59 protein-coding genes and 12 pseudogenes (2 of these 71 running past the window's edge) are annotated in these 57,368 nt (G+C 53.7%); 44 read left to right on the forward strand and 27 right to left on the reverse strand.

Annotation, left to right across the window (positions count from 1 at the left end):
- Window positions 1–124 carry the 5' end (the start) of a response regulator gene (locus JCM10550_RS02520; RefSeq protein ID WP_062396727.1) on the reverse strand. Its footprint begins 695 nt before the window's first position, so the window shows 124 of its 819 coding nt (coding positions 1–124); the start codon lies at window positions 122–124; the stop codon falls past the left edge of the window.
- Between the two features lie 258 nt (window positions 125–382).
- Here JCM10550_RS02520 and JCM10550_RS02525 point away from each other — a divergent pair, with 258 nt between their 5' ends.
- A complete protein-coding gene (locus JCM10550_RS02525; protein ID WP_245618644.1) occupies window positions 383–1,183 on the forward strand; it encodes a DMT family transporter in 801 nt (266 codons plus the stop codon).
- Window positions 1,135–1,467, forward strand: a complete 333-nt coding sequence (locus tag JCM10550_RS21585) for a hypothetical protein (RefSeq protein WP_245618645.1) — start codon at window positions 1,135–1,137, stop codon at window positions 1,465–1,467. The genes JCM10550_RS02525 and JCM10550_RS21585 overlap by 49 nt, the downstream gene beginning before the upstream one ends.
- Before the next feature lie 81 nt (window positions 1,468–1,548).
- On the opposite strand, the gene JCM10550_RS02535 is transcribed toward JCM10550_RS21585, so the two are convergent.
- Genes JCM10550_RS02535 through JCM10550_RS02545 form a run of 3 tightly spaced genes read right to left on the reverse strand, consistent with a single transcriptional unit; the run spans window position 1,549 to window position 3,161 of the window.
- Window positions 1,549–1,932 (reverse strand): response regulator, encoded by a 384-nt coding sequence (locus JCM10550_RS02535; RefSeq protein ID WP_062396733.1) that lies wholly within the window; start codon window positions 1,930–1,932, stop codon window positions 1,549–1,551.
- Between the two features lies 1 nt (window position 1,933).
- Window positions 1,934–2,638, reverse strand: a complete 705-nt coding sequence (locus tag JCM10550_RS02540; protein ID WP_062396735.1) for a sensor histidine kinase — start codon at window positions 2,636–2,638, stop codon at window positions 1,934–1,936.
- Window positions 2,601–3,161, reverse strand: a complete 561-nt coding sequence (locus tag JCM10550_RS02545; RefSeq protein WP_062396737.1) for a PAS domain-containing protein — start codon at window positions 3,159–3,161, stop codon at window positions 2,601–2,603. The genes JCM10550_RS02540 and JCM10550_RS02545 overlap by 38 nt, the downstream gene beginning before the upstream one ends.
- A 435-nt stretch (window positions 3,162–3,596) precedes the next feature.
- Between JCM10550_RS02545 and JCM10550_RS02550 the strand changes: the two genes are divergently transcribed.
- From JCM10550_RS02550 to JCM10550_RS02560, 3 genes and pseudogenes are all read left to right on the forward strand, one after another.
- Complete coding sequence (locus JCM10550_RS02550) at window positions 3,597–4,391, forward strand: PAS domain-containing protein (RefSeq protein ID WP_062396739.1); 795 nt, start codon at window positions 3,597–3,599, stop codon at window positions 4,389–4,391.
- A gap of 58 nt (window positions 4,392–4,449) precedes the next feature.
- Window positions 4,450–5,080: pseudogene (locus tag JCM10550_RS02555) on the forward strand (histidine kinase dimerization/phosphoacceptor domain -containing protein); the annotation flags it as partial.
- A gap of 108 nt (window positions 5,081–5,188) precedes the next feature.
- Window positions 5,189–5,509: a sensor histidine kinase gene (locus JCM10550_RS02560; RefSeq protein ID WP_245618674.1), complete on the forward strand. Its 321-nt coding sequence runs from the start codon at window positions 5,189–5,191 to the stop codon at window positions 5,507–5,509.
- Between the two features lie 80 nt (window positions 5,510–5,589).
- On the opposite strand, the pseudogene pdxT reads toward JCM10550_RS02560, so the two are convergent.
- The 10 genes and pseudogenes from pdxT to JCM10550_RS02600 form a co-directional block, all read right to left on the reverse strand.
- Window positions 5,590–6,188 (reverse strand): annotated as a pseudogene (gene pdxT, locus JCM10550_RS02565) (pyridoxal 5'-phosphate synthase glutaminase subunit PdxT).
- Complete coding sequence (pdxS, locus tag JCM10550_RS02570) at window positions 6,178–7,074, reverse strand: pyridoxal 5'-phosphate synthase lyase subunit PdxS (protein ID WP_062396999.1); 897 nt, start codon at window positions 7,072–7,074, stop codon at window positions 6,178–6,180. The pseudogene pdxT and the gene pdxS overlap by 11 nt, the downstream one beginning before the upstream one ends.
- Before the next feature lie 447 nt (window positions 7,075–7,521).
- Window positions 7,522–8,091, reverse strand: a pseudogene (locus JCM10550_RS21590) (CobD/CbiB family cobalamin biosynthesis protein); the annotation flags it as partial.
- Entirely contained in the window at window positions 8,073–8,357 is a 285-nt protein-coding gene (locus tag JCM10550_RS02575; protein WP_218185081.1) for a hypothetical protein, read from the reverse strand. The pseudogene JCM10550_RS21590 and the gene JCM10550_RS02575, both read right to left, overlap by 19 nt.
- 55 nt (window positions 8,358–8,412) lie before the next feature.
- Window positions 8,413–8,616, reverse strand: coding sequence for a hypothetical protein (locus tag JCM10550_RS20235; RefSeq protein WP_218185082.1), 204 nt, complete (start codon window positions 8,614–8,616; stop codon window positions 8,413–8,415).
- 31 nt (window positions 8,617–8,647) lie between these two features.
- Window positions 8,648–8,857 (reverse strand): Trm112 family protein, encoded by a 210-nt coding sequence (locus JCM10550_RS02580; RefSeq protein ID WP_062396747.1) that lies wholly within the window; start codon window positions 8,855–8,857, stop codon window positions 8,648–8,650.
- A gap of 4 nt (window positions 8,858–8,861) precedes the next feature.
- Window positions 8,862–9,878, reverse strand: coding sequence for an adenylosuccinate synthetase (locus JCM10550_RS02585; protein ID WP_062396749.1), 1,017 nt, complete (start codon window positions 9,876–9,878; stop codon window positions 8,862–8,864).
- Window positions 9,879–10,280: 402 nt separating this feature from the next.
- Window positions 10,281–11,446, reverse strand: a pseudogene (locus JCM10550_RS02590) (aminotransferase class I/II-fold pyridoxal phosphate-dependent enzyme).
- 11 nt (window positions 11,447–11,457) lie between these two features.
- Window positions 11,458–11,955, reverse strand: coding sequence for an Lrp/AsnC family transcriptional regulator (locus tag JCM10550_RS02595; RefSeq protein ID WP_062397001.1), 498 nt, complete (start codon window positions 11,953–11,955; stop codon window positions 11,458–11,460).
- Window positions 11,956–11,963: 8 nt separating this feature from the next.
- Window positions 11,964–13,226: an ORC1-type DNA replication protein gene (locus JCM10550_RS02600; protein WP_245618675.1), complete on the reverse strand. Its 1,263-nt coding sequence runs from the start codon at window positions 13,224–13,226 to the stop codon at window positions 11,964–11,966.
- Window positions 13,227–15,006: 1,780 nt separating this feature from the next.
- Here JCM10550_RS02600 and JCM10550_RS02605 point away from each other — a divergent pair.
- Window positions 15,007–15,497 (forward strand): annotated as a pseudogene (locus JCM10550_RS02605) (MogA/MoaB family molybdenum cofactor biosynthesis protein).
- Here the strand turns inward: JCM10550_RS02605 and JCM10550_RS02610 are convergent.
- Window positions 15,478–15,663, reverse strand: a complete 186-nt coding sequence (locus tag JCM10550_RS02610; RefSeq protein ID WP_062396750.1) for a hypothetical protein — start codon at window positions 15,661–15,663, stop codon at window positions 15,478–15,480. The pseudogene JCM10550_RS02605 and the gene JCM10550_RS02610 sit on opposite strands and share 20 nt — an antisense overlap.
- A 76-nt stretch (window positions 15,664–15,739) precedes the next feature.
- On the opposite strand from JCM10550_RS02610, the gene JCM10550_RS21595 reads away from it, so the two are divergent.
- Window positions 15,740–15,928, forward strand: coding sequence for a hypothetical protein (locus JCM10550_RS21595; protein ID WP_245618646.1), 189 nt, complete (start codon window positions 15,740–15,742; stop codon window positions 15,926–15,928).
- The gene (locus tag JCM10550_RS02615; protein ID WP_245618676.1) at window positions 15,886–16,431 is read left to right on the forward strand and encodes a metal-dependent hydrolase; all 546 of its coding nucleotides are present in this window, start codon (window positions 15,886–15,888) and stop codon (window positions 16,429–16,431) included. The genes JCM10550_RS21595 and JCM10550_RS02615 overlap by 43 nt, the downstream gene beginning before the upstream one ends.
- Window positions 16,432–16,761: 330 nt before the next feature.
- On the opposite strand, the pseudogene JCM10550_RS02620 reads toward JCM10550_RS02615, so the two are convergent.
- Together JCM10550_RS02620 and JCM10550_RS17960 are read right to left on the reverse strand one after the other, a co-directional pair.
- Window positions 16,762–18,835 (reverse strand): annotated as a pseudogene (locus JCM10550_RS02620) (sodium-translocating pyrophosphatase).
- 461 nt (window positions 18,836–19,296) lie between these two features.
- Window positions 19,297–19,461 carry a hypothetical protein gene (locus JCM10550_RS17960; RefSeq protein ID WP_157199854.1) on the reverse strand — a complete coding sequence of 55 codons (165 nt, stop codon included), beginning with the start codon at window positions 19,459–19,461 and terminating at the stop codon, window positions 19,297–19,299.
- 384 nt (window positions 19,462–19,845) lie between these two features.
- On the opposite strand from JCM10550_RS17960, the pseudogene JCM10550_RS21600 reads away from it, so the two are divergent.
- The 7 genes and pseudogenes from JCM10550_RS21600 to JCM10550_RS24220 all read left to right on the forward strand — a co-directional run bounded on the left by JCM10550_RS21600 (window position 19,846) and on the right by JCM10550_RS24220 (window position 25,501).
- Window positions 19,846–20,537: pseudogene (locus tag JCM10550_RS21600) on the forward strand (S8 family peptidase).
- A gap of 164 nt (window positions 20,538–20,701) precedes the next feature.
- Window positions 20,702–21,433 carry a S8 family serine peptidase gene (locus JCM10550_RS02635; RefSeq protein ID WP_062396758.1) on the forward strand — a complete coding sequence of 244 codons (732 nt, stop codon included), beginning with the start codon at window positions 20,702–20,704 and terminating at the stop codon, window positions 21,431–21,433.
- A 141-nt stretch (window positions 21,434–21,574) separates the two neighbouring features.
- A complete protein-coding gene (locus JCM10550_RS17965; protein WP_157199856.1) occupies window positions 21,575–21,895 on the forward strand; it encodes a hypothetical protein in 321 nt (106 codons plus the stop codon).
- A gap of 134 nt (window positions 21,896–22,029) precedes the next feature.
- Window positions 22,030–22,155, forward strand: coding sequence for a hypothetical protein (locus JCM10550_RS24215; protein ID WP_281175226.1), 126 nt, complete (start codon window positions 22,030–22,032; stop codon window positions 22,153–22,155).
- Window positions 22,156–22,849: 694 nt separating this feature from the next.
- Entirely contained in the window at window positions 22,850–23,467 is a 618-nt protein-coding gene (locus JCM10550_RS19475; RefSeq protein WP_172673737.1) for a hypothetical protein, read from the forward strand.
- Complete coding sequence (locus JCM10550_RS02650; RefSeq protein WP_062396763.1) at window positions 23,464–23,958, forward strand: S8 family serine peptidase; 495 nt, start codon at window positions 23,464–23,466, stop codon at window positions 23,956–23,958. The genes JCM10550_RS19475 and JCM10550_RS02650 overlap by 4 nt, the downstream gene beginning before the upstream one ends.
- Window positions 23,936–25,501, forward strand: coding sequence for a S8 family serine peptidase (locus JCM10550_RS24220; RefSeq protein ID WP_062396765.1), 1,566 nt, complete (start codon window positions 23,936–23,938; stop codon window positions 25,499–25,501). Before JCM10550_RS02650 ends, JCM10550_RS24220 begins: the two co-directional genes overlap by 23 nt.
- Before the next feature lie 68 nt (window positions 25,502–25,569).
- Here JCM10550_RS24220 and JCM10550_RS02660 read toward each other — a convergent pair whose 3' ends face one another.
- Window positions 25,570–26,040, reverse strand: a complete 471-nt coding sequence (locus JCM10550_RS02660; protein WP_245618678.1) for a universal stress protein — start codon at window positions 26,038–26,040, stop codon at window positions 25,570–25,572.
- A 315-nt stretch (window positions 26,041–26,355) separates the two neighbouring features.
- Between JCM10550_RS02660 and JCM10550_RS24225 the strand changes: the two genes are divergently transcribed.
- From JCM10550_RS24225 to JCM10550_RS02705, 12 genes are all read left to right on the forward strand, one after another.
- Window positions 26,356–26,622 (forward strand): homocysteine biosynthesis protein, encoded by a 267-nt coding sequence (locus tag JCM10550_RS24225; protein ID WP_281175228.1) that lies wholly within the window; start codon window positions 26,356–26,358, stop codon window positions 26,620–26,622.
- 13 nt (window positions 26,623–26,635) lie between these two features.
- Window positions 26,636–26,947 (forward strand): homocysteine biosynthesis protein, encoded by a 312-nt coding sequence (locus tag JCM10550_RS24230; protein WP_281175229.1) that lies wholly within the window; start codon window positions 26,636–26,638, stop codon window positions 26,945–26,947.
- Between the two features lie 32 nt (window positions 26,948–26,979).
- Window positions 26,980–27,744, forward strand: coding sequence for a homocysteine biosynthesis protein (locus JCM10550_RS24235; protein ID WP_281175243.1), 765 nt, complete (start codon window positions 26,980–26,982; stop codon window positions 27,742–27,744).
- Window positions 27,737–28,858 (forward strand): sulfopyruvate decarboxylase subunit alpha, encoded by a 1,122-nt coding sequence (gene comD / locus JCM10550_RS02670; RefSeq protein WP_245618647.1) that lies wholly within the window; start codon window positions 27,737–27,739, stop codon window positions 28,856–28,858. Before JCM10550_RS24235 ends, comD begins: the two co-directional genes overlap by 8 nt.
- A gap of 106 nt (window positions 28,859–28,964) precedes the next feature.
- Window positions 28,965–30,023, forward strand: a complete 1,059-nt coding sequence (locus tag JCM10550_RS02675) for an iron ABC transporter permease (protein WP_281175230.1) — start codon at window positions 28,965–28,967, stop codon at window positions 30,021–30,023.
- Window positions 30,020–30,784, forward strand: a complete 765-nt coding sequence (locus tag JCM10550_RS02680; RefSeq protein WP_062396769.1) for an ABC transporter ATP-binding protein — start codon at window positions 30,020–30,022, stop codon at window positions 30,782–30,784. The genes JCM10550_RS02675 and JCM10550_RS02680 overlap by 4 nt, the downstream gene beginning before the upstream one ends.
- Window positions 30,785–30,791: 7 nt before the next feature.
- On the forward strand, window positions 30,792–30,959 hold the full coding sequence (locus tag JCM10550_RS17970) for a hypothetical protein (protein WP_157199857.1): 168 nt from the start codon (window positions 30,792–30,794) through the stop codon (window positions 30,957–30,959).
- Between the two features lie 2 nt (window positions 30,960–30,961).
- Window positions 30,962–31,297: a hypothetical protein gene (locus tag JCM10550_RS02685; protein WP_062396772.1), complete on the forward strand. Its 336-nt coding sequence runs from the start codon at window positions 30,962–30,964 to the stop codon at window positions 31,295–31,297.
- A 119-nt stretch (window positions 31,298–31,416) separates the two neighbouring features.
- Window positions 31,417–32,667: a PQQ-binding-like beta-propeller repeat protein gene (locus JCM10550_RS02690; RefSeq protein WP_062396774.1), complete on the forward strand. Its 1,251-nt coding sequence runs from the start codon at window positions 31,417–31,419 to the stop codon at window positions 32,665–32,667.
- On the forward strand, window positions 32,664–32,945 hold the full coding sequence (locus JCM10550_RS02695; protein ID WP_062396776.1) for a hypothetical protein: 282 nt from the start codon (window positions 32,664–32,666) through the stop codon (window positions 32,943–32,945). Before JCM10550_RS02690 ends, JCM10550_RS02695 begins: the two co-directional genes overlap by 4 nt.
- Before the next feature lie 100 nt (window positions 32,946–33,045).
- Entirely contained in the window at window positions 33,046–34,236 is a 1,191-nt protein-coding gene (locus JCM10550_RS02700; RefSeq protein ID WP_062396778.1) for a hypothetical protein, read from the forward strand.
- Window positions 34,221–35,819, forward strand: coding sequence for a DUF4430 domain-containing protein (locus JCM10550_RS02705; RefSeq protein WP_062396780.1), 1,599 nt, complete (start codon window positions 34,221–34,223; stop codon window positions 35,817–35,819). Before JCM10550_RS02700 ends, JCM10550_RS02705 begins: the two co-directional genes overlap by 16 nt.
- A gap of 47 nt (window positions 35,820–35,866) precedes the next feature.
- On the opposite strand, the gene JCM10550_RS17975 is transcribed toward JCM10550_RS02705, so the two are convergent.
- Window positions 35,867–36,163 carry a hypothetical protein gene (locus JCM10550_RS17975; protein ID WP_157199858.1) on the reverse strand — a complete coding sequence of 99 codons (297 nt, stop codon included), beginning with the start codon at window positions 36,161–36,163 and terminating at the stop codon, window positions 35,867–35,869.
- Between JCM10550_RS17975 and JCM10550_RS02710 the strand changes: the two genes are divergently transcribed.
- The 5 genes and pseudogenes from JCM10550_RS02710 to JCM10550_RS21615 form a co-directional block, all read left to right on the forward strand.
- A complete protein-coding gene (locus JCM10550_RS02710; protein ID WP_157199859.1) occupies window positions 36,136–36,870 on the forward strand; it encodes a prenyltransferase/squalene oxidase repeat-containing protein in 735 nt (244 codons plus the stop codon). The genes JCM10550_RS17975 and JCM10550_RS02710 overlap by 28 nt on opposite strands.
- Entirely contained in the window at window positions 36,839–37,468 is a 630-nt protein-coding gene (locus JCM10550_RS24240; RefSeq protein WP_062396784.1) for a helical backbone metal receptor, read from the forward strand. The genes JCM10550_RS02710 and JCM10550_RS24240 overlap by 32 nt, the downstream gene beginning before the upstream one ends.
- Window positions 37,435–37,947: an ABC transporter substrate-binding protein gene (locus tag JCM10550_RS24245; protein ID WP_172673738.1), complete on the forward strand. Its 513-nt coding sequence runs from the start codon at window positions 37,435–37,437 to the stop codon at window positions 37,945–37,947. Before JCM10550_RS24240 ends, JCM10550_RS24245 begins: the two co-directional genes overlap by 34 nt.
- On the forward strand, window positions 37,931–38,197 hold the full coding sequence (locus JCM10550_RS02725; protein WP_062396788.1) for a hypothetical protein: 267 nt from the start codon (window positions 37,931–37,933) through the stop codon (window positions 38,195–38,197). The genes JCM10550_RS24245 and JCM10550_RS02725 overlap by 17 nt, the downstream gene beginning before the upstream one ends.
- A 13-nt stretch (window positions 38,198–38,210) precedes the next feature.
- Window positions 38,211–38,459, forward strand: a pseudogene (locus JCM10550_RS21615) (PQQ-binding-like beta-propeller repeat protein); the annotation flags it as partial.
- Window positions 38,460–39,086: 627 nt separating this feature from the next.
- On the opposite strand, the pseudogene JCM10550_RS21620 reads toward JCM10550_RS21615, so the two are convergent.
- Window positions 39,087–39,580 (reverse strand): annotated as a pseudogene (locus JCM10550_RS21620) (helix-turn-helix domain-containing protein).
- A 408-nt stretch (window positions 39,581–39,988) separates the two neighbouring features.
- On the opposite strand from JCM10550_RS21620, the pseudogene JCM10550_RS02735 reads away from it, so the two are divergent.
- From JCM10550_RS02735 to JCM10550_RS02780, 10 genes and pseudogenes are all read left to right on the forward strand, one after another.
- Window positions 39,989–41,277, forward strand: a pseudogene (locus JCM10550_RS02735) (aldehyde dehydrogenase family protein).
- A gap of 91 nt (window positions 41,278–41,368) precedes the next feature.
- Window positions 41,369–41,527, forward strand: a complete 159-nt coding sequence (locus tag JCM10550_RS17985; RefSeq protein WP_157199860.1) for a hypothetical protein — start codon at window positions 41,369–41,371, stop codon at window positions 41,525–41,527.
- A gap of 31 nt (window positions 41,528–41,558) precedes the next feature.
- On the forward strand, window positions 41,559–42,257 hold the full coding sequence (locus tag JCM10550_RS02745; RefSeq protein ID WP_062396794.1) for an ADP-ribosylglycohydrolase family protein: 699 nt from the start codon (window positions 41,559–41,561) through the stop codon (window positions 42,255–42,257).
- Between the two features lie 26 nt (window positions 42,258–42,283).
- Window positions 42,284–43,265: pseudogene (gene argC / locus JCM10550_RS02750) on the forward strand (N-acetyl-gamma-glutamyl-phosphate reductase); the annotation flags it as partial.
- 124 nt (window positions 43,266–43,389) lie between these two features.
- Window positions 43,390–43,800, forward strand: coding sequence for a CBS domain-containing protein (locus tag JCM10550_RS02755; RefSeq protein WP_245618648.1), 411 nt, complete (start codon window positions 43,390–43,392; stop codon window positions 43,798–43,800).
- Window positions 43,800–44,987 (forward strand): annotated as a pseudogene (gene argJ / locus JCM10550_RS02760) (bifunctional glutamate N-acetyltransferase/amino-acid acetyltransferase ArgJ). Before JCM10550_RS02755 ends, argJ begins: the two are co-directional and overlap by 1 nt.
- Window positions 44,984–45,862, forward strand: coding sequence for an acetylglutamate kinase (gene argB / locus JCM10550_RS02765; RefSeq protein ID WP_062396796.1), 879 nt, complete (start codon window positions 44,984–44,986; stop codon window positions 45,860–45,862). Before argJ ends, argB begins: the two are co-directional and overlap by 4 nt.
- Window positions 45,863–46,193: 331 nt before the next feature.
- Window positions 46,194–46,487, forward strand: coding sequence for a hypothetical protein (locus JCM10550_RS02770; protein WP_062396798.1), 294 nt, complete (start codon window positions 46,194–46,196; stop codon window positions 46,485–46,487).
- Window positions 46,481–47,569: a PAS domain S-box protein gene (locus JCM10550_RS02775; RefSeq protein WP_062396800.1), complete on the forward strand. Its 1,089-nt coding sequence runs from the start codon at window positions 46,481–46,483 to the stop codon at window positions 47,567–47,569. The genes JCM10550_RS02770 and JCM10550_RS02775 overlap by 7 nt, the downstream gene beginning before the upstream one ends.
- 105 nt (window positions 47,570–47,674) lie before the next feature.
- Window positions 47,675–48,475 (forward strand): hypothetical protein, encoded by an 801-nt coding sequence (locus JCM10550_RS02780; RefSeq protein ID WP_157199861.1) that lies wholly within the window; start codon window positions 47,675–47,677, stop codon window positions 48,473–48,475.
- 35 nt (window positions 48,476–48,510) lie between these two features.
- Here JCM10550_RS02780 and JCM10550_RS02785 read toward each other — a convergent pair whose 3' ends face one another.
- Entirely contained in the window at window positions 48,511–48,801 is a 291-nt protein-coding gene (locus JCM10550_RS02785; protein WP_062396804.1) for a chorismate mutase, read from the reverse strand.
- A 259-nt stretch (window positions 48,802–49,060) separates the two neighbouring features.
- Here JCM10550_RS02785 and JCM10550_RS21625 point away from each other — a divergent pair, with 259 nt between their 5' ends.
- Both JCM10550_RS21625 and JCM10550_RS02795 read left to right on the forward strand, forming a co-directional pair.
- Window positions 49,061–49,390 carry a hypothetical protein gene (locus JCM10550_RS21625; RefSeq protein WP_245618649.1) on the forward strand — a complete coding sequence of 110 codons (330 nt, stop codon included), beginning with the start codon at window positions 49,061–49,063 and terminating at the stop codon, window positions 49,388–49,390.
- Window positions 49,391–49,730: 340 nt separating this feature from the next.
- Window positions 49,731–50,309: a flavodoxin family protein gene (locus JCM10550_RS02795; protein WP_062397007.1), complete on the forward strand. Its 579-nt coding sequence runs from the start codon at window positions 49,731–49,733 to the stop codon at window positions 50,307–50,309.
- Between the two features lie 468 nt (window positions 50,310–50,777).
- Here the strand turns inward: JCM10550_RS02795 and JCM10550_RS02800 are convergent, their stop codons facing one another.
- The 6 genes from JCM10550_RS02800 to JCM10550_RS02820 all read right to left on the reverse strand — a co-directional run.
- Window positions 50,778–51,779 carry a hypothetical protein gene (locus tag JCM10550_RS02800; protein WP_218185083.1) on the reverse strand — a complete coding sequence of 334 codons (1,002 nt, stop codon included), beginning with the start codon at window positions 51,777–51,779 and terminating at the stop codon, window positions 50,778–50,780.
- A 67-nt stretch (window positions 51,780–51,846) separates the two neighbouring features.
- A complete protein-coding gene (locus JCM10550_RS02805) occupies window positions 51,847–52,746 on the reverse strand; it encodes a CARDB domain-containing protein (protein WP_062396808.1) in 900 nt (299 codons plus the stop codon).
- A 380-nt stretch (window positions 52,747–53,126) separates the two neighbouring features.
- Window positions 53,127–54,584 (reverse strand): hypothetical protein, encoded by a 1,458-nt coding sequence (locus tag JCM10550_RS02810; protein WP_062396810.1) that lies wholly within the window; start codon window positions 54,582–54,584, stop codon window positions 53,127–53,129.
- Window positions 54,556–54,735 (reverse strand): hypothetical protein, encoded by a 180-nt coding sequence (locus JCM10550_RS17990; RefSeq protein ID WP_157199862.1) that lies wholly within the window; start codon window positions 54,733–54,735, stop codon window positions 54,556–54,558. The genes JCM10550_RS02810 and JCM10550_RS17990 overlap by 29 nt, the downstream gene beginning before the upstream one ends.
- Before the next feature lie 76 nt (window positions 54,736–54,811).
- Complete coding sequence (locus JCM10550_RS02815) at window positions 54,812–56,617, reverse strand: hypothetical protein (RefSeq protein WP_062396811.1); 1,806 nt, start codon at window positions 56,615–56,617, stop codon at window positions 54,812–54,814.
- A gap of 156 nt (window positions 56,618–56,773) precedes the next feature.
- On the reverse strand, window positions 56,774–57,368 hold the 3' portion of the coding sequence (locus JCM10550_RS02820) for a hypothetical protein (protein ID WP_062396813.1). The gene runs 131 nt beyond the window's last position; the window shows 595 of its 726 coding nt (coding positions 132–726); its start codon lies off the right edge, out of view — the gene reads right to left on this strand; the stop codon is at window positions 56,774–56,776.

Raw genomic sequence — 57,368 nt, forward strand, 5'->3', positions numbered from 1 at the left:
CGGCTGTCGTAACACAGATGCCCTCCTCCTGTTCCAGATATATCTTTCCGATCTCCAGCAGCGTCGGTTCATCGTCAACATAGAGAACCGATATGGGAGAGTCCAATACCTGCGGAAATTCCATACCAAGGAGATACTACCGAAACCAATATAATAATATCTTTTCTTACCCGATGATCCATATATAATGATATGTCAAGTAACACACCTAACATATATACTATATCTGAAGAAAAGAGGAGTTTCCACAGAGAGTCCCGGATGTACGTTACCGCAATATGAGTATGATACCTGCATCCCTATTGTCAAAATTTCCACGCCGATCACTCCATTACACCAGTATTTTTCGTATAACAGATACAACCGATTCATGACAATGAAGGTGAAGGAAAGCACCCGCGGGGGGGTGCTGTATATTCTTGCGGCAGCATTCTTTTTCGGATCAGCCGCACCCCTCACCAAACTGCTTCTCACCAGTGTCTCACCAGTCACCCTTGCTTCATTGCTCTATATGGGAAGCGGATTATTCTTTGCCGGAATCTGGCTTGTGCGACGCACCTTTTTTCCAACGAACCATGTCCGTGAGGCCCCGGTTGAACAACGTGACCTGCCGTGGATGGCAGGATCTGCCCTCTTTGGTTCTGTCCTTGCCACCATTGTGCTGATGATCTCTCTGCAGTATACACCCGCTGCGACTGCAGCGATTCTCCTGGGATTTGAGGCCGTCGCAACGACGCTCGTTGCCACCATCGTCTTTCATGAACAGGCGGGCCGCCGGATATGGCTGGCCCTTGCCTGTATCACCATCTCCTGTGTGGTGCTCACCTGGGACCCGACAAGTCCGTTTGGGTTTTCCCTTGGTGCACTGGGAATCATTCTCACCTGCTTTTTCTGGGGGGGAGCTGACACCAATATATCCCGCCACATCTCCGGCAAGGATCCGATACAGCTGGTCTCTGTCAAAGGCCTCTCGGGAGGGATTACCCTCGCGGTTATTGCACTCGCCCTCGGGCAGCCTTATCCGGACTTGCCCCCTCATTCTCGCCGGGATGACCGTGGGTATTCTCGGTTTCGGGGGAATTATGACGATCTGTTTTCTCCGGTCTCTACGGGTCCTGGGTGCCGCACGGGCCGGTGCACTCTTCTCCACCAACGATATTCGGGGTCATTATCTCCCTGCTGATATTCCATGAACTCCCGAAACAGTTCATCATCGCATTCTTTTTTATGGGAGCGGGCACCTGGCTCCTGATTTCCGAAAAACATTCCCACCGCCATTTCCATGAGGCACTGCGCCATTCCCACCGCCACTCCCATGACGATCTGCACCATGACAGCCACATTCATGGCCCGGAGGTACCCCCCCCGGTGGACAACGACGGATACCACTCCCACCCGCACTGGCACAAACAGGGAGAACACGAGCATCCCCACCGGCCTGATTTACATCACAGGCATACGCACTGAGGGAAAAAAAGAGAGAAGCTATTTGCTGGAGACAGGAGATCCCGGGAGACAATGGTTTTCAAAAAAATCGCACCGGTGAACCTAACCGGTGCGGATCTTTTCTTCCGCCGCCTCCAGCGTATTTTTCAGTTCCACTTCACGAAGCGGTTTCACGATATATCCCAGCGGATCCATATCCAGTGCCCGGGACCGCATCTTCATATCCGAATATGCAGTGATGAAGATCACCGGCACCGCGAGGGTGTCCCTGAGCATCCGGGCCGCCTCAATCCCGTCCACCTCTCCTCTCAGACGAATGTCCATGAGTGCGATGTCAGGATGAGTAGTAGAAGCGATAGTCAATGCCTCCGCTGCAGTATCTGCAACACCGCATACCTCATACCCGAGCTTTTTTATCCGGTGCTCAATATCCATCCCGATGATCGCATCGTCTTCAACAACCAGTATCCGCAGGTGTTTTTCCATATCAGTACTCCTTTGTCAAAGAACCCGGTTTTTCATTTTGTTCAATAAACTGAATCATATAACCGGTGCCGTTCGTGTTTGAGATCTCCATCGTCCCGTTCAGCTGACGGTCAACCAGTGTGGAGACCAGCATCAAACCAATGGACTGTTCATCACCCAAACGATATTTGTCATGGATGCCTACGCCATTGTCCTTTACCGAGACAACAACGCGGTTCCCGTCATCCTTCACAATGGTGAGGGCAATATAGCCCTCACGCCCGTCCGGGAAGGCATGTTTTATCGCATTGGTGACCAGTTCGGAGATGATGAGACCGAACGAGACCGCAGTGTCAAGACCAATAAGAACTCCCGGGGCATTGACGGAGTAGCGAATCCGATCCTTCGACACCCGATAGGTGACAAAGAGAGACTCCACCAGTTCGTTCACATACTCCTCCACCGCGATATGCATGTGGTCAGGGGAATTATGGAGGTTGTCGTGAACCAGGGCAAGGGCCTCAATTCTGCTTTGTGTCTGCTGTACAATCCGCTGTGCGTCCGGATCTTCCACCTCTGATGTCTGGAGGTTGATGAGGCTCGAGATCACCTGCAGATTATTTCTGATGCGCTGATGAATCTCGGTTAAGAGCTGTTCTTTCTCTGCAAGGGCATATTTCAGCTCCTGTTCAGTGTGTTTCAGATCCGTGATATTTTCGAGTATCACGGTGGCACCCGGCTGCGTCGTCAAAGACTGTGGGAATCATCTTGATCAAAAACGAAAAGTCCTCTCCGTCTGCTTCCCACCAGAGTTCACGGGAGAGATCCTGGCCGCGAAGCACTTCTTCAAATATATGCGGGTCAATCGCATCGGTCAGCACCGGGAGTTTTCGATCCATAATTGAGGTGCCGACAAGCTCCTCACGCGGGTAGCCGGAAAAATCAGCGTAATTGTCATTGAGCTGCACAATCTTCAGATTTGCGTCCAGGACAATGATACAGTCGGAAGAGAAGTCAAGCATGGCAGATATTGGCACCCGCTGGGAGAGGAAATAGACCTTTGCGACCCCCACAGACCGCATATCAACATGCCCGGAGACAAGAAGCATATTAAGATATTTTGATACCGAATTCCGGTTCATATTGAGTATCCGTGAGATATCAGTGATGGAAAGCCCCCGTGGTTCATTCTTCAGAAGCTCTTTTACCTTTGAGAGCTCCTGTTTACTCTCTTCAATTTCCAGTGCCAAACCTATCGCTCCCTACGCGTTAGTATTTTTTTTCCTGCTATATAATCCTGTTCTCTTTTGATATGCAATATTAAATATATATCTCATCTGTTCCCGGATTCTGAAAATAATGCCAAATATTTCCTTTATACGATTTCTGTTCCTTGTCATCAGAATGTATCACGTGCATTTAATATGAGAAAACCAATGGATATATATGGAGGGTACAGAAAGATCCGGAGGATTTTCCCCGGCCGATGACGGATGGCACCTGAATTTCTGGGTTGCAGTCATCATCACATTCAGTATCATCTCAGTTGTCATCATTCTCTATGGTATATCCATCGGAGTCACAAACCTGACGCCATATCTCTTTCTCATCCCCATCATCTTTGTCGCCTATCGCTTTCCTGAACGGGGGGCATCTCATTCTCACTCATTGTCGGAATTCTCAATATGCTCCTTCACTACCCGTTCATCGGTGCACTTGCAGAACCCTATCTCATCTTTGTCAATTCCATTGTGCTCGTAGGAGCAGGTGTTGCTACATCTCTCCTCTCTGGGGAGGTGAACAAAGAGAAAACTCGATATGAGGCAATATTTTCCACATCACAGGCAGGAATTCTGCTCATCGAACGCCCAAACCTCACCATCAGTGAAGTGAACAGCCGCCTTGAACGGATGCTTTTCTACCATCCGGGTGAACTGCAGGGAGCACACCTCGGCCGTATCTGGAAGAACACAGATGAGATGGAGGCATTCTTTTCTGCCATCGCAGAGGTCAGGTCCGCATCAGATGTGGAGACACGATTTCTGCGCAAAGACGGAGACGAAGTTGTGGTACTGCTCTCTGTCGGCAGTGGCTATGGCAAATCCGTCGTGCTCACCGTAAGCGACATCACCGCTCGCAAAATTGCCGAAAAAGAACGTGAACAGGAACGTCTGCGTTCCCAGACGTATCTCAACACCGCAGGGGGGGTGATGCTCTTTGTTATAAAGGCAAACCACAATGTCGCACTTGCAAACCGGCGGGCAGCTGAGGTCCTCGGGCAAAACGAATCGATGATCATCAGCCATAACTGGTTCTCCACCTTTCTCCCCCCCGAGGGGATCCGTGACGATGAACGCCACCGGTTTAACCAGATACTCACTGGAAAGCCAGTCTCTGATGACTCCTTTGAATATCCGGTCCTGACACCCCCCCGGGGGAGAGCGGCTTATTGCCGGTCATTTTACCATCCTCCGGGATGAAAACGCTCTTATCAACTCGGTGCTCTACTCAGCGGATGATGTCACCGAGTCCCGGAGAATGCAGGAGGAGATCCGCATCTCTGAGGCCAACTACCGGACCCTCTTTGAGGTAGGCGGTGCGGCGACCGCAATTCTGAACAAAGAAGGGATCCTGACCCTCATCAATACCCGGTTTGAACGTCTCAGCGGGTATACCAGGGTAGAGGTGGAAGACCGGATGAACTGGAATGATTTTATCCCCCCCGGAAAAGTCAGAGGAACAGAAGATGCAAACAGCGAATCTGAAATTCTCAATGCAGAATGGCCACCGGAGACGGAAACCGACCGGGTGCCCGGGATGCAGCTGTGGGAATCCGAACTGCTGTTTCTGGTTCATGACGGGACATACCGAAATGTGATCTGCTGGACATCACCGATTCCCGGAACAGACCGGTATCTCGCCTCCATCCTGGATATCACCTCACGCAAGGAAGCAGAGGATGAACTCCGGCAGTCCCTGCAGGAGAAAGAGGTGCTCTTAAAGGAGGTACACCACCGCGTCAAGAACAATATGCAGGTCATATCGTCTCTCCTCTCTCTGCAGTCAGGATCGATTACCGACCGGAGAGTCTGGAACGCTCCGTGAGAGCCAGAACCGGATCAAATCGATGGCACTGGTGCATGAATCCCTCTACCAGTCTGAAAACCTCGCATCCATCGACCCGGCAGGATATCTCCGAAACCTGGCGTCCGAGGTAATTTCCTCATACTCCTTGGAGACCGCCATCACGATGAAGTTCAGCATCACCGTCCACACCATGGACATCGACACCGCTCTCCCCCCCTGTGGCCTTATCGTAAATGAACTCGTTTCAAACTCCCTGAAACATGGATTTAAAGACCGAAAAGAGGGAAAAATTACGATCCGGCTGGATGAGACCGATGACGAATATATCCTCTCGGCCAGCGATGACGGACGTGGCCTGCCCGCAGGCTTTGATATCGCCAGCCTTGACTCGCTGGGCATCAAACTCATCAATGTCCTCACCCGCCAGATGCGGGGGGGTAGAATAGAGATAGAAAACAAGGCACCGGGTGTTGCGTTTATCTTCCACATTCCCCGAACTGATCCGGCGTAACACAGGTAACTGCCCCGACAAACTCACACACCCATATTGCGTGTGCAAAAAATTGATATGACTTTTATCCCTGAAACTGCCTATCGTGCCGGTGTGTATGCACCAAGGCGTTCCAGAAAGAGCAGGTGGAGACGGAGATCTCCCCCCCCAGTTCAGGGTGAAAGGAGAGTGCCATATGTGGGCCCTGGACAGCACCCACCACATTGTGATCGGCGTAACAGAGCGGCATCGCATCCGGCCCGACTGAGAGGATGACCGGTGCCCGGATGAAATATCCACGGAAAGGCGGGTTTTCACCGGTTATGGTGACTGACCTCTCGCAGGAGTCACGCTGGCGGCCGAACGCATTCCTCCCGACGCTGATGTCCATGATGCCAAGCGGTTCGACCCGTGGGTCATCAATTTCCCGGCCGATGAGTACCAGACCCGCACAGGTCGCAAAGATGCCGCCCTTGAATGCACGGAGCGGGCCGTACATGTCGTTTTTGTGGAGCAGTCGGGAGATGGTGGTGGACTCCCCCCCCGGCAGCACAATCGCATCACAGCGGGATATATCCGCCGCCCGGCGGAAGGAAAATACTTCCCCTTCCTGCCCGGATGCTAAGAGGGCCGCCTTAAATGCCGCGACATGCTCGGAAACATCACCCTGCAGGGCACAGACACCAATATTAATTCCCACGGAACCGGAGCACCTCGTTTTCCGGCAGGGTGTGGATATCAAGGCCCGGCATCGCATTACCCAGACCGCGGGAGACCTCTGCAATGACGGATGCATCGTCATAGTGATTTACCGCCTCAACAATAGCCCGTGCCATCTCTGCGGGCGTCTCCGACTTGAAGATACCGGAGCCCACAAAGACACCGTCACAGCCAAGTTGCATCATCATCGCTGCATCACAGGGCGTTGCGATACCGCCTGCAGAGAAATTCACGACCGGTAGACGGCCACGAACCGCACAGTCCTTCAGGATCTCGAACGGAGCCTCAATAGCCCGTGCACGAGCGGCGATCTCGATATCGTCCATACCCTGCAGTTCGTGGATCCCGGATGTGATCGCCCGCATGTGCCGGACTGCCTCCACCACATTGCCAGTGCCAGCCTCGCCTTTGGTCCGGATCATCGCAGCACCCTCGTTGATACGGCGGCATGCCTCGCCAAGATTGCGTGCACCGCAGACGAAGGGTACCGTGAATGCGCTCTTCACGATGTGATAGTCCTCATCTGCCGGTGTCAACACCTCAGACTCGTCGATCATGTCAACACCCAGTGCCTCAAGCACCTGTGCCTCAACAAAGTGACCGATACGTGCCTTCCCCATCACCGGGATGGAGACGGAATCAATTATTTCGGTGACCTTTGCCGGATCTGCCATACGGGCAACGCCGCCGGCCTTGCGGATATCTGACGGAACACGCTCAAGTGACATCACTGCAACAGCGCCCGCCTCTTCTGCGATCATTGCCTGTTCTGCATTCACAACATCCATGATGACGCCGCCTTTCTGCATCGCTGCAAAGCCGCGCTTCACGAGTTCAGTCCCGAACCTGAGCTCTTCAAGTTTCATTGTCTTTACGTCTTGTTGTGAAACCGCAATAAATACATGGTCCGGGACAAACCCACATCCCAGTGACAGGCCCACCTTCAGGGAAAAAAGATGGGGGATAAAACACCGGCCGCAAGGAGCACTGCGGTGCAGATGAGGGCGCTGATAACGGTCGCCCCCCCACGAACCGCAGAGACGATGGCATGCCCGCCCTCCCGGAGGCTCTGTTCCCCCCCATCGCCGATGGTATAGACATTCGGTTTTACAAAGGCAGTCCTCGTGCCACCTGCAACGAGCGCCATGGTGATACCCCCCCATTATAGCCCGGCCGCAGGTGTGCATCGCGGCGCATACACCGCCAGGCGTCACCGGCACGCCCAAAGGGAAGAAACCAGAGAAGAAGGCAGAGACCAGCAAATCGTGCGGCAGGTAACAGAGCACATCATCCAGACGGGCCGGAAACCAACCGATATACCGACGGTGATCGCGGTAACCAAGCATCGCGTCCATCGTGTTTGCGGCCCGGAAGACAGCCGCCCCCCCTGGAAGACCTCCTAGAGTAAACCAGAAGAGAGGACCAATAATTGCGTCCGTAAGATTCTCTGCCATCGATTCATAGGCGGCAGAGAGAACTTCTTCATCGCTCAGGGTGCCGGTGTTACGGGAGACAAGCATCTGTACCTCATCCCGGCCGCCGCCACGGGAAAGCCCCCCCTGTTCCACAGCTGCGACATGTTCCTCAAGGGACCGCCACCCCACGGTCAGAGAGAGCAGAACCACACCTGCCACGATATAGAAGAGCGGTGGAAAAAAACGTGATACCAGATAGAACGGGATTGCAAAGATAACAACTGTACACAGACAACAGACGACACCATACAGACGTTCTGCTGATGGAGAAAAACGGCCGGGCGTGCCCCCCCACCATCCGATGAACTGCCCCCCCAGCCAGGCGGTCGGGTGCCAGCGGTTGGGGGGATCACCTGCAACACGATCAGCCGCGAGGGCCGCCCAGATGATCACCGGTTCGAAAACCATGCAACGATGACACCAAGGAAGAGGAGCACGTAGGCGATGAAATTATAGATTATTTCTCCCTCCATCAGCCAGAGGCCATAGAGCAGCAGGGAGAGACCGATTGTAACAGCCACCGGGAGAACGGCACCCGGTGAGAAGTGGCCCACAGCACGCCTGCCATCGTCCAGTTCAGGGAGGTCGGGACTATCGGTGAACGTCTCCTCAACATCCGGGCGCACGACCTCTATTACCGCCTCCTCACTCCTTGTCCCGTAGCCGACGATCACCTGCAGGGAAAATTCGCCGGAGGGTGCATAATCCCGGATGGGAATGCTGAAATCCTCAGTATCCGGAACATAAATATTTGCGTGATAAAATTCTGTGAACGGGGGAGGCATTGATGGCCTTCAGCGTCAGGTGAATCGATGAGCCGTGGTTGACAAACCGGACGACGAGGTCAGTCCCGGGCTCAACTATTGTCTTTGGCGGTGCGTCAACCGCATTTATCTGTCGCCTGTTCAGATGTATTTCACAGATCTCTGCCATACAGTGCCATTCTCCCCCCCTATGATGGATATTATTGGTCAGGTGTATTTTCCGGAGGGAGCAGGTTCGGTATCCCCCCCTCTGTTATCGGATAATCAATGCCGCATGCTCCGCACCGCAAAATGCCGGTGATGATGTCGGTGGCGCCGCTCTCTGTTTCCACCGTCTCAGTTGCAATCAGCTCAAGATCCCCCCCTCTGCAGACCGGACAGCAGAGAATCTCAATGGTTTCTGTCTTCATACTCTCACCGGATATCGATGATCTGAGTCATCTCGGGCCCTGTTGATATGAGTTTGACAGGGACACCAATATCCTCTTCTGCCTGACGGATGAAGGCCAGTGCCTTCTCGGTGAGCTGGCTGTATTCGGTCGCCCCCCCGTAGCATGCTTCATCGACATTGTCGATGCCGGTGATGGCACCGATGGTGCAGCCGTTGATCATGGCAGAGTAACGGGCCATCTTCCCGTCCCAGCAGCCGATACGGCGTTCGCGGTGGGTGACGGTGCCAAACTCTTCGATACCGAGGGAATGTGACTCCTCTTTTGTCATCTCGGTTCCGAAGGGCCCTTCGCCGACCCGTGTCGGATAGGCCTTGAATACGACGATCACATCATCAATGCGGGTCGGGCCGACACCATTGTCGGCTGCAATCTGCGATGCCGAGGTATCCTTGGAGGTGACATAGGGATAGGTTCCCCAATACAGGGATATACCGAACCCCCCCTGTGTTCCTTCCAGAAGAACCGTCTCGTTGCGATCCAGGGCATCATTAACCTCCTGGGCGGCATCGATGACATATGGTGCGAGTTCGGGCACATCTTTTGCCTGCGTTGCAACCCGCTGCACCCGGTCAACATTCGCAGGCCCACACCCGGTTCCGGTGGAACCTATGGTCTTGGAGAGATATTCATTGGCACGATCCTGCTCGATATGCTTCTCCTCAATAATGGAACAGCGGCCATCAATGAAGATCCGGCCGTCAACTCCGACATACTCTATTTCCTGTTTCAGAACCCTTGGGTCGACCAGCACACCTGTGCCGATAAATAGGCGTGCATCCGGAAAGACAAAACCCGATGGGATCATCCGTACGCCATATTCCTTTTCCCCCCCGACTTTTACTGTATGGCCAGCATTCGGGCCGACTCCTCCCCCCCGGGAGATGATGGACGGTTTGTCCTTATGGGCGACATGGGCAACGATTTTGCCCTTCCCCCCCTCATCTCCAAAAAACCCACCGACGATGATTGTGCAGCTCATTATTCGATCAAATAATCATTGGAACAGTGAGCACATAAAACCTTACAATAGAATCCGAAAATCAGCCGGTTGCTCTGATGCACTATAAATCTCCAGTGGAAACAAGGGGGGGGTTGAAACGAATCGGAATGCTTTATGTCTGACAACGAGAGAAATCAAAAGTTCGGACCCGTCACCCTATAGTCACCCAGCCGAATCACCGAACCGACAACCCGGACAATGCCCGAGTGACACAGACTGAAAAGACAAACCCCGTCTGAATACCTGCCCTCTCCTATTGGACAGTGCTCTTCGGTTCCAGTGGAAGCAGAGGGGTACATGCTACCCGGTCTCTCTTATCCGTCTCCCGACATGGTGACGATTTCCCATGGAAAAAGAGATGGTGCAGAAGTAAATACTCCGTCACAATGACGCGATAAATGCCTCAATCCGCCGGACCGACTCACGCAGATCTTCGCGGGAGACCGCATAGGCACAGCGCAGGTGCCCATCTCCGGACGGACCGAAGACACTGCCCGGCACCACTGCCACATGCTGCTCTTTTAAGAGGCGTTCTGCAAATTCAACGTCAGAAAGGCCGAAATCCTTAATGGACGGAAATGCATAGAACGCCCCGCGGGGGGGTAGATGGCAGGTGAGACCAACGCGGTTGAGGCCCCGGACAAAGAGGTTGCGCCGCATCTGGTACTCGGTCACCATCTCCTCGCGGTCGTGGTCAGCGTTCTTCAGGGCACCGACGGCCGCGTACTGGCTCATGGTCGGTGCCGAGAGCATCACATACTGATGAATCTTGAGTATGGCGTCGCAGAGTTCTTTCGGCGCACAGAGATAGCAACCCGCCAGCCGGTCATCGCATATGACTTCGAGAAGCCGTTGATGAGAATCGTGCGTTCCTGGAGTCCGTCTGCCTGGACAGCACTCGTCATCTCACCGTCGTAGGTCATCTCGGTATAAATTTCGTCCGATATTAAGAGGAGATCATGATCACAGATGACATCCGCGATACCGCGGTAGTCCTCGCGTGACATCACCCCCCCCGGTCGGGTTGTTCGGGAAGTTGCAGATGACCGCCTTTGACTTCGGGGGGGTGATCTTCTCCATCAGAGCGTCCGGGGTCAGCCGAAATGCATCCTCCATCCGGCAGGGCACCCGCACGGGCACGCCGCCAGAGAGCATGACGCCGGGGGGGCCATAGGAGACATAGGAGGGATCGGCGATGAGAATCTCATCGCGGGATCGGTAACCGCCCGGATGGCGATGTCAAGGGCTTCGGATGCGCCGGTCGTGATGAGCATCTCATCTTCCGGGTGGTAATCTACACCGAAGCGTCTGGTAAGGTATCGTGATGCCTCGGTGCGCAGTTCGGGCAGACCGCGGTTTGAGGTATAGGACGTCTGGCCCTGCTCAACGGAGGCAATGCCTGCCTCACAGGCAACCCATGGTGTTGCATAATCGGGTTCGCCGACGCCGAGGGAGATGACGTCGTCCATCTCCTGTACGATATCAAAGAACTTGCGGATACCCGACGGTGGAATCCGGTGGGTTCGTGCTGAAATAAAATCTCTCATAATATTTCACCCTAAAATGAAAATGGAAGGCGCTCTCCCTCTTTCCTGTCGTAGAGTATTCTCCCGTTCTCCTTGTAGCTCTTCATCACAATAATCGTGGCAGTCTCACGAATCTGCTCCATCGGTGCAATATGTTCTGAGACAAAACGGGTGATATCCTGGATATTCTTCCCGGTAATGCGAAGTTCAAAATCGTATTCCCCCCCGCTGATGAGGCGCAGGGAACAGACCTGGGGGGGGAACCGGGCAATGCGCTCGGCGATACGGTCGTAGCCGACGTCACGCTCAGGAGTCACTTTAAGATTCACGGTCGCCGCTGCCACTCCTTCGCCTGCCTTCTCCCAGTCTACACTCGCGCAGTAGCCCCGGATGATCTTGTCATTTTCCATGACAGAGACACGCTCTTTAACCTCAGCCTCACTCAGGTCTGTGAGGTCAGCCACCTCACTCATATCCTGTGCGCTGTCTTCTTCGAGAATGCGAAGGAGCAGCCAGTCTTTGGCGTCCATGATTTTTTTCACCGGAATAATGTTTTATACCGAGATATATCAATCTGATTCAGACGCTCGTCTGAAAACCGACCTTCCTGCTGAAGGGTCTCGAGGATCTTCTTGGTTCCGGCACCAAACCACATCTCTTTTGTCCTTCCATAGCGCCCGCGCGAAACGAGGCGTGCCTTGATCACACCGAGCATGTCAAGTTCTGAGATGAGGTCAGTAATACGCCGGTGGGTGAGGACATCAAGATCAAGCGCCAGGGCGACGTCGCGGTAAACCTGAACCACTTCCCCCCCGGAGGTGAAGACCTGTTTGTTCATTTCAGGAAAGAGCAGCATCGCATAGAGCACAGCTTTTGACTGAGAAGGCAGGGTCTTGACACATTCAATGAGACTATCGGCTTCAATCTTATTGCGGGCTTCACGGACATGTTTCTCGGTGACCATCTCCACATTCTTGCGTTCGGTGAGTTCACCGGAGACCCGCAGGAGGTCCAGTGCCCGGCGGGCATCGCCATGTTCCTGGGCGGCAAGCGCCGCACAGAGTGGAATAACACTCTCGTCAAGAACTCCTTCGTTGAACGCATAATCTGCACGTTGCTGGAGAATATCCACCAACTGCGGCGCATTATAGGGGGGGAAGACAATCTCTTCTTCCGACAGGGATGAGAGTACCCGGTGATCCAGATAACTGGTGAAGAGCAAATCGTTGGAAATACCCACGAGGCAGACCTTCGCATTTTTCAGTTCAGAATTGATGCGCGAGAGGTTGTAGAGAGTTTCGTCACCGGATTTTTTAACCAGTTTGTCGATCTCGTCAAGTACTATGATGTGGACACCACCAATTGCCTCAATGAGATTTTTGAGTTCCGTATATACCTGGTCAGTCGGCCACCCGGTCATCGGGATAGTGGAACGCGGGCGGTCAGACGAGCGCCCTTCGTCGTCTTCAAGAAGCGTTGCTATCTGTGCAAATACCCGGTACTGGGTATCGATGATCTCGCAGTTGAGATGCACGACGTTGCACTCCACACCCACCGAGCCGCAGGCCTTCTCCAGTTCTGCACCGACATAACGGACAGAGGCTGTCTTCCCGGTTCCGGTCTTGCCATATATCAGGATATTTGAGGGTGTTTCATTCCGGATGGACGGCGCGAGGATGGATGCTATCGTATCCATCTGCTCTTTCCGGTGCGGCAGTATCTGTGGACGGTACGAGTGCCTGAGCACTTCCCTATTTTTAAAGATCGATCGGTCTTTAAGATATTTCTGAAAAAGCCCTATTGAAGAATTCTGTTCCTCTTCGGATGGATTCGCCTCCCCCCCTGGACGGTCTTCATATATATGATTGGGTGTGTTGTTTTCTTCTCCCATTTGAATCCGTCACCTCCACATGCGGTATTTCCATTGGATATATGTATGTGGATGGGAGCTATACTAAAGGTATCTAAATGGCTTTTGTCCTTATGAGGGAAAAACACAGACAGAAGCAACCGGGAAAGAGGAGGGAGATCTAAACGAGAGGTAAAAATGTGTGTGAATCAAAAGAAAACTGAACCATTTTTTGACCTGCCGCACTATACAAAAATAATTTTTTCAATGGTTTTCAGTATTTCTCCTTTAAAAAATCAAGCATTATTGCATATATTTTAAAAAACACCGATAATGAGTTATTTTTCAAAAAAATCCCCATATGATCGTTAAAATATACTTTTTTTACATTTTTGCGGCTTAAATTGTTATTAAAACCCCCTTTATTTCCACTGGAACTCGAAATTTACCTCCACATTTCAAAAAATCATATAATCTTTGTTTAATCGATTAAACATTGAAAAAATTTAATTTTTTAGAATGTGGAGGATTTTTGGGGAGAGATAACTCCCCCCCACCCCCCTTTGTTTCCACTGGAACGGAAAATGTTGTGAAGAAGGAAATTTTTGGAGGGAGAAAAAATAGATATTTTTTAAAAGTGTGATAAAAAAAGCTATTAAACATTCTATTTTTAATAATATATAAAGTACTTTAATGATCTACAAAAGGATCGCAAATTGCTGGTCAAACAATAAATCAGATCCAAATTTGATCAGAATTTAATCTGAATATGATCAAGATGATGTCCCCATTCGATCTAAATCAGATCCAAATATGATCAGAATTCAATCTGAATACGATCCGGATGCTGTCCCCCATTCGATCCAAATAAAATCCAAATCTGATCAGAATATGATCAAGATGATGTCCTCATTTGATCCGAATGAAATCCAAATCTGATCAGAATTCGATCAGAATACGATCTGGATGCTGTCCCCCCCATTCGATCCAAATAAAATCCAAATGGGATCAAAATCAAGTTCAAAAAAGTCACAAATCAGGATAATAAATAGTATCATAGGAATAGAGGTATTGGAAATAAAGACATTTCAAAAAAAATATGATAATAATTTGTAACAAATATGAGACCTGATGTGATGATATGGGATGATTTGTCTGACATTCTAATGGGTATGTTCCCGAATATCTTTTCCAGTGGAAACAAAGGGGGGGTCCCCCTCATTTTCTGATCATATAAAAATGAATATGAATCCGGTTTTATGACAATACAGAAACAGTTTATTTTCTTAGATTATATTTTCTAAATTGCTTCAAAAATTTTTTCCATATTTTCAAGAGTATTTTTCATTATCTCGATGCATTCTGACTGAATTCATCGCAGGTATATACCATTTTCATCTCCTAAGTTGTGTTTCCACTAGAAATTGTGGTATTTCTTAAACAATTTTATCGGTGGAACAATTTCCTTCAAAACCAAAAACCATTTTCAATTTTATCTTTGCCGGAATTTTTATCTTTTCTGTCTGAGTTTAGTCCTCCTTCTCCTGACTGTTTATTCAGATCAGTATGTTTCCCAATCCATATTTTTTCAGATTAATTCTCCTTCCCTCCCTCTTCCCTTCTTTTCTTTTAACACCATCTTTCCCTTAGCACCATCATTTATCCAGTGTCAGCGTGCGGATGAGTAGAGTAACCGGTATTCTGAAGAGGTTACAATACAACCATCATTGGTATGGACGCATCCCATCTCAGTGACATCAATCTTCAGACCGCAGTGATCACCGTTTCAACATCGCGAACAGCAGATGAGGATATCTCCGGAGCTGCGATCAAAGAGCTCAGTGAGGCAGCAGATATTCCGGTCACCTTCTACCGGGTCGTACCGGATGAGATTGGCGCCATCCGCAGGCGCTTCAGGAGGCACTGCTGGTAGCAACCTGCGTTATTATCAATGGCGGGACCGGAATAACGCATGATGACTGCACGATTGAGGCAGTGGCCCCCCCGCTCTTTGAGAAGACCCTGGACGGATTTGGCGAACTCTTCCGAATATTCAGTCTGGAGGATGTCGGCACCCGCGTTCTCCTATCACGGGCCGCAGCAGGTATCATTGACCAGCGTGCAGTCTTCTGTATCCCCGGTTCCACACCCGCTGTCCGGCTTGCGATGGTAAAACTGATTCTTCCCGAGATGCGGCATATCGTCACACACGCGAATAAATAACAGCAGCGGGGGGGATACTTCTCCCGGTGACCGGTTTCTCTATGGCATGGCATCTTTCAAAGAGATGAATGCGGTCTTTCTTCCCCGGCAGTAACCATGTCCATTCAACCCAGATGGTAACGAAGCTGACGGAATCAAGGGTCAGACCGACGCCATCACTTGCCACAGACCATTAAAAATCCCAAAAAAACACCAGAAAGGCAGCAAAAGAATATGAAAAAAATATACGGAGAGAACCATCCATGCTTCCTGCAGTCCATCTTTTAATCGGCGTTACGCTGGGGGGGATATTTCTGTTGTATCTCACGAGGGACTGCCGGGCCCTCATCTACTGTGCATTGGCAGTCTCCTCCCGGACATCATCGATAAACCGGTTGGCCATATCATTCTGGAGAGTATGGGCAACGGCCGAATCTTCTTTCACAGCCTGACTGTCTGTGCTCTTGTGGCCCTTCTGGGAGTTATTGTCCTGAAGAAGTGGCGGCACCCCCCCGGTCTCCTCTTTATTGCGGCAGGGATGCTCTCTCACCAGCTCGCCGATGCGATGTGGAGTGTGCCACAAAGCTGGTACTGGCCGTTTCTGGGCGACTTCACGCATAAATATAGCCCGTCTTATTTCGAGAATATGTTTCATCTTGAATTTTCATCGCCCTCTGAACTGCTGGTGCTCGCTCTTGCTGTCATCCTTTTCATCTGTCTGTTTCAGGCATGGCGGACCGGAAACGGCCGCCTCTTTCGCAGGGCCGCAGGACTGGTCGGGCTTTTCCTTCTTGTCGCAGGAACACTGATTTTGTCCGGGCTTGCAATGGGGATCCTTCCCGGATTTCTGGTCTACTCCGGATGTTCGGCTATTCTTATCTGTGGCCTCTCCCTCATACTCGGAGGAGTTGCTTCCTTCTCGTCTCTTTCTTGCCGTCGGTCGGGTGTGGGATGAACGATCTCGTGTGATAGGGGGTGTAAATTCCCTGTTTTGAATTTACACAGTATATCTTACCGTATCTGAGGTCAGACGCCGATTCAGATCCGGCAGAACAAACACAACCCATGAATTTGCAACTCTGTTATGAATTTGGGGGGGTGCATCTTTGCTCTCCTCTTTTTTTCTTGGTTCCTGAGATTACATTGCCGTAGGGGGGGGAGAGATCCACTCATCCGATAGGCAAAGATATCCGAATGATGCAGCCAGATAGAAAAATTACCGTTCTCGCAAAGAAGGAAGATTGGTGCTCTCTCTTAGAAAGAATCGAAGCAAAAAAATGTTGAATTAGAGGAAGAGCGGTGCAAAGACCACTGCGACGATGCTCATCAGCTTCAGAAGAATATTGATGGCAGGGCCGGAGGTATCCTTGAACGGGTCACCGACGGTGTCACCAGTGACAGCAGCCTTGTGGGAATCAGATCCCTTGCCGCCAAGGTGGCCCATTTCGATGTATTTCTTTGCATTATCCCATGCACCACCGGCGTTTGCCATGGTGATTGCAAGCATAAATCCTGCACCGAGTGAACCGACGAGAAGACCACCGAGTGCGTCTTTCCCGAGGACAATACCAACGATGATAGGTGCTGCGATGGCGATGACTCCCGGAAGGATCATCTCGCGCAGAGCGGAGGCAGTGGAAATAGAGATACATGCCGTGTAGTCAGGCTCTGTTTTCCCTTCCATAATACCCTTAATCTCCTTGAACTGACGGCGGACTTCAATCACAATGGCATATGCTGCACGTCCAACTGCCATCATCGTCATGGATGAGAAGAGGAACGGAAGCATCGCACCGATGAGAAGACCGATGAAGACAGGAGGCTGCATGACATCGATTGATTCGAGGCCCACTGCAATACCGTATGACGCAAAAAGTGCGAGTGCGGTGAGTGCTGCTGAACCGATTGCAAATCCCTTACCAATCGCTGCAGTGGTGTTCCCGACTGCATCGAGGGTGTCGGTGATCTCACGGACAGACTCGGGCTGGTGGCTCATCTCTGCAATACCACCTGCATTGTCTGCGACAGGTCCGTATGCATCGACTGCAAGGGAGATACCAAGCGTTGCAAGCATACCGACTGCAGCAATAGCAATACCATAGAGACCTGCGAAGGTGAATGCGATGTAGATGGCAAGTCCGATCAGGAGGGTCGGGATGAGGGTTGACTCCATACCCTTTGCAAACCCGGTGATGATGTTTGTTGCAGCGCCTGTCTCACAGGACTTTGCAATGGTCTGGGTAGGTTTGCGTTCGTATGACGTGTAGTACTCAGTGACCTGTCCAACCAGGAACCCTGCCACAAGACCGGAGACACAGGCAACAAAGACACCGAATCCATAGCTTCCGAGAAGCGTGGTGGCGATGAAATAGGTTGCTGCGACCACAAGGACAAGTGCTGCTACAAGGCCCATGTTGAATGCCATGTGAATAGCGGAAGACTCGGTCTTCTTTGTTTTGACGAAGAACGAACCGATGATGGAACAGATGATACCGACTGCGGCGATGACCATCGGGAGGACAACAAGGTTGTACTCGGGCATGCCGCTGAGGCTGCGGTGGATTCAATGCCGAGGATCAGGCTGATGTCGCCGCCCTTGCTGATGGTGAGAATTGCTGCAGCAGCAAGAAGCATGGTGGAGATGATTGAGCCGACGTAGGACTCGTAAAGGTCTGCACCCATACCGGCGATGTCACCGACGTTGTCACCGACATTGTCTGCAATGACAGCAGGGTTTCGGGCGTCATCTTCAGGGATACCTGCCTCGACTTTGCCGACGAGGTCAGCACCGACGTCTGCGGCCTTCGTAAAGATACCGCCACCGACACGGGCGAAGAGTGCTATTGAACTTGCACCGAGCGAGAATCCTGCCACGACATTGACAATGTCATAGATGGTGGAACCGTCCATCAGGGTGGACACTCCGATAAATGCCACGGAGAGACCAAAGAGGCCGAGACCGACAACCGTCATACCCATAACCGTTCCCGATGCAAAGGAGACACGGAATGCGTCAGCAATGCCACGGGTGGCTGCATGTGCGGTCCGGCCGTTTGCGGAGGTTGCGGTGAACATGCCGATGTAACCGGCAGTTGCGGAGAGGGTTGCTCCAATGACGAAACAGACCGCGGTTAACGGGCTGATGAGTATTGTCAGGATGATCGCGAGTACAATCACAAAGACCGCGATATACTTGTACTGGGTGTTTAAGTACACCATCGCACTTTTGTGTATCACGGTTGTGAGCTTTTTGATGAGCTCACTGCCTTCCCCTTCGGATCTGACCTTTTTAAAGGACAGTCCTGCAAAGAGGAGAGCAATCAGGCACATAATGGTGCCAGATAGACGAGTGAATCCATGGTTTATTCAAATCCCCCCTTTATGGTTTTAGGCACACAACCACACGGGTAATCGATTCCATACAGATTAGGGTTCTCTATATAAAAAAGAATCGGGCGGTTTTGGGGGGGGTCTGTGGTCTGGGTTGTCTTTGGATGGGTGGATTTCGTGGTTTTATCCTCTCTTTTCAAAACAGAAAATAGGGAAAGAGCGTTATGTGCTGATCCGTTCCGGGTGATGTTTTCTGTCATCCATTTTGTTTGGATATTCATCTGTATCGGTCGGGGATATCGGACTCGTGTGATGAGGTATCTTCTGTTGTTCATATTTTTGCCGGATTATCGCCGTGCAAAAAGATACCGGATACCACTTTCCGGGTGGTTTTCCGATTTACACAACATTATATATGGTAAATCGATTTCAATATACTTTTATTTACATAGCGTATTAATTACCATTTAATAGAGGTGAAATAATTGAATCATTCAGCAGTCTCCGTAATTTTGTGTGTCCTGCTCTTCTTTGCAGGATTCGGTATCATTCCCGCCGCTGCGGGTGCGCCCGGTGAGGTAGCATATGCGTATTCCAGCGCGACCCTGAATATTTCGGCATTGTCCGAAGGAGGAAATAGCAGTGTATCATCCATCCGTTGCCGGGGGGGAATCAATCCAGCGAGAATCCGTCTTTGATAAAAGAGGTGATTTCAGAACGCAGTTATCCTGATTATGTACCCGGTAGTCTTCTTGTTGTCTACGAGACTGGGAATCAGATAAAAGCATGTGATGCGTTTGAATCTGCGGCACTGGGTGCCAATGTGGCCATCGGTGCCACCGTCACAGAGGAGTTTACGGACGGTGTCCTGCCGGGATGTCAGGTCATCTCCCTGCCTGATGACATGACCGTTGATGAGGCGGTCATATACTATGAAGGTCAGCCCGGTGTGAAATACGCCGAGCCAAACTATATCCGGAGCATTGACACGGTGCCGAATGACCCGTATTATTCCAAGCAGTGGGGGGGACTGCAGAACATGGGCCAGGCAACTCCCCAGTTCCCGTCCGGAGGCACCACTGGTGCTGATATCCATGCAGAAGATGCCTGGGATACCACAACCGGGTCAGAGGATATTGTGATTGCGGTCATCGACAGCGGTGTCGACTACCTGCATGCAGACCTTGCGGCAAACATGTGGAACGATGGATCAGGTCACTGTGGCTATGACTTTGTCAATAATGATAACGACCCGATGGATGATCGCAATCATGGTACCCACTGTGCCGGTATCATCGCTGCGGCGGGGAACAACGGAGAGGGTGTCAGCGGTGTCTGCTGGAACACAAAGATAATGGCACTGAAATTCCTTGACAGCGAGGGTCACGGTTCAATTTCAAATGAGATTAAAGCCATCAACTATGCAGTCGCACACGGGCAGATATCTTATCATGTTCGTTTGGAGCGGATACTTACAGTAGTCTAGAAAAGGATGCTATTGACAATTCCGGCCTCCTCGTTGTCTGTGCGGCGGGAAATGATGGGAGAGACAATGATGGCACCCCGCATTACCCATCCTCGTATATCAGCCCGAACATCCTCTCGGTGGCATCCACTGCACCGGATGACTCTCGATCTTCTTTCAGCAACTACGGCGTAACGAGTGTCGATGTCGGTGCCCCCCCGGGCACAAACATCTACAGCACACTTCCGGGGGGGAGATATCTATAGGGACGACCCGCTACAGCGATGATTTTTCCTCCCTTGACGGGTGGTATGAGTATGACTTTACTAAATCTGGCCGGAGGGCGTGGCGCATCGATACCACCACCTACATAAGTGCGCCCTCTTCTGCTGCCATCGGACCGTACGGCAACGACTGGGATCAGTGGCTCATGAAACGGGACAACATCTCCCTTGCCGGCCTGACCAGTCCGGTTCTCCGGTATCAGTGCTCGGCTGATACTCAGATCAATTCTGACTGGGCATGTGTGGGTATCTCGGAAGACGGATCAAATTTTTCATATAATGGTCTGTCGGGAAATACTAACGGGTTTATTGAGCGGACAGTTGACCTCACCAACTTTAACGGCAGAGACTACTCCGGCAAGGATATCTGGATCGCCTACGCGCTGATAAGCGATGGATCAACCACCGGCAATGGAATGTATGTTGATGACATTCAGATCGGCCAGTTGGACGGGCCGATGACGTCTGTCTATGGCTATATGTCAGGGACATCCATGGCAACACCGATGGTCTCAGGGGTGGCGGGCCTGTTGCTTGCTAAAAATCCATCCTACACCCCCCCCGCTGATTTAAAGGCTGAGATTATGGATAACACAGACTCCCTTCCCGCCCTTACTGGAAAGTGTGTCAGCGGCGGCCGGGTAAATGTCTCTGCCGCCATGGGTCCGGCACCTGCACCACCGATCGGGCCTCCGTCCGTCTCCGGTATCACCCCCCCTCTGCGGGTTGGACTCCGGGCTCACCTATATCACTGCCCTCACCGGGACAAACTTCACCGGCAATATGAGCGTTCAGCTCAGCCGCACCGGGGGGGAGACAGCGATTCCGGCAGAGTATGTCTATACGGAAGACTTAACGCACGCCCGCTGTGCCTTTAACGGTGCGGGTGCCGCCACCGGTGCCTGGGATGTCTCCGTCACAACCGTGGCCGGCAGCGCTACCCTGCCCGCCGCCTTCACCATCTCGGCCGACACCTCGGCGACAGACACCGTGATCATTCCGGTAGAGCCGGCTGGAACATGGTCTCCGCCCCCCCGGCAGGGTTCGGCACTGGATCTCACGAACACCACGCCCGGCAGCCTCTACTGCTACGACCCCCCTTCAGCAGGTACGTAAGCTGCACCGCTGCCGATGTCATCCCCCCCGGCAGGGGGGGTTACTGGGTCTCTGCCCCGTCAACAACAGATATCAGTGCGACCGGACACACCTGCACGAAATACCAGTATAATGTGCACGCCGGCTGGAACCTCATCGGCTCCGTCCAGACACCGGTTGCAACAGGAGACATCACGTTTGTTCCTGCCTCGCTGAGCCTCGCCGGGGGATGTCTATGCATATGATCCCGGCACCGGGCAGTATACGGAAACCCTCTCCCTTACGCCGGGGCAGGCCTACTGGATGGCCTTCTCCGGTGACGGCGTGATGATTGTCGCGTGACGGGGGGGTCTGCCACGGTATCTGATCCTCTCTTTTTTTGACACTTCAGTCTGCAGGAGCGCGTGTCCTTGCGGTGCTGCGGAACCGGGTTGCGCTGATCGCGGTGGCAAGGCTTTCGTCGGCCATGACATGGGCAGTAGCGGTGCCTACGGCGGCAACCTAACTGCAGGAGAGATCTCCCCCGGCAGTGTCAGGATTTGTTGACCTCTGCCCCCCCGTTGGCACGAGCGTCAGTCTGCCCTGAGGAGATCGGTTACCACCGGAAGTCAGCGTCACCCGATAGACAATGAGGAAAGGCAGGATGGTTGTTTATCCGTTTTTGGGTGCACCAACACACCCCCCCGATACTATCCGTGCACCCGGGGGGGTGCACTGTTTTAACGGCTTATTTGTGTCTTGTTATTAAATTTAACCGTATTAGCTGGTTTTTCAATGATTTGTGCACTTCTACTGAGATCACATACATACACCTCCCCCCCACCACAGGAATCAGGGGTGCTAAATGATATAGGATCTGGGTGCTCACTTCCTGTAATATCTATAAATCTATTTTAATTACTATCCCTTTTAGGGAAATGCACACCTATTTGCCCGTTTTTATCGCTGCACTTTTGGACGGTTCCGGGTGCACAGTGGGTACAACTCTGCACATTTCCTCTCCTCTGTCATCTTCAGGAGAGACGGTGCATTTCATTGGGAGATGCGATCTCACCATCCATTATTTCTGTCAATGATCTCGCAGAATACCCTGTTTTTTTGTACCTATTCACCCCCCCCGTCATCTTTTTGCCCGGCAGTTCATGCTGGCACAGTATTATACTGTTCCGAACACTACCGCGCCGCATCCGGGTGATTCGATGAAACATTCAAAGACACTACTATTTCTTTTCATTCTGGTTCTGTGTGCAGGATTTTGTGCCACCTCTGCCGTTGCTGGTCTGTCCCCTGAGTTCATCTCCTCCTCTGCAACGGATAGCATCCGGTTCAGTTCAGCGGGCGATGAAGAAAATTCGGTTGTCATGCCCGAACCGGTTCTGAAGAAAGAGATTATATCTCCGGACCGGAGATATGTCCCAGGTGTGGTCATCCTCGTCTATGACCTGCCGGAGATGGCTGCCACAGGCCCGGAACATATCATATCCGCATCAGTCAATGCCGGGATCGGTGCGGTGGTGACAGAGTCATATGTCACCGGGGGGGTGCTGCCCGGTTATCAGGTCGTCTCCCTCCCTGAAGGTATGAGCGTTGATGAGGCACTCATCTATTATGGGAATCAGCCCGGCGTGGCATATGCCCAGCCGGATTTCATCTACGCGATGGACACCGTGCCGGACGATCCTCTCTACGGGCTTCAGTGGGGACTGCAGAACACCGGCCAGGGAACCCCCCCCAGTTTCCTTCGGGAGGTACCGTTGGCGCTGACATCCGTGCAGAAGATGCCTGGGACATCACCACCGGGTCTGATACCGTTGTGATTGCGGTCATTGACACCGGCGTCGACTACCTGCATGCAGACCTTGTGGCAAACATGTGGGACGACGGGTCAGGTCACAGCGGGTATGACTTTGTCAATAATGATGATGACCCGATGGATGACAACAGCCACGGCACCCACTGTGCGGGCATCATCGCTGCGGTGGGGAACAACGGGGTTGGCGTCAGCGGTGTCTGCTGGGACACGCGAATCATGGCACTCAAGGTCTTAAATGCAGACGGTGTGGGAACAACCACGGATGAGATTGCCGCCATTAACTATGCAGTCACCCACGGAGCAGATATTCTCTCGTGCTCATGGGGCGGGACAGATTATGATCCTGCGCTGAAGACGGCGATTGACAATTCCAGTCTCCTTACTGTATGTGCGGCGGGGGGGAATGACGGCACGGACAATGATGCCGTCCCCCCATTATCCATCAAATTTTATCAGCCCGAATATTCTCTCGGTGGCAGCCACTGCACCGGATGACAACCTCTCTTCTTTCAGCAACTACGGCGCAACGAGTGTCGACGTCGGCGCTCCGGGCACGGACATCTACAGCACTATCCCGCGGGAGGTTTCGATAGGCACAACCCGCTACAGCGATAATTTTTCATCCCTTGACGGATGGTTTGAGTATGACCATACCGGGTCCGGCCGGAAGGCGTGGCATCTCGATAATACCACCTACACCAGTGCGCCGTCTTCTGCCACCATCGGACCGTACGAAAATAACTGGGACCAGTGGCTCATAAAACAGGACAGCATCTCCCTTGCCGGTCTGACCGACCCGGTTCTCCGGTATCAGTGGTCGGTTGATACCCAGATCAACTCTGATTTCGGATATGTGGGTATATCAGAGGATCAATCGAGTTTTTCCTTCATTGGCGGGTCAGGAAATACCGGCGGGTTTATCGAGCAGACATATGATCTCACCAACTTTAGCGGCAAAGACTATTCCGGTAAGACGATCTGGATCGCCTACCGGCTGGTAAGCGATGCATCAACCACCGGCAGAGGTATCTGGGTCGATGACATTCAGATCGGGGGGGAGCTGGACGGGCCGGTGACGTCGGTCTATGGCTATATGTCGGGGGGGACGTCCATGGCCACACCGATGGTATCGGGAATGGCCGGGCTGCTGCTTGCGGAAAATTCATCCTATACATTTGCTGATTTAAAGGCGGCTGTCATGGACAGCACGGATTCCCTCCCCCCCGCCCTTGCCGGAAAGTGTGTCAGCGGCGGCCGGGGGAATGCCTCTGCCGCCCTGACCCCCCCGGCGCCGCCGCCTGTTGGCCCGCCATCCGTCTCCGGGATTGTTCCCTCCACCGGGTTAGACTCCGGGCTTACCTATATCAGCGCCCTCACGGGGACGAACTTCACCGGTGATATGACGGTTCAGCTCACCCGCACCGGGGAGACCGCGATTCCGGCGGAGTATGTCTATACCGAAAACACCACGCACGCCCGCTGCGCCTTTAACGGTGCAGGTGCTCCCGCCGGTGCCTGGGACGTCTCCACCACAACCGTGGGCGGCAGCGCTACCCTGCCTGCCGCCTTTATGGTCACGGTTGACACCTCATCGACAGACACCGCGATCATTCCGGTGGAGCCCGGCTGGAACATGGTCTCCGCCCCCCCCGGCAGGGTCCGGCAATGGACCTCACCAACACCACTCCCGGCACCCTCTACTGCTATGATCCCATACAGGGGGAAATACATGAGCTGTAGCGTCGATGATATCATCCCTGGCAGGGGATACTGGATCTTTGCCCCCCCGTCCTCCACTGATATCAGTGCGACCGGCTACACCTGTCCGACCTACCAGTATGAGGTGCACCCCCCCGGCTGGAATCTCATCGGCTCCATCCAGACGCCGGTTGCAACAGGAAATATCACTTTGGTCCCTGACTCACTGATCCTCGTTGGACAGGTCTATGCATATGATCCCGGCACCGGGCAGTATACGGATACCACCTCCCTCACGCCGGGAAAGGCCTACTGGATGGCCTTCTCCGGTGACGGGTGATGATCCTCGGGTGACTTGGTCTTTTCCGTGCGGAACCCTTCAAAAACAGGGGGGGAGAAAATCCTTGTTCATTGGGATTCAGAGCCCCGCACCACCAGCACCGGCTGGTGGGCACGGTGGATCACGTCAGCGGAGACTGAGCAGGAATGCCTGTGAGAGGCCTGTCCTCCCGTGGCGCCCACGACGATAAGAGAGACCTCTCTGTTATCTGCGATTCGCACGATCTCTTCTGCCGGGTTACCGCTGATGATCAGAGGTTCCACTTCAAGCCCTGCTTCCTGGAATTGGGTAACTGCCTCCGTCATCAGCTGAGAACATTCCTGTTGGCTCCGCTCACGGAGGGTGTCTTCATAGGCGGTGGCCGAATCGGCATCCAGACCGGGAGGTTCGCTGATGACGAACGGTTTCATCGGCCCGTCAGAGATGTGCAGAAGCACGACCTTCCGACACCCGGCATCTGCGAGCCGGAGGACGTAGTCTACTGCCCTCGCAGAGACGGGGGAAAAGTCGGTTGCAAAGCAGACCGTCTCAAAAAGTATACGAGTCCCCCCCCGGGTATTATATGTGCGGATCTTGGGTGTTTCATGATGATTTTTCCTGTCACATGTTGTTTACTGTCCGGCAGGGAAAATAGGTTGTGGCAGATTGATCTCTGGTCATGCGGCTGAAATGTGGGTCTGCAGTATCTCCCCCCCGACCGAAAGAGTAAGAGTGACAGCGATAGCGGGTTCGTACCCATGACGTGCGGTGGGGTTTTTACTCTCCCTCACATCAATGAATCGTGAACGGCGGGAAGTCCCATCCGGGGGTAAAAAAGAGAATACTATAAATGTCTGTACGAAGAAGAGCGCACAATGAAGACGATGCAGGAAGTCCGGGACCGGCTGGCCCGTGGGGAGGCAGCTGTCTGGACAGCGATGGAGATGAAGGAACGGGTGCGGAAGGGCGATATTCCCACGGTGGACGAGGTGGACATTGTCACTACCGGAACCTTTGGTGTTATGTCAGGCACCGCTGCCGTGATGACCGTCCCCCGTCGCAGCCCCCCGGTGCGTTTCTCCGGGCGGACACGGTCACACTCAATGGTGTCCCCCGCCTTCCCCCGGTCCCTGCCCGAATGAACGGCTCGGCACTGTGGACCTCATTGTCTATGGCACGGCCGCCGTCTCAGAGACTTATGGCGGTGGCCACCTGTTCCGGGATCTGGTGGATGGCAAAGATGTCGACGTGGTGGCAGAGGCCGGAGGGAAGACCTTTGAGAACACCATTTATATTGAGGATCTCTCTGCCGCCCGTATCTTCACGACCCGAAGCTGTTTCCGTAACTACACTGCCTTTGTGAACCGTGGGCCCGACCCCCCCGCCCGCACGATCTTCTCGGTTCTTCCCTTAGCAGGTCAGATGAGTGGGGGGCAACCGTATCGGGGGGGTGCGGGGGGGAGATAAACCCGGTCGAAAACGACCCTGGACTCACTCACATCCGACCGGGCACGCCGATTCTGTTAAATGGTGGCGTTGGCATGGTGATGGGTGAAGGCACCCGGAGCACGCCGGAACGTCGCAACATCGCCGCCTGTGCCGAGCTCAGTGCGATGGACGGTGACTACATGGGTGGGTTTGTCACTGCCCATGGTCCGGAGTGCCTCACCTCGGTCGCCATACCTCTGCCAGTCCTTTCCGCAGACGATATCATCCGCTTATCGGTCACTGATGATCAGGTATCTCTCCCGGTGGCAGACATCAGCGATCGTGTTCCCTTCTCCGTTGCCACCTATGCCGACGTCTGGCAGCAGACTGACTTCACGGTGCAGGTCGACCCCCCCATGCAATGCCTCTTCTGTGGGCCATGCACCGCGGCCGAGGCCTGCCCAACAAAGGCCGTGATGATGGGCGGTGGTATTATGCGTTCACGCTGTGTCTCCTGTGGTACCTGTGTACAGACCTGCCCGAATGGTGTCTATACGATGAATGCCGGTGCCCTACATCTGCAGGATGACAGCGAAGCGACCGTGCCCATCGTGCTCCGGCAGTCGGACCGATCACGGGCTGAGGCACTCTGTGAGCATTTAAGGGTGCAGCTCCAGAGGGGGAGTTCCTGTTATGACACTCTCATACTATTCCGTCAGACCGGCAACAGATATCTTCGTTCTGTCGGTGGTCCCGGTTCTTTTCTCCGATGCAAGAGGGATGTCTTTGAAAGTGAAGCCAATCCACTCCAGGGGGGGGTGACAGGCTATGCATGAAGAGAGTGCCCTGAAGTATGTTGCTTCCGCCGGTGTGGACACGATCGTCAGCCTGCCCTGTGACCGGACACAGAGTCTTCAATCTTTGATTCAGGACAGTTTCCGGCAGATTACGGTTATGCGTGAGGAGGACGGGGGGGTTGGCCTCTGTGCCGGTCTCTTCCTTGCAGGAAACCGTCCGATGATGCATATCCAGAGTTCAGGCATCGGCACGATGCTTTATGCAATCATGAGTCTGCCGGTGCCGTATGAACTCCCGCTCCCGGTTCTTACCTCATGGCGGGGCATCCACCGGGAGAGAGTTGAGGTGCAGATGCCGTTTAATATTCATCTCCCCCCCGATCTTCTGGATGCGCTGGATATTGTCTATACGGTGATACACGAGGCAGGAGATCTCGACCGTATTGAGGGTGCCATCGGTGATGCATTTGAGCACCACCGGCCGCATATCATCCTCGTCTCCCCCCCGAAGGTCTGGGAAGGTATCGGGGGCACAGCCGGAACCCCCCCGGCCCCCCCGCGTGCCCTTCCTCCCCCCCGCAGCCGTGAAATAGCTCTTGCATACGAACGGACGATCACCGAACCGTCCTGGCGGCGGGCGGATGCCATCAGTGCTGTGGCATCCCTCCTCACCCGTGAACTGGTGGTCAGCAATCTCGGGGGGGTGCCTACCGATGAGCTCTACGCTGCCCGGGACCGACCGGAGAACTTCTACATGATGGGGGGGAGTTATACACAGGCAACGCCCATCGGGTTGGGGGGGCTTGCCCTCGGGCAGGACCGGGATGTGGTCGTCTTTGACGGAGATGGCAGCCTCCTCGGGACGGCTATTCTGCCGGTGGTGGCCGCAGAAGCGCCGAAAAATCTCACCATCATCGCCCTTGACAACGGGACATTCGGCAGCACCGGCGACCAGCTGACCCATGCGTATGGCATTGCTGATCTCGAACTGCTGGCCCGTGGGCAGGTATTACTCGTACATGTAAGGTACAGGATGAGGGGAACCTCAGGGTGGCATATCGTTCCCGGGAGTCAGGACCCGCCTCATCCATGCAGTGATCGCACCCGGCAATGCAAGTGTGCCGGGTATTCCCTTCCGGGCACGGGAGATTAGGGACCGGTTCATGGGGGGGCAGTCTGGTCGCCTGCGATGAAACAAGCTTTGTTTGGTTAAAGCAAAATCATTTAATTTCCCCCGCTCCAACGTTATTTAGAAAAACATGCCCGATATCTCGCGTGCCCGCACTGCTAGTGTCATCACAGTCCTCATAGCCATGCTTATCTGCACATTTTTCCTCGCATGGAGTCTTGGACCGACGAAGGTGCCATTTACTGCGTTCATCCCGGACGATCCGTCGGGAATGGTTGATTTCGTTATCTCTGCCCTCATCTCCGCCAAGGATATGTCCATCGTTGATTTTGCCCCCCCCTTCTTCCCTGACCCAACGGCGTTTCTGGTCATATACGGACTCCGTCTGCCCCCCCGGGTGATTGCCGCAATTCTCGTTGGTGCCGGGCTTGCTGCGGCGGGCACTGCGATGCAGGGCCTTTTCCGCAATTCGATGGCAGATCCCTATATCATCGGAACCTCTGCAGGAGGAGCGTTTGGTGCTGCTGTCACGATCGTCTTTTTAGGTGGTCTCTTCCTGCCGCTCTTCGCATTTTTTGGCGCCATCGGATCTACCTTTATGGTCTATGCCATTGCCACCCGCAACGGGCGTGCGTCGGTGGAGACGCTGCTTTTGACCGGTATTGCAATATCGATGTTCTTCTCGTCCATCCTCTCGTTTCTCATGTACTCGGCGGGAAAGAGTCTGCATCAAATCGTCTTCTGGCTGATGGGCGGCTTCTGGAATGTCTCATGGAACGATGTCTGGCTTGGCCTGCTCATTCCCGTTGGCGGTATACTTCTGATCTTCTTTGCCCGTGACCTGAATATTCTCTCTCTCGGCGAGGAGGATGCTCTGCATCTTGGTGTCAATGTGGAGCAGTTCAAGCGAATCTTACTCTTTGTCTCATCGGCACTCACAGCGGTTGCGGTATCCATTGCGGGGGCAATCGGTTTTATCGGGCTCATCACACCGCATGTGATGCGGCTGATTGTCGGACCTGATCACCGGATTCTCTTTCCGACGTCAATGCTTGCAGGCGGGTTTTTCCTTTTATTAGCTGACACCCTCGCCCGGTCGTTTCTGGGGGAGATGCCGGTGGGTGTGATCACCTCCTTTGTCGGAGCGCCATTCTTCATCATGCTTTTGCGCAGGAGGATGCGGGCATGATTGACGTGGACGACCTTTCTGCAGGCTATGGCGGCAAAGATATCATTGCGGAAATAACGTTTGCCGCGGAAAAAGGAGAATTCGTTGGCATCATCGGCCCGAACGGCTCCGGGAAGACCACACTCCTAAAGGCTATCAGCCGGGTGCTGGAGATCTCCGGCGGTGTGGTAACCCTGGAGGGCCGGACCCTTGCTGATTTCGGGCAGAAGGAACTTGCCCGGGAGGTAAGTGTTGTCCCGCAGGAAACAGCGATGAACTTCTCCTACACGGTCACCGACATCGTCATGATGGGTCGATTCCCCCCCCATAAGGAACGGTTTGCAAAGGATGATCCGGATGATTACCGCATTGTGCGGGAGGCGATGGAGGTGACCAATGTCGTCCATCTTAAAGACCGGCCGGTGACAGACATCTCCGGCGGGGAACGACAGCGGGTGATCATTGCCCGTGCCCTCGCCCAGCAGCCGAAGGTGATTCTCTTGGATGAGGCGACCTCGCACCTTGACATCAATCATCAGGTGGAGATCCTCTCTATTGTCCGTGACCTTGGGGAGACCGTCACCAAGATTGGTGTGTTCCATGACCTGAATCTGGCCGCCGAGTTCTGTGACCGGATTGTTCTCATGTCAGGGGGGGTCGCATTCGTGCAATCGGCACGCCTGCCGAGGTGCTCACGATGGAGCGCCTGCGCAATGAGTACGGTATCACCGCGATGGTCCAGACCAATCCGGTCACCGGCCGGCCGCTTGTTATGCCCCTGAGTGAAGGGTGCCACCCGCGCTCCGTGGTGCCCGCATTCACCTTATCTCCGGCGGAGGCACCGGTGCGGGCCTGATGTATACTCTGACAGCAGCCGGGTGTGTGCTGACAGCAGGTGTGCTCTCGCCCATGGACTCTGATTATATGGCAGCATCACGCTTGGCATTCCCTGCATAACGGTGCCTGCCTTTGCACCCATCACCGCCGCTGTATGTGATGAACTGGAGGCATATCTTGACGAAGCGGATGCAATAATTCTCACCGCAATGCCGGTGGGGGGGGAAGGCAATCTCCCCCCAATATCCAGGTCATCACCCCCCCTGCCCGGCAGCCCCGGCTTCTGCTGTATATACCTCCCGGAGAGGAGTTCACAGACTGCACACCGGCAGGGGGGGACTATTCCTTTCTTGCGCCGATCCGGGCCGCGGGCTGTCCGGTTGTTTCATCCCGAGATGCTCTCTATGCAGAGGTTGAAAAGTTGGTTCATACCCGTAAAATGGCGTAAATACTATTGATTGTCGCAATTGGTTTTCTTTTTTGGTTCTCTCTTCAAAAATAGATAATATCTGAAATTTAGATATAACTAAATATTGATTGACCAGATATTATTGATTTATTACCAAAAGGTTTGTGTATGACTCTTAAGAAATGTATTCAGTTTTCCCTTTTTATCATGGTGCTACTCATCATGGCCCAGGGCTGTACAGCAGCTGATTACCTGACATTCCACGGCGATGCCCAGCGTACGGGCTACGTCGCGGATGCGGGCCCTCTCTCGGAGAATATCCGCTGGTCGGTTTCACCCGGTTCGATTGATTCCTCACCGGTGGTGGCAGGCGATCGTGTTTTTGTCGCAACCGGTCCTGACATGAGTGATCCCGGCGCAACACTTGCCGTATACTGTTATGATACGGATACCGGGGGGGAAGAACTCTGGACCTACGAAACCGGATCGGAGTCCGGTCTCACCATTGCAGATGATCTGCTTATTGTCGGTGGCATGGACGGGTATCTCTATGCCCTTGACACTGCGAACGGCTCCCTGTATTGGTCGGTTCAGGCGGATGAAACCCCAGGATTCTTTGGCCTGACCTCTTCCCCCCCGCTCTATTACAAGGGTCTGCTCTATATACTGACTCCCTCTGACGGCGGTCTGCATGTCTATGACCCTGCTGATGGCAGTGAGGTCTGGTCGGTTGCCTTTGGGGGGGTCTGGGATGTCGGGTGGACAGCAGCGACCTACTTCACTGCTCCTGCCGCAGCAGATGGTGTGGTCTACTTCCCGTCAAATCTCTCGGAGCTTTATGCGTATAACACGACAACCAAAGTAGAAATCTGGAATGTTTCCCTTGATACGACCATCGCATCGGCGCCGGTAATCGATACCGACTCGCTCTTTATCACCACTGCGACAACACTCTATGAAGTGTCCCTTGCAGATGGCAGTATTCTTGCGAACCGGTCTGTCAATGCCCAGCTGGGCACTCCGGCACTGGACATCGCTAATGACCACCTCTATGTGGGCACCGGAAGCGGAATGGTCTGTCTGGATACCAATGACATCACCGCAGCGCCGGTCTGGGAACGGGCCACTGCAAAGATGACGGTCTCTCCGGTGGTGGCGGGTGACTATGTCTATGGCGCAACCAATGAAGAGCAGTCATCCCTCTATGCATTCTCAGCCGCAGACGGCACGGATGCCTGGTCCTACACCCTCCCCCCCGCACCGGAAGGCAATAACTGGGCCTCGTTCTGGGGGGGCTCCTCACCTGCAGTCGCAGACGGGACGCTTTACATTGGCGCTGAGTACACGAACACGCTCTTTGCCTTTGGTGCAAATGTCACCCCCCCATCGAGCCTGTCGTTATCTTCGATGATAGTGTGACGGTCGTCGAGGGTGAGACGTTCACCTTCGTCCCGTCCAACAATGCGTCCGCATCCTATACGGTCAACCGCACCACGGATCTCGGCGCCCTTGACACCGCAGCAATGGCAGGCGGGTTCACCTTCAACGCGTCCGATGCATGGTATGCTGACTACAGTTCCTTCCTGATCGAGGACATCGCCGGCATTGTCAACGATGACTGGCGGGTAGAGAACGGCCATTCGTGGGCCATCTATCTCAACGGCGCCCCCGACAGCATCCGGACTCGGTGCAAATGATCTCGCAGACGGTGACGCCCTGACGTTCTACTTCTGTCCGAGTGACCCGGTTACCTACGCGCCCATCATTGACGAGGCGACATATGTAGTCAGGATCGATGTGACCGTTGACGGTGGCATCACGCCCGAATATATCTTCGATGGCAATGTGACGGTCGTCGAGGGTGAGACGTTCACCTTCGTCCCGTCCAACAATGCGTCCGCATCCTATACGGTCAACCGCACCACCGATCTCGGCGCCCTTGATACTGCGGCAACTACAGGCGGGTTCACCTTCAACGCGTCCGATGCATGGTATGCTGACTACAGTTCCTTCCTGATCGAGGACATCGCCGGCATCGCAAACGATGACTGGCAGACAGAGAACGCCCATTCATGGTCCATCTATCTCAACGGTGCGGCGACAGCATCCGGACTCGGTGCGAATGCTCTCTCAGACGGTGACACGCTGATATTCTACTTCTGCCCGACTGATTCGGAAACCTATGTGCCCATCATCAACGAAGCGACCTATATCGTTGAGGTCGATGTGACCGTTGACGGCGGCATCACGCCTGAGTATATCTTCGATGGCGGTGTGACGGTCGTTCAGGGTGAGACGTTCAGTTTCGTCCCGTCCAACAACGCGTCTGTGTCCTATACGGTCAACTGCACCACCGATCTCGGTGCCCTTGATACTGCGGCAACTGCAGGCGGGTTCACCTTCAACGCGTCTGATGCATGGTATGCTGACTATGGTTCCTTCCTCATCGAAGACATCGGCGGCATCGCAAACGACGACTGGCAGACAGAGAATGCACACTCCTGGGCAATTTATCTCAACGATGCACCCACAATGGCCGGTCTCGGCGCAAATAATCTCGCAGATGGGGGGGACACGCTGACGTTCTACTTCTGTCCGAGTGATCCGGAAACCTTTGAATACCTCATCGATGAGGCAACCTACATCGTCGAGATTGATGTGAAAGTATCGCCTGTTGCAGTTTCTGATGTTACTGTGACGGATGCCGCACGTGGTGGCATGGCCCAGGCCCAGGTTACTGTCAAGGCACTGGATGCAGGCTGGTATGTCGTGGTTGTCAGTGGCGTAAACACTGGCGGCGACAGCCTTGCAGGCATCGCCACGGTGCACCTTGACGCGGGCAGTCCTATGGATATCCCGGCGCTCATTGCTGTGCCACAGCATACACAGACGGGCACCTATACCCTCTATGCCGGCGTATACACGCTTGATGATTTCCCCGACAACCTGCTTAACCACAGTGAGGGAGTAGAATGCGTCATCTCCTGAGTGCGCTTCTCATCACCATCCTCTTCGTTTGTGGCGCACCGTGTGCTGCGCTCACGATGGATACAAGTGGGGGGGGTGCAGCAGGCCAGCCGGTCACTGTCACGCTGGATGAACCGGCGTTTGTGACGTTCCAGATGGACAGTGGGGGGGTGCCGGTGTATGCCTATGGTACGGCCGTCAATTTCATTTCCGCGACTACAGGGACGCTTTCCATCACTGCAGAGAGTGGTGGTGAAGTGGCAGATGCAACCGTTACTATCACCTCCGGCGGTGGCGGTGGTGGCGGGGGGGACACCCCATCCATTGTCTGGAAGACCGTCACCCTGCCTGCAGGCACCTTTAATGTAACCGCTGAGAATTCCGAAGAGATCTATGCGGTTCCGTGGCAGACTGCTCTTGGTGTCCTGAAAGCAGCGGGCGTCAGCTTTAAGGTGAGCAAGTGGTCACCTGGTCTCCTTGTTGATGAAGTGGATGGAAAATCATCTGAAGGCACTGCCGGTTGGATGTACCAGTTGAATGGTATGATTGGCGACATCAGTGCTGACAAAAAAATGCTATCAACTAATGACAAAGTGGTATGGTACTACAGCGAGTCGATGACCCAGTCGCCCGAGCAGTCCCCCAAGGCGTTCTACTACAAGGTACAGACAAGCACCGCCCCCCCCGCTCCCGGCGGTTCATCCACTGAAACAGGAGAGACCGGAACAGGGCCGGATGCAACGGCAGAAGCGGTCTCATATCCGCTCTCCCTCCCGCCGGGCTCTGACCTCCGCCTGAGCGAGGGCCGGATGTACCTGACAGTCAATGTCCCGATGGCAACGTCAGCAGGGGGGGATCAGATCAGCTTTGAAGGAAACACGATGCTCATCACCCGTGACGATGTCATCTTAAAAATTCGCTTTGCTGACTTCACCGACAAAAAAGGCATTATTGCAGGGGGGGAGATCACCGATGTCAGCGTCGAGACCATGCCTGTCACCATTGCCTGTGCAAACGGGACGGCCCCCCCGGAGGTTTCGCTTTTGATATCCCTCATGACCGTTCCGATGGACGCAGACGTTGATGTCATTGCTACACCGCTCCCGAATCTTTCTGCTGTAGCGGCAGATAGTCTGAGTGCTGCAAACAGGGCACTCGGTGCTGACGGAAAAGCAGTGGGCACTGCCGGATGGCAGATGGATGTCGGGAAACGTGGTCTTGAGAATGGGGTGGATGTGGGAGATGTAACCATCCGCATCACCACTGACCCTGCATGCATCGCAAAGATGGGTGGCATTTCTGCCCTGCGTCTCATCCATATCATGGATGACGGCACAGCAGAGGTGCTTTCTCTCCGGTCTGCGGGTACCACCGCCGACGGACGTATGATGCTTGAGGCAGGGCCTGCCGCCGGTCTCTCCTCGTTCCTCTTTGTCTCGGTCACCGATGCACCGGTATCGTCCGGCACCGATACTGAAACAACACCGACACCAACCACCACAGCTCCTGCACCGACTGAGTCGGGTACCCCCCTCTCTGCCGTATGTGCGACCGTGGCTGGAATTATTGGGATAACCGCCATATACCGGAACCAGAAAAGATAATCTATACAGGACTGACTAAAAAATGAACACGAAAAATCTTCTTTTTTTTAATACTTCTCACCATCCCGTGCCTTGCCGCCAGTGCTGCGGCATATCCGCTCACGGCAGGCAATGATGAAGTCGATAGTGCGCTTACCTACCTCGCCTCCTGCCAGCAGGCCGACGGCGGGTTTGCAGAAGACGGAGAAGAGACGTCCCCCCCTGCCCTCTCCACCTGGGTCATACTTGCGATTGTGGCAGCAGGCGGCGACCCGGATCAGTGGTCCCGTGGCGGTGCTCGGCAGGTGAATACCTCCACACCGTGGCGGATGAGACGGTGGCCATTGACGGCACCTCCGAAACATCAAAACTGATCATCACGCTTGTCGCAGCAGGGGGGGAAGATCCCCGGAATTTCGAGGAGCATGACTTTGTCGCACTCCTGCAGAAAAAACAGCGGGAAGACGGTCGATATGGAGAACATATCTACACGACAAACTGGGCGGTCATGGCCCTCTCTGCGGCAGGCGAGGATACCTCCAAAGGGGTGGCATGGCTGATCTCCCAGCAGAATGAAGACGGCGGCTTTGGCTGGACAGTGGGGGGGGCAGAGAGTGACTGTGATGACACTTCATCAACAGTTGAGGCCCTCATTGCAGGCGGAACCCCGCAGGATTCCCCGGTTATCCGCGATGCGGTTGCCTTCCTGAAGACGATGCAGCAGGCCGACGGTGGGTTTAACTACGGCGGGTCGAGTGCGACCAACTCCGCCTCTGACTCATGGGTGATTCAGGCCCTTGTCGCTGCAGGTGAGGATCCTCTCACCTGGACAACGGCTACCGGCAACACGCCGGTCTCCCATCTGCTCGCGTTCCAGGCAGATGAGGGATATTTCCGGTGGACATCTGTGCTCACCGATACCCCCCCCTGCAAGATGACGGCAACCGCCGTCCCGGCGTTAACCGGCAAACCGTTCCCCCCCGTCATTCCGGTGAAGGGTGCCGTGCCGGTTGCCCCCCCCGGCACCCGCGGAAACGCCAGTGACAACGGCAACCGTAGCACCTTCTGCTGATGTAACGGCTGTTCCGGACACGGGTGGCCGGACGGTCACTGATGATTTTGGACGTGAAGTATACATACCAGCCGAGCCCCAACGGATTGTCTCCCTGGGGGGGCCGGCCAATACCGAGATCCTCTACGCACTGGGTCTTGGGGGGGACAAGATAGTCGGAGTGACCGACTACTGCAACTATCCCGAAGAGGCCCTTGCCGTTGAGAAGGTCGGAGGCTACAGTTCGGTGAATATCGAGAAGGTTTTGCAGGCAAAACCTGACCTTGTGGTGGCGGCATACGGCAACACTGCAGAGGTCATTGACCACCTGGAAAACATGGGTATCACGGTCATCGCCCTCAACCCCACCTCCATCGGTGATGTGAAGAACAATGTTCGCCTCGTTGGCGAGGCAACCTGGACGGATGCCGAAGCCACCGCCGTGGTGAATGATATGCAGTCGCGGATTGATGCGGTAAAAGAGGCGGTTGCATGTGCCAACACTACTCCGTCTGTTGTCCACATGGTCTGGAATGATCCATATGGGTCAGCGGCAGCGGTTCATTCCAGGACGAGATGTTTGCGATGGCAGGTGCCGCCAATGCCTTCTCCTCGGTGAAAGGCTGGGAGATTGTGGGTATGGAAGAATTCATCGTCACTGACCCGGATATCATCATCGCGAACTCCGGCTCCGGCATGGGTGGGGGGGGCAATTATGATATTCTCTATCGGTATATTATGGAAGAATCCCGCTTCCAGGGTCTCAGTGCGGTAAAGGAGAACCGGGTCTATCTGGTGGACTCCGATATCATCGACCGGGGTGGTCCGCGAATTGTAGAGGCCCTTGAGATTGTTGCCCGGGATATCCACCCCCCCGAGTGTTTCCCGGAAGGGAATGCCGCCCGACCGGTTGCAACACAGACCCCCCCTGCCCCCCCGTTCATCGGGTGCTGGGTGCTCTTGCCATTCTTGGGTGCTGTATCAGGAGGCAGAGTGAGTGATCGGACGCTCGGATCTCGTTGCCAGCCTTTTCTTCTCCCTTCTTCTCCTTTCTTCCCCCCCTGTTTTAGCAGGCGAGTGGGTGCCCGCCGGGTCTGAACAGCCGGGTTTCCGTATCATGGATGTGGCCGTCTCCGGTGACGGAACATACAGTGCCCTCGCCGGGGATGCCGGTATTGTTCTTCTCACGGCAGACGGCACAGAGTGCTGGCGCAGCCGGAAGGTAGCTATCACTCTGTTTCTCTCTCCGGGAACGGAAGTATTCTTGCGGCAGGCGGTGACGGAATTCGTGTGCTGCACAAAAACAGCACCGTCCTTGCACGATACGTTCCCGGAATTTCGTGAATGATGTCGCAGTGACTATGGACGGCAGCCGGATTGCCGCCGCGGCTGATGATGAGACCCTGCGTCTCTATACCTCTGCAGGAGAGCTTGTCTGGAGCACAAAAACCGATGATGATCTGGTATCGGTCGCCATCAGTCCGAACGGAACCTACATCGCAGGCGGGACATCTGCCGGGAATGTGTTGCTTTTTTCCGCTGAAGGGGGGGAGGAACGCTGGACGTATGGCCTCTCCCGCCAGCCCGTGACTTCGGTGGCCGTGGCAGACAATGCCCGAACCATCGCTGCAGTTTCTGAAGACGGTGCTTTCTCTCTGATTTCACGGGCAGGCAGTCTTCTCCAGTCCGGGTCTGCCCCCCCGCACGCAGGCGGTGTCTCTGTAACGGCAGACGGTGCCTGTGCTGCTGTGGCAGACCGACAGGGCATCCGGTTCATTGAGCGGGACGGCACCATGAAAAATCATATTAAGGGAGTGGATGCCTCGGTCGCCGCTGCAATGGACGGTGATGGAATGTTGATCGCGGTGACCGATGGTGCCCGCATCAGTGGTTTTATGTGGAATAGTGGAGCCGCACCGGAAGAGGCGGAGTCAACGGCAGGGGGGGCCATAGATAACGAACCAAACGCCCCCCCTGCGGCTGCTGTCACTTCGACACCGGAAGAGGCGCCGGTTTCGACCCATTCCCCCCCTTTCCCTCTGGTGCCGGCGATAGCGGGCCTGTTTTTTCAGCAGGTCTCCCGGCAGTGGGCAGACGGTTCCGGGAATAATCAATATTCTTTTGGAGCTCTTTTTTTGTATTCCCTGTTTTTGTGCAGATTGGATCTGCCACCGGACTGCACGCTCACGGCGACAGCCTACAAACCGGGAAGATTCGGAAAAATAGATCTCTTCTTTTTATTCCCGGCGGCGGATCAGGGATTCAAAGGCTGCCCGATAGGCGTCCGGGCTGGGTTTGATGATGGCCACCGGTATATCGACGATACGCTCCACCAGTGTGGTGAGAATCGGGGGGGCACAGATGATGCCGATGGCGCCGTCCTTTTCGGCACGCACGGCAGCGATGATCACCTCTTCCATTGTGTTTGCACTGTAGCCGTGGATGCGGTAGGTTGTATCGTCTATCGTATATTTCACGGACTGGAGTTCGTCCAGAAGAAACTTTGCCGCGATGACTGCGACAAAGTCCTTCTCTTTCGGGTCAAAGGCATCAGCGATTGCCTTCACCAGTGAGAACCGGGGATCCCTGTCTCCGGAGGTGATCTTGTAGAGGCTCGCAGGGAGATATCCACCAGCCCTGCCAGTTCCTTTATGCTCATACCCCCCCGTCGGTCAAGTTCTTCTTCCAGTGCCGTCCTGAAATCTGTCTCAAATACCCGGGTCGCAAACATCAATGTTCATTAGGACAGCACCCACTTAAGGGTATCCGAGTCTGCCATTGAGGTGGGTTTTGCTGTTGAGGCGGGTATCTGTCTTTCTCTGTCAGGTGTTTGTGCCCCCCCTGCAGGATGGGACAATCCTTTATACCCGGTCACCTGAGTATTCGTGGCAGATGCAAACGGGGGCTCAGGTTGGTGTGCCCCCCCCGGCAGCTCACGACTTATATATGGGCATGGCGTAGTATCTTCCATGCAGGATTTGGAACCATTTCTTGTGGGCGGTGAGTGGCGCACCGGCCCGGCTGTCCTGGACGTCACAGATCCCTATAACGGCAATACTGTGGGGGGGTCAGTCTGTTTAGCGGGGGGAGAGAAGACTGCAATGACGCCCTTATTGCAGCAGAAGCCGGTTTTATGAAGATGCGGAGTCTTCCTGCGTATCGGCGTTTTGAATGCCTTATGGCGATGGCAGACTATCTGGAGGAGCATGCGGACGAGGCAGCAGAGCTCATCATATCCGAAGCAGGCAAACCCCCCCGGCAGGCGGCCGTCGGAGAGGTGATACGCTCGGTTGATGTCCTCCGCATCTCCGCAGAAGAGGCCCGCCGCATCGGTGGTGAAATTCTGCCGATGGACTGGACTGAAGGCGGGGGGGAGGGCCGAACCGGCTACCTCTACCGGGTGCCGCTGGGGGGGATCATCCTCGGGATCACCCCCCCTTTCAACTTCCCGCTCAACCTTGCCTGCCACAAACTCGGCCCGGCCCTCGCCGCGGGCAATGCCTGTATCCTGAAACCGGCATCAAAGACACCGTTCTCCGCCCTCTTACTCGGTGAAACAGCACTCGCAGCCGGTGTGCCTCCCGAGGCCGTATCAATATTGCCCTGTCTCCCGGAAACCGCAGAGGCGATGGTCCGTGACCCACGGGTGTCGATGGTCTCCTTTACCGGCAGCCCGGAGGTGGGCTGGCACCTGCAGGCGGTGGCACACACACCACAGGTCGGGCTTGAACTGGGCGGAAATGCGGCCGTCATTGTGCATGAGGATGCTGATCTTGCCTACGCGGCCGCCCGGATCGTGCGTGGCGCCTTCTCCTATAGTGGGCAGGCCTGTATATCGGTTCAGCGTGTTCTTGTCCACCACGCGGTCTACGATGAGATGCGGCTTTTAATCTGTGAACGTGCGGCAAGTCTCGTCACCGGCAACCCGGTGGCACCAGAGACGGATGTGGGCCGATGATCAGTGAATCTGCAGCGATCGCTGCAGAGAGGAAGATACAGGAGGCAGTGGAAGCAGGGGGGGCAATCTGCTGCACCGGCGGGAAGCGCGTGGGTGCGGTGCTGCAGCCGACGGTTCTTGAACATACCAAACCGGCGATGGCGGTGAACGCATGCGAACTTTTTGCCCCCGGTCTTACCCTCACCCCGTATGAAACATGGGCAGATGCGGTCGCAATGGCAGCGGACACTCCCTATGGTCTGCAGGCGGGTATTTTTACGAATGACATCACCCGTATCCGTGAGGCCGTCCGGGGGGGTATCCCGGTGGGAGGTCTCATGGTCAACGACATCCCGACATTCCGGATGGATCATATGCCCTATGGCGGCACCCGGCATTCCGGCTTTGGTCGGGAAGGGCCCCCCCGGTCTGCCATACAGGAGATGACTGAGGAACGTCTGGTGGTCATCAATCGACAGGGCGGGTGCTAAGAGCCACCCTCATCCTGCTTCCCTTCTGCAGAGCTTTTTTCCCTTCGGCACCGCTATACTACATTATATGCTCAGCAGGTACAGGGGATGCATGCTGGGTGCTGCCATCGGTGATGCACTGGGGATGCCGCAGGAGACGTTGCCCCCCCCTCCCTCTCGCGTCTGGGGGGGGAGAGCTATGGAAGACCGCTGCGCCGCCACCCAAACGAGGCCCTCAGGCCGGGCCAGTTCACCGATGACACCCAGATGATGCTGTGCGCGGCCGAACTGTTCGCTGAAGGGTGTATACCCCAAAGGAATATGGCAGCAGGCTTGCTGCCATGCACGCGAGGAAACGCCTGCGGTTCCCGGACGGTACGGTTTCAACGGCATGTGCCCGCATCACTGCGGGCCTGCCTGACTCCGGTCGTACCTCGACCACTGCCGGGTGCATGGCCCTCGCAGTACCTTTCGCCCTCGCGTTCCGGAACGGTGACGAGATGCGCGATCGTCTGCAGGCTGCCTGTGAGGTCACCCATACCCACCCGGCCGCCTATGGTGCCGCGATCTCCTATGCTCTCTTTCTGCGTGCGGTGCTGCACCGGCATCCCCCCCACCCCCCCTTCCACGTGGCAGAGGAGATTGCAGGAGAATATGATCTCCAGCTCGCAGGATCCATCAGGAATGCCCTTGCGCTGGAGAAGGAAGGCCTCTCTCTGGAGACCGCTCTCATTTCGGTGGGCAATGATGTCGCCGTCTACCACACCTATCCGCTCTCTCTCTTTTTGATTGCCCGTTTTGGACAGGATGAGACGTTTTTACCGGTTGCCACCCATGTCGGCGGCAACACCGATACCATCGGTTTTATCTGCGGGTCATGGCTTGGTGCAGCGGAGGGAACCGCCGGGTTTGGCTATGAACTGGTGATGCAGCTGGAGGATCGGGCCCGCATTGAGGAGACTGCCGAACAGCTCTTTGACCTGATTTCAGCAAAGAATTAATTCCTGTATAGAACGATACCTTTTTTATGGAAATTGCGATCATCGGAGCCTCCGGTTTTACCGGCGGTGAGCTCATCCGCCTCCTTGCAGGCCATTCCGAAGGGGGGGATGTAGTCTGTGCAACCTCCCGGAAGCTTGCGGGAACAGCGGTCGCCAGTACCCATCCGCACCTCAGGGGGGGATTTACTGACCTGGAATATACGAACCCTGATCTGGGTGACATGGATGTCGATGTTGCCTTTCTTGCCGTGCCACACACTGCCGCGATGCAGTATGCCGGTGCCCTGATGGAGCGGGGGGGAATTCGGACGATCGATCTCTCGGCAGATTATCGTCTCCCCCGGGACATCTATGAAAAGGTATACGGCGTTGAGCACACGGACTACCATACGGTACCCTACGGCCTGCCGGAACTGCACAGAAAGGATATACCGGGAGCCCTCTTTGTAGCAAATCCCGGCTGTTTCCCGACCGGTGCGACCCTTGCTGCGGCACCACTTGCGAAACGGGCACACACCATCATATACGACTCCAAGTCCGGTGTCACCGGTGCCGGTGTCTCGCCCTCGGTCACCAATATGTATACCAGTGTCGGCGACAATTTTACCGCGTATAAACTGACTGCCCACCGGCATGTGGCGGAGATGCGCCAGGAGATGGCATTTTTGGGCTCGTCTGCCTCGGTGCACTTCACCCCACATCTTCTGCCGGTGAACCGTGGTATCCTCACGACCGCCCATATCCTGCTTGATGATCCCGTTACCCAGGAAGAGGTGGATGCCTCTATGAGGGGGGGTATTACGGCCGTGAGTACTTTGTGCGTCTCCAGAGACCATCCCTTGCCGGTGTCCGGGGGGCAGCAACTTCTGTGATGTGGCAGTTGAAGTGGAGGATGGCGGCAAACGTGTGGTCGCGGTCTCTGCAATTGACAACCTGGTAAAAGGTGCCTCCGGGCAGGCAATCCAGAATATGAATCTGATGTGTGGGTGTGCTGAACCGGACGGCCTGATGGTCGTCCCCCCTCCAACCCTGATAAACAGCGGTGAACAAACGATGAAAGTACAAGATGTAATGACCCCCCAGGCCGATATCGGTCACCCCGGATACTCCGGTAAGCAAGGTGTCGCTCCTAATGAAGAAGAACCGTATTGGTGGGATACCGGTTACAGAAGATGAAAAACCGGTCGGTATTGTAACAGAGACGGATATCCTCTCCCTGCTTACGATGCCGGAGATCAGTGATGACCTCTGGCTGCCGTCACCATTTGAGGTGATAGAGATCCCCCCCATTCGTGAACTGATGAACTGGGAAAAGACGAAAGATGCTCTCTCTGACATTGGTAGTATGCCCATATCAGAGGTGATGTCAGATGATCTCATCTGCACCGCACCGGATGTGGATATTGAGGAAGCAGCCCATATCATGATGAAAGAGGGCATTGCCCGCCTGCTGGTCGTTGAAGGCGACAATCTTGTGGGTATTGTGACCCGGGCCGACCTGGTACGCGGTCTGGGATCCCGCTACGGCGGGCTGGAGGAGTAATGCAGAGCATCTGTCTTGTTGAAGGGTCCGGGCAGCCGGTGTGCGTGAGGGTAAATACGGTATTGCCCTCATCGCCGCATCCGGCACTGCCGCTGCCGTATTCACCAAAAATCTGGTCTCAGCAGAGCCGGTCCGCCTGATGCGTGAGCGCATTGCGGCAGGCACCCTGGATGGCATCGTCGTCAACGCGGGGAATGCCAATGTCTTTACCGGTGAAAAGGGATATGCCGACGCCTGCCGGATGGCGAAGGATGCAGCGGCCGTGCTCGGCACCGTCCCGGAACGCATCGGTGTCGCATCAACGGGGGGGGTGATCGGCCGGTATATGAAGATGGAGACGGTGACCCGCCAGATTGCAGAGGCAGGTGACATGCTCCGCAGTGATGCCTCGGCAGAGACGGATGCCGCACGGGCCATCATGACAACCGATCTTGTTGAGAAACATGCAGCAGTGGTGCGCGACGGCTTTGTGGTGGCAGGTATCACCAAGGGAAGCGGTATGATCGCCCCCCCGAATATGGGCACGATGCTTGCCTTCGTCTACACCGATGCCGCGATACCGGCACCGGCCCTGCAGGAGGCCCTGCAGACAGCGGCCAACCGGAGTTTTAACCGGGTGGTCGTCGACGGCGACACCTCAACCAATGACTGCGTCTTCTGCACGGCGACAGGCCGTCGCGAAACGCCGGATATGGCTGTCTTCCAGGAAGCACTGGAAGAAGTCTGCATCTCTCTTGCACGCCAGATTGCCGCAGACGGAGAGGGAGCGACAAAGTTAATTGAGGTCAGGGTGACCGGCGCTCAGACCGAAGAGGATGCAGCGGCAGTGGCTCGGACAGTCGTGGGATCTCCCCCCCTGGTGAAGACCGCGGTCTACGGTGAAGATCCGAACTGGGGGGGTCGGATCATTGCGGCCGCGGACGTGCCGGGGGGGTGGACTTTGATCCCTTCACCGCGACCATTGCGGTGACAGATGGTAGCCAACGGGTGGTTCTGGCAGAGAAGGGCAAAATATGTGCCGATAATCTGATGCACCCGGAGGCACTTGCAAAAGCGGCATCTGATGGGGGGGAAAGAGATTATTTTTGAAGTGGCACTCGGTATAGGCAGCGCTGCGGCTGCGGCCTGGGGGGGGTTGTGATCTCACGGAACAGTATGTTGAGATAAACGGGAAGTATACGACATGAAAAGCGAAGATGTGCTGATGGAGGCGATGCCCTACATCCAGAAGTTCCACGGGAAGACGATTGTCATCAAACTCGGTGGGCATGCAATGGTGGATCATACGATCCTTGATACCGCTATTCAGGACGTTGTCCTCCTGCGGTATGTGGGAATAAACGTTGTACTCGTCCACGGCGGCGGACCGGAGATCACCGAGAAGATGGAGGCGATGGGCAAGAAACCGAAGTTTGTGGCGGGTCTGCGTATCACCGATACCGAAACGATGGAGATTGCCCAGATGGTGCTGGTGGGTAAGATTAACGACAATATTGTCTCTGACATCGCAAAGTTTGGTGCTCTCGGGGTAGGCCTATCCGGTAATGACGGCAACCTTCTCATTGCCCGCAAGGCAGGGACAAAGACGGTGATGGTGGATGAGACTTCCCATGAAGTCGACCTCGGGCTTGTCGGTGATATCGATGAGGTCAACCCCCCCCGGATACTTGAAGTCCTGCTGGAAAACCACTACATCCCAGTGGTCGCTCCGGTCGCAATCGACCGGAAGGGACATTCCCTGAATGTCAATGCCGACACCGCTGCAGGGGGGGAGATTGCCGTCGCCCTGCATGCCGACAAACTCATCAATCTCTCGGATATCGACGGCGTGATGAATGCGAACCGGACCCGCACCTACCAGCGCCTCACAATAGAAGAAGCAGAATCGCTTGTCACTGACGGAACTATCGTGGGCGGCATGATTCCCAAACTCGAATCCTGTCTGTATGCATTAAACCACGGTGTCCGGTCGGCACATATCATCAACGGCAACCGTGAACATAATCTGCTCCTGGAATTGTTCACCGATAATGGTGTAGGAACAATGATCCACCTGCCCTGAAGCGGAATGACCGCTTCGGCACCTATTTATCCCATTATGGCCGAAATTGTCCTATGAATATGGCGGGAAACGGCCAGGATTCTCAAAGGGCAATGAGATTAGTTGTTATTGCCAGCCTGACGCTCCTATCGTTTGTGGTGGTGACGACAGGTCTCTCCGCCGGGGGTCACGATCCTGCTGGCCCATCTCTTCTATATCCCGATCATCCTGGAGGCCTACTGGTTTCACCGGAAGGTTCCTCTCTTTGCAGTCGGTGTCGGCCTCTCTTATCTGCTTATTGTGGCAGGATTTGGCAGCTCCACCCTGATTATCGTTACAGCTGGGGGGGAGGGTGGCGCTCTTTGTCGCGGTCAGTCTGCTGGTATCGTACCTTTCGGTACAGCTGCACAGTGAGGAAGAGCGATTTTCCCGTTTGATTGGCAGTGTGAGTGATCCTCTGCTCTGGATGACTGGGGGGGCAGGCACGGTTGCGTATGTGAATGACGCCTACTGCACCCTTGCGGATATTATGCCTGGAACCATCATGGGAAAACCGTATGTCCCGGTATTCTTTAGGGACGTTGCGGGGGGGGAATGGAGGAATTTCTTTCATCCCTCAGTCCGGAGCACCCTGCCGGAATGGTAGAGTCAGTGACTGTCGGAAACGACGGCCAAAGGCATGTGGTGCAGTGGAATGTACACGCCCACTACCAGAGCGATGGCACCATCTCCGGGTCAATTATGATCGGCCGTGATATCACCGCACTCCGGGAGGCGGAAACGGCACTCACCAAAAATGTGGAGACCCTGAAGGCAGTCTTTTCCAATGCGCGGGAGTGTCTGATCATCGGCAACTGTGATAGTAACGGTATGCCGGAGCGAATACTGGATGTGAACCGGTATGGATGTGTGATATTCGGGTATTCTCTCGAAGAGATGCAGTCTCACCGGGTAAAAGACCTCTTCCCGGATGCTCTCCCCCCCTATCTCTCCTCCGCAATGGAGGTGGGGCGTGTCAGCATCACGGATGGTCATATCGAGATCAGGGCACGGGGAAAAGGTGGGGCGCGGTTTCCGGTGGAAGTGGCCATATCCTCTTATGAGCTGCATGGTGAGACCCAGTTTGTGCTCGCGATGCGTGACATCACTGCATGGGTGACTGCCCAGAAGACTCTGACTGAGAGTGAGCGACGGTTCCGTGACTTTGCTGATTTTCTTCCTGTGCCGGCCTTTGAAGTAGAGGCTGACGGAGGTATTCTGTTCCGAAATCTGACAACGGAATCCTTTTTTGGTTATGATGAGGCAGACTGGATGGAAGGGCTCACGATCTTTGCTCTCATCTCATCCGGTGAACAGCCTGAACTGAGGGAAATGTTTCAGGTATGTCTGGTAAAGGATACCATTCTCAGTAACGAGTTTAACGGAGTTCGGCAGGACGGCACCCGGTTCCCTGCCATGGTCTACTGCCGTCGTATGACAGAGAAAGGCATTGTCACCGGGCTGAGGGTGCTGGTGGCGGATCTCACCGAACAGCGGGGGGGCGTGGAAAATGCGCTGAACCGGTCAGAGATGATGTACCGTACGATCTTTGAGAATACGGGAACCGGCATGTTCCTTTTGAACGCTGACGGCACCATCGTGAATACCAACCGTACCGGTGCTGAACTGGTGGGCTATCCCCCCCTCGGCATGCTTCTCAGTGGGCATATGGCTTTGCAGATCTGGTGACGAGAGAGGATCGTATCGGATTCCGTGAGAATGCTGTCCAGATGTTTGCAGGAACGATGGCTCCCCCCCGCACATTGCCATCTGTTGGTCTGCTGGATGCAGAAGATGGTGCATGATACCTGTGTTACACTCTCGTTTATTCCTGACAGTTACCAAATTGCAGTCTCTATCACCGATGAGACCGGAAAAAACCAGTCTGAACGGCTGATCGCCGTTGCAAACGGGATCATCCAGCTCATCATCTATGAGAATGATACAACCAACCTGTTGTCTGCTGCCTGCATAGAGTTTAGCCGCCTTGACCAGTATTATGTTGTCTCCATTGCCCTTTGCAGCGACGGAGAACTGGTTCCGTCCGGAATCTCATCTCCGGCATTCAGGGAGACAGATGCAGTGTTTATCAGCACATCAACTGCTCCGGCCGAAGCAGTTTCATCAAAGATGGTGAGTTACTCCCCCCCGTGGACTATCGGGGACACTGAGACAGGCACGGCTGAAGAGATTGATGTCTTTATCCTCCCAATGATTGCAGGCGACCAGGTGGAAGGTGTGCTCCAGGTTTATATACGGTCGTCTGCGACGGTGACAGAACAGGAACTGACCACCCTGCAGGCGCTTGCCAATGATATCGCCTATGGTATCCGATCACGGCGTCTTGAAGAGCAGAAGGCGGAGGCCATATCGCAGGTTGAACGGAACATGGAGGAATTCTCGATTCTCAATGACCACATACGAAATCCCCTGCAGGTGATCCTGGGGGGGCTGGCAGAAAATGGAGATGCAGCGCATTATGATACCCTGGCAGCGCAGGTAGAGGAGATTGACAATATCGTCCACCGTCTGGATCAGCGATGTCTGGAATCAGAAAAGATACGGGATTTCCTGCGCAAACACTATCATTTTTAGATGACGGACGGGTAAGAGAAAGATAAGGGCGGAGGTCAGGGTAGGTTTCCTTCCCCCCCCGAATATTCCTTTTGTCGTTCTTCGTTCATCGCAATGAGTATATCAAAGATCTTCCGCACTTCCACCGGGTCAATATTTTGGGTGACGGCATACTCAAAGGCCCGGTTCAGTACAAGGGTGCGCTGATCCGGATCCGTTACCGGGGCACCAGTCTGGTGTTTCTCCCCCCCGATGACTGCTGCCGCGAGATGCTGACGTTCTGCGATGAGGTCTATTAACGCGTAGTCAATGCGGCAGATCTCTTCACGGACGCTTTCAAGTGTCATACTATCCTCTCTTCTGCCCGAAACGTAAAAAAGGATCTCTTCTGTCAGGTGGCATGCGGCAGGTAACAACATATTGAATACAGAGGAGTTGAAAAATATACTCATTCATGATCACCGATAAAATTGACCGCGAGGAACGTAAGGATCTGAGCATTGCGTGTCTCGCGCTTGCTCTCGCGTTCACCCTCGTGTTTATCCGCGGGGGGGCTGGGATACGTGGACAGACCTGCTATTCATATTCGTCATATCGGTCATCACAGTGGGTGCCGCCTTTATTCTCCACGAGATGGCACACAAGTTCACGGCGATGAAGTTTGGGTATTATGCGGCATTCAGGAAGGACAACGGGATGCTTCTCATGGGTGTGGCACTTGCCGCCCTTGTAGGTGTGGTCTTTGCCGCACCGGGGGCAACTGTCATATATGGACAGCCCGGCCGTGATATGAGTAAAAAAGAGAACGGTATCATATCCGTAGCGGGCCCGGTGGTGAACCTCTGCTTGGTGTGCTATTCTTTGCGATTATCGTCGCAGGATTTGCCGTGCAGATGTTGCCGGTCATTATCATCGGAACGATGGGTCTCTCAGTGAACGGTATGATTGCCTTTTTCAATATGCTGCCAATCAGTGTGCTGGACGGGAAGAAAGTCCTCGCATGGAACCCGGTGATCTTTGCGATATTGATCGTTCTTTCACTGGGATGGTTCTCTTTGCGACAAACTACGGCGGAGCAATGGATACGGTCATTGGTGCGATATTCGGGTGGTAACCCGGATACCATTTCTCCGATCACTCTTTTTTCTGTCTCTGCCTGTTTTGTCATCGGCATCTTCTCCTGTTTCTTTACAATTCAAGAGATTAATCTCGTGATTTGCGGAGTATACCGCAGAATTAAATATCTCCTTTTTGAAGTAATCATGAGGATATGCCGATGAAAGTTGTAGCATTTAACGGAAGCCCGAGAAGAGATGGCAATACCATCCGCCTGCTGCGGATAGTCTGCGAGACCCTCGAAGAGCAGGGTATTGAGACTGAGATTGTGCAGGTGGGAGGCAAGTGTGTACACGGCTGCATGGCCTGCATGAAGTGTGCGGAGACGTTGAACCACAGATGTGTGCTCACGGGCGACCCGGTGAACGAATGGATGGAAAAGATGTTTGCAGCAGACGGCATCATCATCGGCAGTCCGACCTATTTTGCCGACCTCACACCGGAGATAAAGGCACTCATTGATCGGGCAGGCTTTGTTGCTCTTGCAAACGGAGGTCTTCTCAACCGGAAGGCAGGTGCGGCGGTGGCGGCGGTTCGTCGGGCGGGTGCTATCCATGTCCTTGATTCCATCAACCATCTCTTCGGCATATCGGGGGGGATGGTGACAGTCGGTTCGTCCTACTGGAATCTGGGCATCGGCCTGAATCCCGGTGATGTAGATGCTGATCAGGAGGCCCGAAAGACAATGGAGGATCTTGGAAAGAATCTGGCGTGGGTGCTGAAGAAGATCACAGCATAGGTAGTTTATTCTTTTCACCGTTATTTTATTCTCATAGATTTTGTCATATGTCTGAGAGGCAGGGCATCGGGGGATGATATATTCCCTTTGCCCCCCCCATCACGAGCGCCGGTATCAGTCATTTAGCCCGAAATTATCTTGATCTGTTCTTCAGCTTGTACAGATATAAACCACCGAGAATAGGTATAAGAATAAGTGCAAGTATACTCCCGATCCTCAAAAAGACTAATAGTAAACCTCCCAAAAAGGAATCATCCGGTGTAGATTCTGTCGGTGATAGGACAGTAGTGGTAGGTTGTGTGAGTGCAAAAATGCTGAAATGATCGATCTTCCCGGTAACAGTACGGGTGTTCGGGTCAACAGAAGTTGAACAATTCTCCCAATCGCCTGTTATAGCATTGTGGCATTTAATTACAAAGGTTTGTTCTTTCTCAGACGCATTCCATTCCTCTTCGGTGAGATAGAATGTCAAATCAATTGGTGGCTCAAATGTTGCCCCCCCGGAGGGAATGTCTCCACAGCATGATCCGCAAAAATACAGTGGGATGCCGGTGGCGGTGGAATATCATTAACTGAGGTGATAGTAACCTTTTCCAGATGCCGTTTATCGGCGGTGAGTGCCTGTGTACCGCTTTGTATGTAGAGGCTTGCTCTCCTGTCAGCGGTATAGATGATTTCTGATCTCTGCAGAATACCTTTTCCATCTGAGAATATTATCCCCCCCGTTGTATTAAACACCAGTATCTGCTGTTGGGTTACATTCTGTGGGGTGCCACTGGAGGTGGATGGGTACGGTGATGATGACCCGGAGCCGGGGCTGGTGTGGGTGAGGGTAGTCCCGAAAGGTAATAGAGGTAGTATGTGAGGGGGATTTGTTGCATTTGTCGGGAGCAAAAACTGGAAATTGTACAACCCTCCGTCATAACCCACTATTTTCTCATCAATCGGGATGATAAAGACAAGATTACCATTAATATCCTGTAATAGACCCTCTCTGAAATTACCCACATGTGCTGTCGGCACATTGGATATATCCCCCCCTATGCCTATGATATTGCGATATTCATCGATAGCAGTGAAGGTGTTGGTGCCGGAATCACTTCCTGTGCCGGTTATCAGATCTATTCCTGATACATTACCTGCCCTGAGATCTGAAAGATGCAGTAAAGGCATGGCTGTAGTAGCCAGAATATATTCACCCGGTCTGAACTGGACACCGGTGTCAACCCTGTAGACCGTGGATGCATTCGTTCTGGATTTGATAAAGAAATCCGGGTATTTATCTATCCCTGACTGTATGGGCCCACTATAGTAACCCTGCCAGTAGTTTGTTGTTGAGTATACAGTAAAGTTAATTGAGGTGATATTGCCTCCTCCTGCTTCATGAGTTCCGGCGGATGCAGTTGGGGGGGCACATATCACTGAGATGACGATGATCACACCGATTAAGCCGAATAAATCATCTGACATTTTTCTCCTGTTTTCTTCCATCTCTGTTCATCTCACTCATCGGCGTGGGTCACGCGATGTCTCTTTCTCACTTTAAATCTACATAGAAATCGAGTTCACCTTCAACAGTTGTATTCAGGGCACAGGGCAACACCAGTGTGTAATCGTGCACTGTTCTGATATTTGTGACGAACACCAGATCCTCACTGCCAGTGTATTCACCATCACCTGTGTCGTCACTGATATCCCATACTATACCGGTTCGGTATTGGGCATTCTCAGCACTCACATGGTTCGTCAGACCTGTGCTGTTGATGATCGGGATATTCTCAACCGTTCTCCCATCGTACAGGGTGAATGTTGTTGTATTTCTGGGATTTATCCCGTCTGTACTGAAGAGTTGGGTGATATTGTTGTTCACAAACCCGGTGGCGTTATGTATGTCGGGGGGGATCAGGTTGAGAGCGATGTCTGCGTTTGTGAAATCATTTCCTGTTGACTGGCTGCCGGTTGCATCTCTCCCCCCCAGGGGCACAAGCGCTGTCCAGTTAATGGTGGCGCCGTGTTTCGCTGCATAGATGTTTCCTGTGTTGGTACTGCCCCCCCAGTTCCATGAGAGCATCTTATTGCCGGACGGGTCTGCCAGTATGATATTTCCTGATATGTCTCCGTTATATTCCTGCCAGGCAGAAACATCCAGAGACGAGCTATTGGTGTAGGTGCTGTTTACTGCGTTGTTGTCAGGATCAACCCAGACACTGATATCATGTGTCCCTACGACAGATGTCCATGAGACGGTGGCGGATTTCGTCTCACCTGCATCCAGGTCTGTCATGGTGTCGTTTGCAAACCACTGACTCCAGTTCCCCGCTTCACCATCAAAGAATGATACATTGAAAGAGCGGGTGATGTTTGCCACTCCGTTATTCTTCACTGTTGCGTTAACTGTGATGACTGCGTCTTCTTTTATGTCCCCCCCGGTTTCCACAAGTTGTGATTCATCGCCGGTATATTCAAATGATATGCTGGTGACCGTGAGGTTTTCACTCGCATTGTTACATGTACAGCAGGAATCGTTGCCAAAGGTGAACAGCAGGGTATGTTTGCCGGTTGTGAGTACTTTTGAGAGCTCATAGTTTGTTATAGTTGAGGTGAAATTTTTGATCAGGACGGTGCTGTTTTGCCATTTATAAGATTCCGAGGGGGTTATTACCCTTCCTGACTTCGAGGAATTTCAAGTCGCCGTCCTCTGTACAGTTGTCCCATGTGGTGCAGTTACATGCGGTGATCCTCAGGTCTGCCATTCCGTTGGTGGTAAAGGCGACTGTCCAGTTTCCGCCGATAACAGGATGACTCTGTACATTGATCCTAGGGATCCCCCCGATTGATTTCAAATGTCCTGTTGGACAAACAGGGGGGGACGATCCACTGCAGCGTGTTGGTGGACGAGGTTACCCCGTCAGAGAAGTGGACAGAGTATGCCGGGTTGTCGGTGACATCTGTTCTGGTGTTGTTCTCAACAAGATATAACCGCGTTATGTTGTCCCTCTCTCCGACGGGCGTGTATGCAGTGACGTTATGGTAGTGCACCGAGGCGCTGCTTATGATGGTCACTTCTTTTTTCCATACACCGTTTTCGGTCACCGGAGGGGGGGTTTCTTCCCTATAGGGTGCGGGGGGGTCAGGGTACGTGATCTTTGTCCCGGGACAATTCAGTTCCCATTCGACCGGTTCACCAATTATGGCCTTTTTCTGTCTGGGGGGGACGGGCATATCCTCCAGCACAAGATATGTTCTTTCTGACAGCTGTGGAACAACCCAGGAAACGTTATTCTCCTTCAGTTCCACCTCGATCTCTTCACCTTCTGTACCGCAGGTTTGTTCGATGACTGTAGCGTTCTCTGTTGCATCGATGGTGACCGGGATGTTGGTATAATGGACTGAGGTGTTGTGTTTAACAGTGACCTTCCTGGCGGTTATTCTGGGTTTATCCTCTACGCCAATTTCGCTGTATATACCGATGTCAAACGCATCAGTCGGGATCAGCTGTGAGATGTCGACCGTCTCCTCAGTTACCTCAAGTTCAACGGCGGGGGGGGTTTCGTATGAGATATTGATGATCCGGTCTTCGTTAGGGAGAAGGTCAATCAGCAGGGCACCGGCAGAGATCCGGGTGTCGGGTGAGGCGCTGGAAAGGTTTGAATATTTATCCGGAAGAGGGATGTCAGGAGAATAATCCATTATCTGTGTATCTCCGCAGTTGTGCAGCGTGACCTGCTGATCCCACCTGACCGGTTTGCCCACGGTGATCCCGTTCTGCACCGGTTTATTGGCTATCACTTTGATTTCAGGTGCTGATATGTAAAACTCTGTCTCAGGTTCTTTTTCGGCACTGCTGTCTCCGGCAAGGATGACGGTTGCTTTATATCTCCCGGTGAAGTTGGAAGTGAACGTATATTCATTGCTCTCTTTCGGCGGTATTGTATACGACGTATTTTCCGGGCCGGTGACGGAGAGTGTAGTGTTCATCCCCCCCAGTGGTGCATTAAAATAAATCCTGACGGTCTCGCCCGGAGCGTATCTCTTCTTTTCAGTGGTCAGGGATATATTGTCCGCTCCGGCGGTTCCTTCCCTGACCTCGAACTCTGTATGGTTACCCTGTCCTGATGTGCTCTCTGCCACCACCCGATATATACCGGTTATCGACGTGCCGGTGAATAGATATTCGTCAGGCTGATTTGGTATGGCCCGGTAATGGGCATCGTCCGGGCTGATCACTGTCAGGTTTATTCCGGTATCATTGAGGGGGGATGCCTGACACCGCAATCTGTACACTCTCACCTGTGCAGTAACACTGCCGGTCGGTAATTACGCATAGTGTAGTGGTGTTGTCCGGTATTGCCTGGACTCCCACACTGCACAGTATTACGATGATGATGGCGACCATGGCATTGCGGTTTACCGATCCTTTGTTCATATCAGTTACCATAAGATCCGTGATTCGGGCAGGCCCGAATCATGGATTGGAACTTTTGTCTACTCGTTCTTTTTTCTCACGAACAGCACTGCCCCCCCAGTAACACCACGAGGATGCTGATGACAGAAACAAGGATTGGCACGATGGGTAACTCATTAATACCACCATACACTTCCAGTGCGTGCTCTTCGGTGAGACTATTTATCCGCATATTCTCGTGTTCACCGTAGTGCACATGCACTCTGACGGTTGGATTCTCTGCGAGATCTGCGGGCGTAAGCCTGAACCTGCCTTTCAGTGTGGTCTCATCCGTTACTTCCGCTGGTATTCCGAGTGAAACGAATTCTGGTCTCCCTTCAATACTCAGTTCCACTTCAGCACTTGCGAAACATCTGGTATTTCCGGGATTAGTCAGCACGACAGAAAACTGCTCCAGCTGTGTGTTGTATACGGCCCTGATGATGTGCAGGCGGGAACTGTCTGAAAAATTTGTTGTTCCGAGGAGAATATCGGTCTCTATTGCTTCAGTGAGTGAACCTGAACTCTCGCCGTATTCGAGGAATACATGGGCGCGGAGTGTCTTTCCGGACATTACTGCTGCATCGAGCGCGGTCTGATATGCCCGTCCGGTCGTTGTTTCCGGGCTGAGGAAGAACGGTTCGGTGTCACCGATGGTGGTGAGCAGTTTATCGTCTGCGTAGAGGTCAACGGTACCTTTTCCGAATGCACCCATGCTGCCGAGGTTCCCGTATTCGATATTGACTGAGTTTGTCATGGTGTTGTAATTGCCTGAGAGGATGGTCACGTCGAATTCGTACTTCGGGAGGTTAAACATGTCGAGCGCTTCCACCCCCCCTGAGAAACCCCCCCCGGTTCCCCCCCTGCCCTGCCCGAGTTTGATGAAGAAGACCAGACCTGTCTGGTCTTTCAGGATTTTGACCGCGTTGGCGAGATCGTTTCCGATGATGGTCCCGCCGACGAAACTGCTCTCTTTGACATAGTCCAAGGTTGTGTCGGAGGCGCTGTTTCTGTTGATAAAGATCACCGGTGTCCGGCCTGACATGATCTCTTCCTCGATGAATTCCCCGTTTGTGATGATGACTTCATTTGACGGTTTCACTGCAAGGTACCTGTCGACGACTGCGATGTTGTTCCTGAACCGGTCGTTCTTTTCGTTGATGATCTCCGGGTTGTAGCGGGCCAGATTCTCACTGACCGAACGGTCCACCTGGCCAACGATTGTCACTCCGCTGACCGTCCGGCCGCGGAGGAAGTTGTTTACTTCGTTGATATTCTCCCGGTCAGCAAAGATCACCCACGATGTGGAGACGATCGAATAGGGTGCGACCGAGATGGCATTGTAGCCGTACGCATCATCGATGACGATGAACCTCGTTGTGCCGCTCTCCCTTCCAAGTTCCAGGGCAAGTTTCCTGCCGCCCGCAGATTTGATCACTTTTGAGATCGTAAAGCCCTCTGATTCCAGATAATCCTGATACCCTGGCATGATCGGGATAATGTCCGACTCGATGAGGGTGACCGCCTTTGTGGGGGGGTCCATCACGCGGGCCAGCGTGTGGCCCTGTGTCTGGCCGGTGACAAAATACGAGTCCATGCCGTGCAGGTTTGCATGGCAGATGCCCGTATATACATCAATCCAGTCGCCTGAGTTGATCACGACCTGATCCCCCCCTGTCTGGGCGGAGACCGCACCGATGCCCCCCCGCCGACGATGAGGATCAATGCCGCCAGCATGCACAGTGCACGGTTTTTTACTTCCGGCCTGTCGTATCGGTTCTCTGGTTTTATCGTCTCTGTTTTCATCCGGCTTATTCTCCTTAGAAGTCAGTTCAGCACTGATCCGCACGGGTACACCGTTCACTCCATCCCCGGGTTACCGGGGGGGGTTCCAGTATCTCCTATAACTGTGTCAGTTCTCATAAAACGTTCGGGCCCGGATCAAAAATAAAAAAGAGGTAGACTGGTTGTAAGTTCAGGGTCCCTGCCCTGAACATTGTTCCCTCTAAAAACAGCCTGATCACACCAGCTCCACGTAGAAGTAATAGATCTGTGACTCTTCGGTAGTAGTCACAGGGACAATCATCTGATAATCCTGTGGAGTACCATCAAATGCTGTTCCATCGACACTGATATTCCCTGCAAATACATAGTCTGTTATCGTGCCACCTGTCAGTGCATATGCGTTTGTTTCCCAGTTAGTTGCAGCTGAAGACAGTGTCACTGCCTGCCCGTTTGCGACACCGGGAACACTCTGGCCTGCAATGACAAGTGCATCGGATGTCTCGGTGAAGGTGTGATCTGCACTGTCGGAATCTCCTGCAACAAATCCAAAGGCGGTATCAATAGCAGCGGCGTTTTTAGCCTCAAGTGCACGCCATTCTGTAAAGTTCATCTCCTGTGCAGCAGCGAATACTGTCCCATTGTTTAACCAGGTCCACTCTACAAATTTGTTCACGCCGCCATCATTTGCGAGCACTAACTCTCCGCTCACATTACCATAGAAACCCTGCCACTTCCCTGTGACAAAATCGATTTCGGTGAAATTTACCGGTGTGATGTTACCGCCGGTGGCATAGAATGATTTTACTTCATTCGTGAATGTCTGATTCGTT

Source organism: Methanogenium cariaci JCM 10550 (genome assembly GCF_001315945.1).
GTDB classification, from domain to species: domain Archaea; phylum Halobacteriota; class Methanomicrobia; order Methanomicrobiales; family Methanomicrobiaceae; genus Methanogenium; species Methanogenium cariaci.

What these genes read in the sequence shown, in the direction of transcription:
- JCM10550_RS02535 (WP_062396733.1), bottom strand. Translation starts at nt 1,932, where the DNA reads ATGGAAAAACACCTGCGGATACTGGTTGTTGAAGACGATGCGATCATC.
- JCM10550_RS02550 (WP_062396739.1), top strand. Translation starts at nt 3,597, where the DNA reads ATGCTCCTTCACTACCCGTTCATCGGTGCACTTGCAGAACCCTATCTC.
- JCM10550_RS02560 (WP_245618674.1), top strand. Translation starts at nt 5,189, where the DNA reads ATGGACATCGACACCGCTCTCCCCCCCTGTGGCCTTATCGTAAATGAA.
- pdxS (WP_062396999.1), bottom strand. Translation starts at nt 7,074, where the DNA reads ATGAAACTTGAAGAGCTCAGGTTCGGGACTGAACTCGTGAAGCGCGGC.
- JCM10550_RS20235 (WP_218185082.1), bottom strand. Translation starts at nt 8,616, where the DNA reads ATGGCAGAGATCTGTGAAATACATCTGAACAGGCGACAGATAAATGCG.
- JCM10550_RS02580 (WP_062396747.1), bottom strand. Translation starts at nt 8,857, where the DNA reads ATGAAGACAGAAACCATTGAGATTCTCTGCTGTCCGGTCTGCAGAGGG.
- JCM10550_RS02585 (WP_062396749.1), bottom strand. Translation starts at nt 9,878, where the DNA reads ATGAGCTGCACAATCATCGTCGGTGGGTTTTTTGGAGATGAGGGGGGG.
- JCM10550_RS02595 (WP_062397001.1), bottom strand. Translation starts at nt 11,955, where the DNA reads ATGGACGCCAAAGACTGGCTGCTCCTTCGCATTCTCGAAGAAGACAGC.
- JCM10550_RS21595 (WP_245618646.1), top strand. Translation starts at nt 15,740, where the DNA reads ATGCTTCCTGCAGTCCATCTTTTAATCGGCGTTACGCTGGGGGGGATA.
- JCM10550_RS17960 (WP_157199854.1), bottom strand. Translation starts at nt 19,461, where the DNA reads ATGGATGATACACTGCTATTTCCTCCTTCGGACAATGCCGAAATATTC.
- JCM10550_RS02635 (WP_062396758.1), top strand. Translation starts at nt 20,702, where the DNA reads ATGAAACGGGACAACATCTCCCTTGCCGGCCTGACCAGTCCGGTTCTC.
- JCM10550_RS17965 (WP_157199856.1), top strand. Translation starts at nt 21,575, where the DNA reads ATGGTCTCCGCCCCCCCGGCAGGGTTCGGCACTGGATCTCACGAACAC.
- JCM10550_RS19475 (WP_172673737.1), top strand. Translation starts at nt 22,850, where the DNA reads ATGAAACATTCAAAGACACTACTATTTCTTTTCATTCTGGTTCTGTGT.
- JCM10550_RS24225 (WP_281175228.1), top strand. Translation starts at nt 26,356, where the DNA reads ATGAAGACGATGCAGGAAGTCCGGGACCGGCTGGCCCGTGGGGAGGCA.
- comD (WP_245618647.1), top strand. Translation starts at nt 27,737, where the DNA reads ATGCATGAAGAGAGTGCCCTGAAGTATGTTGCTTCCGCCGGTGTGGAC.
- JCM10550_RS02675 (WP_281175230.1), top strand. Translation starts at nt 28,965, where the DNA reads ATGCCCGATATCTCGCGTGCCCGCACTGCTAGTGTCATCACAGTCCTC.
- JCM10550_RS02680 (WP_062396769.1), top strand. Translation starts at nt 30,020, where the DNA reads ATGATTGACGTGGACGACCTTTCTGCAGGCTATGGCGGCAAAGATATC.
- JCM10550_RS02690 (WP_062396774.1), top strand. Translation starts at nt 31,417, where the DNA reads ATGACTCTTAAGAAATGTATTCAGTTTTCCCTTTTTATCATGGTGCTA.
- JCM10550_RS02705 (WP_062396780.1), top strand. Translation starts at nt 34,221, where the DNA reads ATGCGTCATCTCCTGAGTGCGCTTCTCATCACCATCCTCTTCGTTTGT.
- JCM10550_RS17975 (WP_157199858.1), bottom strand. Translation starts at nt 36,163, where the DNA reads ATGTTTCGGAGGTGCCGTCAATGGCCACCGTCTCATCCGCCACGGTGT.
- JCM10550_RS24245 (WP_172673738.1), top strand. Translation starts at nt 37,435, where the DNA reads ATGGCAGGTGCCGCCAATGCCTTCTCCTCGGTGAAAGGCTGGGAGATT.
- JCM10550_RS17985 (WP_157199860.1), top strand. Translation starts at nt 41,369, where the DNA reads ATGCTGGGTGCTGCCATCGGTGATGCACTGGGGATGCCGCAGGAGACG.
- JCM10550_RS02755 (WP_245618648.1), top strand. Translation starts at nt 43,390, where the DNA reads ATGAAGAAGAACCGTATTGGTGGGATACCGGTTACAGAAGATGAAAAA.
- argB (WP_062396796.1), top strand. Translation starts at nt 44,984, where the DNA reads ATGAAAAGCGAAGATGTGCTGATGGAGGCGATGCCCTACATCCAGAAG.
- JCM10550_RS02775 (WP_062396800.1), top strand. Translation starts at nt 46,481, where the DNA reads ATGGTAGAGTCAGTGACTGTCGGAAACGACGGCCAAAGGCATGTGGTG.
- JCM10550_RS02780 (WP_157199861.1), top strand. Translation starts at nt 47,675, where the DNA reads ATGGTGCATGATACCTGTGTTACACTCTCGTTTATTCCTGACAGTTAC.
- JCM10550_RS02785 (WP_062396804.1), bottom strand. Translation starts at nt 48,801, where the DNA reads ATGACACTTGAAAGCGTCCGTGAAGAGATCTGCCGCATTGACTACGCG.
- JCM10550_RS02795 (WP_062397007.1), top strand. Translation starts at nt 49,731, where the DNA reads ATGAAAGTTGTAGCATTTAACGGAAGCCCGAGAAGAGATGGCAATACC.
- JCM10550_RS02800 (WP_218185083.1), bottom strand. Translation starts at nt 51,779, where the DNA reads ATGTCAGATGATTTATTCGGCTTAATCGGTGTGATCATCGTCATCTCA.
- JCM10550_RS17990 (WP_157199862.1), bottom strand. Translation starts at nt 54,735, where the DNA reads ATGAACAAAGGATCGGTAAACCGCAATGCCATGGTCGCCATCATCATC.